Source organism: Ramlibacter aurantiacus (genome assembly GCF_016722895.1).
GTDB classification, from domain to species: domain Bacteria; phylum Pseudomonadota; class Gammaproteobacteria; order Burkholderiales; family Burkholderiaceae_C; genus Ramlibacter; species Ramlibacter aurantiacus.
Window position 1 is genome coordinate 336,596 of the sequence record NZ_JAEQNA010000001.1, and the last position, 55,342, is coordinate 391,937.

A 55,342-nucleotide genomic window follows, 5' to 3' on the forward strand; every position below is an offset into this window, starting at 1 on the left:
ACGTGGATGTTGGAGCGGCGCTGCTCGCCCACCGTGGTTTCCCAGACCGGCTCGCGGCCGGCCGGCGGGTAGTCGTGGCAGACGAACATGCGGGTCCCGGGCGGCAACTCGAGCAGCCGGCGGATCGAGCGGTACAGCGTGTGGGCGTCGCCGCCGGGAAAGTCGGCGCGGGCGGTGCCGACGTCGGGCATGAACAGGGTGTCGCCCACGAACACCGCCCCGTCGAGCAGGTAGGCCATGTCGGCCGGCGTGTGGCCGGGCACGAGCAGCGCGGTGGCCTCGACCTCGCCGATGCGGAAGGTCTCGCCGTCCTTGAACAGATGGTCGAACTGGCTGCCGTCGGGCAGGAAATTGCGCTCCAGGTTGTAGAGCTTCTTGAAGACGGCCTGCACCTCCCGGATGTGCTCGCCGATGCCGATGCGGCCACCGACGCGTTCCTGCAGGTAGCGGGCGGCCGACAGGTGGTCGGCATGGGCATGGGTTTCCAGGATCCACTCGACCCGCAGCTGCCGCTCCTTCAGGTAGGCCAGCACCTGGTCGGCCGAGCGCGTGCCGGTGTGGCCGGACTTCACGTCGAAGTCGAGCACCGGGTCGATCACCGCGGCGGCGCCGGTGGCGTTGTCGGCGACCACGTAGGAAACCGTCCAGGTTCCCGGGTCGAAGAAGGCACGGATGGTGGTTTGCGCAGTCATGGCCTGAGGCTCCTCTCTTCAACAATCTATTGCGCCATAGTTTATCTACAAATATAATGCCGTCAACCCTGCAACGAAGGAGGACTCGTTTGAAGAGCAAAGTCAAGATCGATCCCGAGCAACTCCGGGCCGGAGCCGGCCAGGCGGTCACCGCCCTGAAGCTCTTGGCCAACGAAGACCGCATGCTCCTGCTGTGCCAGCTGTCGCAGGGGGAGATGTGCGTGAGCGAGCTGGAAGAGGCGCTGCAGATCCGCCAGCCCACACTCTCCCAGCAATTGGGCGTCTTGCGCAACGAGGGCGTGGTGAACACGCGCCGCGAAGGCAAGAACATCTACTACAGCGTGGCCGATGCGGCCGTGCTCGACATCCTGGCGATGCTGTATCGCCTCTACTGCCCCAAGGACTGAGACATGACCATCGACTGGAACGCCTTCACCCCGTGGGCCTCGCTCATCGGCGGCGCGATCATCGGCCTGGCGGCTGCGATGTTCGTGCTGCTCAACGGCCGCATCGCCGGCATCAGCGGCATCTTGGGCGGACTGCTCAAGCCCGCTCGCGGCGACATCGGCTGGCGCGTGGCCTTTCTCATCGGCATGGTCGGCTCGCCGCTGCTCTACGCCCTGTTCACCGCCGTGCCATCCGTGCAGATCGACGCCGGCTATGGCGCACTCGTGCTCGCGGGCCTGCTGGTGGGCATCGGCACGCGCTACGGCTCGGGCTGCACCAGCGGCCACGGGGTCTGCGGCATCTCGCGGCTGTCGCCGCGCTCGCTCGTCGCCACCGCCAGCTTCATGGCGGCCGGCTTCGTCACCGTGTTCGTCCTGCGCCACCTGATCGGCGCCTGAAGGAGTCCCGCATGGCTGCACTCTTCTCGCTCATTGCCGGCGCCGTGTTCGGCATCGGCCTGATCGTCTCCGGCATGGCCAACCCGGCCAAGGTGCTGGGATTCCTGGACCTTGCCGGGCCCTGGGATCCCTCGCTCGCCTTCGTGATGGCCGGTGCCATCGCGGTGGGCTCGGTCGCATTCCTGCTCGTGCGCGGCCGCCAGGTGTCGATGCTCGGCCTTCCGATGAAGCTGCCGACGTCCCGCCATCTCGACCGCCGCCTGGTCGGCGGCAGCCTGCTGTTCGGCGTCGGCTGGGGCGTGGCGGGCTTCTGTCCCGGCCCGGCGCTCACCGCCCTCGGCATGGGCGAGGGCAAGGCCCTGGTGTTCGTGGCCGCGATGGTCGCTGGCATGGCGATCTTCGAGTTGCTGGAGCGGCGCGGCCAGCTGCGCACGGCCGGCGCCTGAACAGGATGTAAAGGCCGGGCACATACCCTGTCACACGGAGCCCCGCCGTCGCGCCGCGGCGAGTAGGCTGCTGCCATGGATGCTCCGGCGCGCCCCACTTCGCCCGGCCTGCGGCGGCCCGGCTTCTGGCCCGACTTTTCACCGGGCGAATTCTCTGCCGGCATCCGGCACCAGGTGCTGCAGTGGCACCACCTCCTGGGCAACGATTCACTTTCCTGCTGCACCCTGCGCCGCAGGGCTGGTGCCCGATTCCGATGGTCCGGCGAATGGGCGTGCGCACGCGGCGCGACACCGGGCCCCGCCCGCCCCACGCACAAGCTGCCCATCCGCTCCGACACGGCCCTGCGATCAACCCTGATCCGGCCGCCTTGAGCCGGCACACATGAGCGTGAGGTACTCGATAACCCCCGCTTGATGCGAACGCTTAGACACTTCACCTCGTGATACGCCTACATCACGCCGTGATATAAAAGCCGTCTTTCGGCAGCAGCCGTACTCATCACAGGAGACAACTCATGCGATCGGGATTGCGCCTCCGCAACCAGAAGGATTTCGCCGCTGGCGTCATCTACATCGTCGCCGGGGCGGCTTTCGCCCTGGGCGCCCTCAACTACAGGATCGGGGAAGCGTCCCGCATGGGGCCGGGATGGTTCCCGTTCGCCATCGGCATCCTGCTGACCCTGGTGGGCTTCGCCACGCTCTACAACGGCTTGCGCAAGTCGGCGGCGGTCGAACGCATCAAGAGGCCTCATCCGAGCACGATCGCCTGGGTGCTCGGCGCGGTCGTGCTCTTCGGGCTGCTGCTGCAGCCGATGGGCATGGTGCTGTCGCTGCTGGTCCTGGTGCTCGTGTCCAGCCGGGCCAGCCACGAGTTCACCTGGACGGGCGCGCTGCTCAATGCGATCGCGCTGACCGTCTTCAGCATGCTGGTCTTCATCTGGGGCATCGACCTGCAGATCCCCCTGTGGCCTGCGTTCATGCAGTAAGGAGCCGCGATGGAAACCCTGCTCCAGAACCTCGCCCTGGGCTTCGAGACCGCCCTCAGCCTGCAGAACCTCGCGTATGCCTTCATCGGCTGCCTGCTCGGCACGCTCATCGGCGTGCTGCCCGGCCTCGGTCCGGCGACCACCATCGCCATGCTGCTGCCCATCACCTACGCGCTGCCGCCGGTGCCGGCGCTGATCATGCTGGCGGGCATCTACTACGGCTCGCAGTACGGCGGCTCCACCACGGCCATCCTGGTCAACCTGCCGGGCGAGACATCATCGGTGGTGACCGCGCTCGACGGCTACCAGATGGCGCGCAAGGGCCGGGCCGGGGTGGCGCTGGCAACCGCCGGCATCAGCTCCTTCCTCGCTGGATGCGTGGCCACGCTCGCGCTGGCGGCCTTCGCCATGCCGATGGCCGAGCTGGCCTTCAAGTTCGGGCCGGCCGAGTACTTTTCGCTGATGGTGCTGGGCCTGGTCGGCGCGGTGGTGCTGGCTTCGGGATCGCTGATCAAGGCCATCGGCATGATCCTGCTGGGCCTGCTGCTGGGGCTGGTGGGAACGGACGTCAACTCCGGGGTCGCCCGCTATTCGTTCGACGTTCCCGAACTCACCGACGGCATCAACCTGGTGGCGATCGCCATGGGCATCTTCGGCTTCGCCGAGATCATCAACAACGTGGAGCAGGCCGAGCATCGCGAGACGTTCACCGAGCGCGTGGGCTCCCTGTTCCCCAACCGTGAAGATTTCCGGCGCATGCTGCCCGCTGCCGCGCGCGGCACGGCGCTGGGCACCGTGCTGGGCATCCTGCCGGGCGGCGGCTCCATCCTGTCGGCGTTCGCCTCGTACACGCTGGAGAAGAAGATCTCCAGGCGCAGCGAGGAGTTCGGCAAGGGCGCGATCGAAGGCGTGGCCGGTCCGGAGGCCGCCAACAATGCGGGCGCGCAAACCTCGTTCGTTCCGCTGCTCACGCTGGGCTTGCCATCGAACGTGGTGATGGCGCTGATGGTGGGCGCGATGACCATCCACAACATCCAGCCGGGCCCGCAGGTGATGACCAGCAACCCCGACCTGTTCTGGGGCCTGATCGTGAGCATGTGGATCGGCAACGCGATGCTGATCGTGCTGAACCTGCCGCTGGTCGGGCTGTGGGTGAAGCTGCTGAAGGTGCCCTACCGTTACCTCTACCCGGCGATCCTGGTGTTCTGCGGCATCGGCGTGTACTCGATCAACAACAACGTATTCGACGTCTTCATGGCGGCCGGCTTCGGCCTGGTGGGTTACGTCTTCGTGCGCTGCGGCATGGAGCCGGCTCCCCTGCTGCTGGGGCTGGTGCTGGGCCCGATGATGGAGGAGAACCTGCGCCGGGCGCTGCTGCTGTCCCGCGGCGACTTCAGCACGCTGGTGACGCGGCCCCTGTCCGCCAGCCTGCTGGCGGCCACGGTGGTGATGCTGCTGATCGTGCTGCTGCCCGCGGTCAAGAAGTCGCGCGAAGAAGCCTTCCAGGAGGAAGCGCAGGCATGACGCAAGCGGGGCCGGCCCTCTTCGGGCCGGGCTCCGATGCCGGTGAGGCGGCTATCCTCGGCCGCAGCCCCTCACCTGCACGCAAGCCATGGCCGCCCCGCTCGAGCAACGAATCCGACTGCCGCAGCTGCGCCTGCTGGTGGCCATCGCCGAGACGGGGTCGGTGCAGCGCGCGGCGGAGGCGCTGCACGTCACCCAACCAGCGGCCACCAAGATGCTGCGCCTGCTCGAAGCGGTGGTGGGCGACGCCCTGGTACAGCGCGGCAGCAGCGGCAGCTTCCTCACCCCTTTGGGCGAGATCCTGGTCAAGCGCGCCCGCCTCGTCCTGGCCGAGCTGCGCAATGCCGAAGAGGAACTGGGCCTGTGGCACGCGGGGGCGGCCGGCCACGTGACCATCGGCAGCCTGCCGGTGGCCACGCCCATGCTGGTGCCTGCAGCCCTGCGCCAGATGGAGCTGGCGGCACCGCTCGTCTCGGCCACCGTCATCGAAGGCAGCTCGGACGCCATGTTCCGCGAACTCAAGGCGGGCACGCTCGACCTGCTGGTGGGGCGCTTCTACTCGGGGCAGGACGCGGACCTGTCGACAGAAACGCTGTACGAATCGGTGTTCCGCCTGGGCGTGCGGGCCGGACATCCGCTCGCCGGGCGCACGCGGCTCGACTGGGAGGAGGTGCTGGCCTATCCCTGGATCCTGCCACCTGGCGGCGTGCGCACACGGCCCGCGCTGGACGACATGTTCAAGCGTGCGCGGGTGCGCACGCCCGACGTGCGCGTGGAGACCGCCTCCTGGCTGGTCATGCGCTCGCTGATGCTCTCCAGCGATGTCATCTGCCCGATGCCGGTGGAAGTGTTCCTGCAGGACGCGAAGCTCGGGTTGGCGCGCCTGCTGCCCTTCGAGCTCGACTTGAAGCTGCCGCCGGTGGGCGTGGTCTGGCTCACGCAGCACGCGCCCTCGCCCGCCGCTCGCGTGTTCATCGAGCAGCTGCGCGCGGTGAGCCTGCGCGCCGTTTGACCGGCCGCCTGGATTTCAGCCTCCGAAGCGTTCGAACACCAGCCCGCGCAGCCACTGGTTGGCGGGGTCCCGGTGGTACTTGGCGTGCCAGAACATGTTGATCCCGACTTCGGGCAGATCGGCCGGGTGCGGCACGGCGACCAGGCCGAACGGCTGCTTCATGCGATCGGCCAGGCGTTCGGGCACCGTGGCCACCAGGTCGGTGGCCTGCAGGATATGCCCCACGGCGACGAAGTGCGGCACCGTGAGGGCCACCCGGCGCTCGATGCCGCGGCGCCGGAGGATCTCGTCGACCTGCCCGTGGCCGGTGCCGCTGGAGATCACCATCAGGTGCTCGGCCGCGCTGAAATCGGCCAGCGAGATCCGGCGCCGATCCAGCCGATGGCCCTTGCGCACCATGCAGACGTAGCGCTGCTTGAACAGCCGCCGCTGGAAGAACCCGGCCTTCAGGTCGGGCAGCAGCCCGATGGCCAGGTCGACCTGGCCGGCTTCCATGGTGGCGCGCAAGTCGGCGGTGTTCTGGCGGAAGGTGCTGAGCGTGACGCCCGGCGCCTGCTCGCGCAGCGCCTCCATGAGGCCGGGCAGGAAATAAATCTCGCCGATGTCGGTCATGGACAGCACGAAGGAGCGGTCGCTCGCGCGCGGATCGAAGGCACTGCGCTGGTTGAGGGCCGCGTGGATCATGCCCAGCGCCTCGGTCACCGAGCCGGCCAGCTGGTCGGCGAACGGCGTGGGCACCATGCCGGCCGGGGTGCGGATGAACAGCTCGTCCCCCAGCGCCTTGCGCAGCCGCGACAAGGCGTTGCTCACCGCCGGCTGCGACAGTCCCAGCACCTCGGCCACCTTCGAGACGCTGCGCTCGACCAGCAGGTGCCTGAACAGCACGAGCAGGTTCAGGTCAAGGTGCTCCAGCTGGGTGGTGCGGGACATTCATCGAATCCATAGGCTGTATTCACTTCATTTTATTGGCGAATGCGCCAGCGCGAGGGATGATCCGGCGATCCGTCCTCGAGGAGACACCATGAGCGAGATCTTTCCGGCGCAGCCGCGATGGGAGCTGCCCGGCACCAGCCGCATCCCCTTCGCCGCGTACACGAGCGACGAGTTGTACAAGCGTGAACTCGAGCGCTTCTTCTACAAGGGCCACTGGTGCTACGTGGGCCTGGAGGCCGAGATCCCCCACGTCGGCGACTACAAGCGCACCGTGGTGGGCGAGCGCTCGGTGCTCATGGTGCGCGACAAGGACCAGTCCATCCACGTGATCGAGAACATCTGCGCCCACCGCGGCATGCGCTTCGCCCGCGAGCGGCACGGCAACGTCAAGGGCTTCACCTGCCCCTATCACCAATGGAGCTACACGCTCAGGGGTGACCTGCTGGGCGTGCCGTTCCGACGCGGCATCAAGCAGCCCGACGGCAGCCTGGCCGGCGGCTTTCCCGCTGACTTCGAGATCCAGGAACATGGCCTGACCCAGCTCAAGGTGGCCACGCGAGGCGGCGTGGTGTTCGCCTCGTTCGACCACTCGGTCGAGCCTTTCGAGGACTACCTCGGCCCGACCATCCTGGGCTACTTCGACCGCCTGTTCAACGGCCGGCAGCTCAAGATCCTGGGCTACAACCGCCAGCGCATCCCGGGCAACTGGAAGCTGATGCAGGAGAACATCAAGGACCCCTACCACCCCGGCCTGCTGCACACCTGGTTCGTGACCTACGGGCTCTGGCGCGCCGACAACAAATCGGCGCTGCGCATGGACGACCGGCACCGCCACGCGGCCATGATCTCCACCCGGGGAGAGGCCGGCAAGGGCGGCAGCGAGGTCACGCAGGTCAAGAGCTTCAAGGAAAGCATGAAGCTCAACGACCCGCGCTTCCTGGACATCGTGCCCGAGCCCTGGTGGGGCGGCCCCACGGCCGTGATGACCACCATCTTCCCCAGCGTCATCCTGCAGCAGCAGGTCAACAGCGTGTCCACCCGGCACATCCAGCCCAACGGCCACGGCTCCTTCGACTTCGTCTGGACGCACTTCGGATTCGACGACGACGACGCCGAGATGCACCAGCGCCGCCTGCGCCAGGCCAACCTGTTCGGGCCTGCGGGTTTCGTATCGGCCGACGACGGCGAGGTGATCGAGTTTTCGCAGCAGGGCTTCGAGAGCAAGCCTTTCCACCGGGCCCTGGCCGAACTGGGCGGCCGCGACATCGGCGATTCCGAACACATGCTCACCGAATCCCTGATTCGCGGCATGTACGAATACTGGCGCAAAGTCATGGAGGACTAGGCCCACCCCCGAAGCGCCTTCGGCGCTCCCCACCGAGGGGGCGCCACCAGCGGCCCGGCAAAGCCGGTTCCGCGGTGGCCCTGGTATTGCGCCACTCCTGTCCGGCAGACCCTGTGATCACTGCATCGTGGAGAACTGACATGAAACCCCATCGAATCGACTTCAACGACTACCAGGATCTGTTGCACCTCTACGCGGCCTACGAGGCGGCGGTGGATTCAGGCAACTGGGACCTGTGGCCCGAGTTCTTCACCGACGAATGCATTTACCGGCTGCAGCCGCGCGAGAACTTCGAGCGGGGCTTCCCGTTGGCCACCCTCTCCTTCGAAAGCAAGGGCATGCTCAAGGACCGCGTGTACGGCATCAAGGACACGCTGTTCCACGACCCCTACTACCAGCGCCACGTGACGGGCCAGCCCATCGTGCGCATGGTGGAGAACGGGCGCATCGAGTGCGAGGCCAACTACGCGGTGTTCCGCACCAAGCTGTCGGAGCCTTCGAGCGTGTTCAACGTGGGGCGGTACCTGGACGTGGTGGTGAGCACGCCGGCGGGCTTGAAGTTCGCCTCGCGCCAGTGCATCTATGACACGGAGATGATTCCGAACTCGATCATTTATCCGATCTGAGGGAGGGAGGCGTCGACGAGTCCAGCCCGAACGAAGCTGGCGCGCCGCTCCACCCGTTCGCGCCGAGCCCGTTGCGCGATCGAAGGGCCTACTCCGCCCGCACCCCCAGCGACTGCAGCAGCTTCGCCATCTTCTCGTCTTCGCGACGCAGCTTCTCCGCCAGCGCGTTCGAGCTGTTGTCGGCCACCGGCGTCATGCCGATGGCCTTCAAGCCCTTCGCCACCTCGGGCTGCGCCAGGACCGCGGCAAATTCCCGGTGCAGCCGCTGCACCACCGCGGGCGGCGTTCCCGCCGGCGCGAACGCCGCGAACCAGAACTCGCTGTCATACCCCGGCGCCACTTCGGCGATCGCCGGCACCGACGGGAACTCCGGCAGGGGTTTGCTGCCCGAGACACCCAGGGGCACCAGCTTGCCGCTCCTGATGTGGCCTTCGGCCGTGCTCATGGCGATGAACATCACGTGTGCGTGGCCGCCGAGCACGTCGTTGAAGGCCTGGGGCCCCGCCTTGTACGGCACGTGGTTTTGTTTCAGCCCTAGCTGCTGCTCCAGCAGGGCCATGTTCAGGTGGTGCGGCGAACCCACCCCGGCCGACGCGTAGGTGAGCTTGCCGGGTTCGGCCTTCACTTTGGCGACGTATTCCTGCAGGGTCTTCACCCCCAGGGAGGGATGCGCCACCAGCACCATCGGCGACGAGCCGATCTCGATCACCGGCACCAGGTCCTTCGTGGCCTGCAGGCTGGCGCCCTTGAGCACGCGCGGCGACACGGTGAGGTACGAGTCGACCGCGATCACCAACGTGTGGCCATCCGGCGGCGCCTTGGCCGCCTGCATCAAACCCAAGGTGCCTCCCACGCCGGGGCGGTTGTCGATCACCACCGGCTGGCCCAGCCGCGGCGACAGGTGCTGGCCCAGCAGCCGCGCCGTGGCGTCGAGCGCGCCGCCCGGCACCGTGGGCGCGATCAAGGTGATGGGCTTGCTGGGGAAATCGGCCGCGCCGGCCGCGCCCCAGGCCAACGACGAGAAGGCCGCTGCGCCCGCCCAGGCGCAGGTGGCGCGCAGCAGGCTGCGGCGCCGGATCGTGGAATTGCTCATGCTTGTCTCCGTGGTTGGATCAGTGATGCAGGAGCGCCTCAGGCGCGCCCCATGGGGAAGGGAGCGCGGTCGTCGGCCATCATCAGCTCGCGCGCCAGCGTCTCGAACAACCGGGCTTTCGCGCCGGCGTGGCGCGGGTCTTCGACGAGGTTGTGCATCTCGTGCGGGTCCTCGCGCAAATCGACCAGTTCGACCCAGCCAGGCTGGTCGTAGATCGTGAGTCGATGACTGGCGGTCACCACCGTGCGGGCGCGCACCGGGTGCGACAGGCCGAAGGTCGGCGCATGGCCGTCCTCCTCGATCAGCACGGCGTCGCGCACCGCCTCGACTTGCCCGGCCAGCACCGGCAGCAGGCTGCGCCCCTGCATGCCATGGAACGGGGCCAACCCGGCGCGCGCGAGCACCGATGCCGGGATGTCGATGGTCGAGGCCAGCGCGTCGGTCGCGGCGCCCAGCGCGCCACGTCCCGGCGGCTCGGCCCAGATGAAGGGCACGCGCACCAGGCTCTGGTAGTGCAACGCCGACTTCAGGAGCAGGCCGTGGTCGCCCATGAAGTCACCGTGGTCGCTGGTGAAGATGACCACCGTGTCCCGGTCCAGCCCCAGCGCCTGCAGCCGCGAGAGCACGCGGCCGACCACGTCGTCGATCATCGAGATCATTCCGTAGGTCAGCGCCAGCGCCTCCCTGGCCTCGCGCTCGCGCGCCGCGAAACCCACGGTGGAGCCGATGCGGCCCTGGCCGAGCGCGCGCTCGCGGTGCAGCGCCGCCACCGGCGCGAAGGACGATTCACCCTCCGCGTAAAACGACCGCGGCAACACCATCTCGTCGGGGTCGTACATGTCCCAGTACCTGCCTGGCGGCGTGAACGGATGATGCGGATCGGCGAAGGAGCAGTGCAGGAAGAACGGCTGCCCGCGCTGCGCTGCCGCCTGCAGGAAATCCTCGGCGCGATCACCCACCCAGGCCGACGGGTACTGGTGCTCGGGCACGCGCGTGCGCCAGGCCTGCGGCGCGGAGTAGCGGTCATCGGGGATCGCGTTCTTCGCGCCGCGCAGCCGGTCGATGTCACCCGTCTGCTGCTGCAGCCACCGCGCGTAGTCCGCTTCGACGAGGTCGCCATGCAGGGTCGCCAGGTCCACATGGTCGAAGCCGTAGTACGGCGTGCGCACCCGGTGCGACGGATCCTCGCGCCATTTGCGCAGCAGCTCCTGGTCATAGCCGCTTTCACTCCAGCGCCCGGCCACCGCATCGGCATGCGCGGGGATCGGCGGCTTCAGCCCTTCGGGCACCGGCTCGCGCGGCATCTCGGGCGGCATGTCGGTCATGTTCTGCAAGTGGCACTTGCCGACCAGCCCGGTCCAGTAGCCGTCATCGCGCAGCAGGTCGGCGAAGGTGGTCGCGTCGCGCGCCAGGGGAATGCCGTTGCAGCGCGTGCCGTGCACCGACGGCATGCGCCCGGTCATGAGCGACGCCCGGTTGGCCATGCACACGCCGGTGGCGACGTAGAAGCGGTCGAAACGCCGGCCGCGCGCGGCCAGCGCGTCGATGTGCGGCGTGCGCAACTGCCGGTTGCCGTAGCAGCCCAGGTGGTCTGCGCGCTGCTGGTCGGTGGTGATCAGGAGGAAGTTCGGTTTCATGGACATGGGAGGCAAGCCAGGGCTGGCGAAACCGAGTCTAGGAACGCCCGCGCGCAAGGCGGCAATGAAATCTCGGCGCGCCGCCATAACCACCGGTGATGCCCCTGCGGTCGGCGCCGGGCCGCGCGCCACAATCGCGCAGGAGCGAGACAACCCATGCAGATCGACATCCTGGGCATCCAGGCCTTCCTGGCGGTGGCCGAATGCGGCGGCTTCGGGCTGGCCGCGCATCGCCTGCACCTGTCGCAGACGGCCATCAGCCACCGCATGCGCAAGCTGGAAGAAACCCTCGGCGTGCCGCTGCTGGTGCGCAGCGGCCGGGGCATCGCCCTGACCGAGGCGGGCAGCGCCCTGCTGCCGCGCGCCCGCGCCGCCGTGCAGCAACTCGAAGCGTCCTGCGACACCATCCGCAAACATGGCCAGAACGCGAGCCGGTGGGTCTCGCTGGCCTGCCTGCCCACGCTCGCGGCGCCGCTGGCCGTGCCCCTGCTGGGCGACTTCCAGGCTGCCTACGGCGGGTGGCAGGTTCGCCTGCACGACAGCTCCATCCCGGAGATCGTCGACCTGGTCGAGTCCGGCACCGCGGCCTTCGGGCTCACCGTGGCCCATGGCGTCAAGGCCAGCCTGCAGGTCGAGCCCATCGCGGACGAGCCCTTCGTGCTGGCCTGTCCGCCGGGCCATCCGATGGCCGGGCGTGAGCAGGTGCGCTTCGAGGACCTGCTCGACCAGCCGTTGATCCGCATCAGCCTGCCCTCGGGCAACAGCATGACCATCGACGACGCCATCGGCCCCTTGCGCGAGCGACTGCGCTGGCCCTACGAGGCGCAGCGCAACGCCATGGCGCTGGAGATGGTGCGCGGCGGGCTGGGCCTGACCATCGTGCCCCGGCTGTCGGTGCGGCCGGTCGACGGCGTGGTCGCCGTTCCCCTGGCAGGCCCCGAGGTCCGGCGCACCCTCGCGGTGCTGACGCGCCGAGGCGCCCGTCTCACGCCGCAGGAAGAGCACCTGATGCACCAGGCCCTGGCGCTGATCCGGCAGGCGCTGGGCGTCCCCAGCCGGCCGGCATGAATGCCTTGCATCGGCCGCGTCGAACAATTCATTTGTGCGCGCGCCCGGCCGGCTTCTAGACTGCCGCGCATGCACGATGCCCACCTCTCCCCCTCCCCCGCCCACGATTCCAGCCGCCGTCGGCTGCTGCTGGCCGGCATCGCCGGTACGGCCACCCTGGCGACCGGCGGCGCGCTGGCGCAGTCCGCGTTTCCCACGCAGCCGGTGAAAATCGTCGTGCCCTTCGGGCCCGGAGGCTTTGCCGACATCACGGCGCGCCAGGTCGCGCAGCTCATGGGCGACAAGCTGGGCCATCAGGTACTGATCGAGAACCGGCCGGGCGCGGGCGGCGTGGTGGCGGCGCAGGCCGTGCTCTCGGCCCCGCGCGACGGCCACACGCTGATCCTGTTCAGCAATGGCACCACCATCGCCACCACGCTGCTCAAGCTGCCCTACGACCCCGAGCGCGATTTCGCGCCGGTGTCGACCATGGCCTATTTCGACCTGCTGCTGCTCGCGTCCGCCAAGGGCCCCTTCGGCGACCTGCGCTCGCTGCTGGCCGAGGGCCGCAAGCGCCAGCTCACCTTCGGCGCGATCAATCCGGGCAGCACGCAGAATCTATCGGCCGAGCTGTTCAAGCGCGTCGCCAAGGTCGATGCCACCGTGGTGCCATTCAAGACCTCGGGTGACGTCATGACCGCACTGCAGCGCGGCGACGTCGACCTGGGCTTCGAGACCTACACGGCACTCAGGGGTTCCATCGACGCAGGCCTGCTCAAGCCCCTGGCCTGCACCGGCAGCAGCCGCACCGAATGGTTGCCCAACGTGCCGACGGTGAAGGAAGCCGGCGTCGAGGGTTATGACGTCACCGGCTGGAACGCCTTCTACGTCGCGGCCGGCAGCCCCGAGGTGGCCGTGAAGGTCTACAACGACACGCTCAGGCAGGTGTTGGCGACGCCCGAGCTGCGGCGGCGCTTCCTGGAGATGGGCGCCGACCCGAAGGCCAGCACCCCCACCGAGATGGCCGCCATCTTCGAGCGCGACAAGCGCAAGTGGGCGCAGGTGATCCAGCAAGCCAACATCAAGGTCTCATGACCGCGGCGCTCTTCGAGAAGCGGCAGCAGCCCGCTGCGCCGCTGGTGGACACGCACGTCCACATCTTCCGCCGCGGCATGCCGCTGATCCCCGATCCGCGCCACAGCCCCGATTACGAATTCACCGCCGAGCAGCTCGAAGCCACGCTGGACGAGCACGGCGTGAAGTTCTGCGTGGTCGCCGCCGCCAGCCCCTGGGGCGACTGCAACGACTACGTGGTGCAGGCCCTGCGCACGCGGCCGCTGTGGCGCGGCACCGCCATCCTCGAGCCGTCCACCGAGCGCATCGTGCTCGAACAGCTGGGACGCGACGGCATGGTCGGCGTGCGCCTGCCCTTCATCAGCCTGCGCGAGCTGCCCGACCTGGACAGCTGGCCCTGGCGCAAGTTCCTCTGGCGCCTGGCCGACATGGACTGGCACGTGCACCTGCACCTGGACGGGCCGCGCATTCCGCAGGTGCTGCCGCAGCTGGAACGCTCGGGCGTGAAGATCGTCATCGACCACATCGGCCGGCCCGACCCGGTGCTGCGCGAACGCTGCGCCGGCTTCGAGGCCATGACGCGTTCGGTCGAGAAGGGCCGCACCTGGGTCAAGCTCTCGGGCGGCTATCGACTGGGCGACCACGCGGTGGAGCTGGCGCGGGAGCTGTGCCGGCGCGTCGGCTACGAGCGCCTGCTCTGGGCCAGCGACTGCCCCTTCGTCGGCGTGGAATCCACCACCTACCGCAGCACCATCGACTGGATCGAGCAGGCCGTGCCAGACCCCCTGCACCGCCACACCCTGGGCCTGAACGCCATCGACCTGTACTTCCGCGGCGTGGCGCGCACGGCCTGCGCATGATCCTCACCGACGCCCAGGTCCACGTCTGGGAAGCGCACCGGCCCGACCGCCCCTGGCCGCCGGAGAGCCTGGCCAGCCCGCAGTTCGTCGCCGTGCCCGGCGCGCGCCCGCACCGCGCGGAGCCCATCGGCGCAGACGAGATGGTGTCGATGATGGACGCGGCCGGCGTGCACCGCGCCGTGATCGTGCCGCCCTCACCGGCCGGTGACTCCAACCTCTGCGCGCTCGAGGCGGCACGGAAGTACCCGGGCCGCTTCGTCGTCATGGGCCGGTTCGATCCGTCGCAGCCCGGCGCACGCGATCGGCTCGCCGTCTTCATGCGGCAGCCGCACATGGCCGGCATCCGCATGACCTTCCACAAGCCGCCATGGAACGAGTGGCTGGATGACGGCCGCATCGACTGGTTCTGGACCGACTGCGAACGCCTGGGCATTCCGCTGATGCTGCTGATCCCCGGCCGGCTGGACGCGGTGGCCCGCATCGCCCAGCGGCACCCGGGCCTTGCATTGGTCGTGGACCACCTGGGCCTGCACAGCAACCACCGCGACGCGCAGTGCCATGGCGACATCGATGCGCTGCTGCCGCTGGCCGGCTTTGCGAACGTGCATGTCAAGGCCTCGGCCGTGCCCTGCTACACCGACGAGCCCTACCCGTTCCGCGCCCTGGCGCCCCTGTTGCGCCGGGTGTACGACCACTTCGGTCCGCACCGCTTCTCCTGGGGCTCGGACGTCTCGCGCCTTCCCTGCAGCTACCGGCAGGCGGTGGAGCACTTCCTGCACGAGCTCGACTTCATCGACCGGACGGACCTGCCCTCCGTGATGGGCGGGGCGATCTCGCGGGTGCTGCGATGGGCGCAGCCGGGGCCGACCGACGGCAGGTGACGGGCGGGGAGTGTCCGCGAGCCGCCCTACCATAGGCGGCTGCGGACACAGCCATGATCAACAGCAAGGACTTCGTCGAATCCCTGGACAAGGGCCTGGCCATCATCGAGGCCTTCGACACCGCCGACTCGCGCCTGACGCTCAGCGAAGTCGCGGCCAGGGTGGGCATCACGCGAGCGGCCGCGCGCCGCTTTCTGCTGACGCTTTCGGAACTGGGCTACGCCCGCGTCGACGACCGCCACTTTTCACTGACCCCCAAGGTGCTGGTCCTGAGCCGCTCCCAACTGGGCGGCAACGCCACCTTCCAGGCCGTCCAGGCCCTGCTGAACCAGCTCGCGGCGAAGACCGCGGAGTCGGTCTCGGCGGCGGTGATGTCCGGTCCCGACATCGTCGTCGTGGCCCGCGCCACCAGTCCACGGCCGGTGTCCGTGCACATCGCCATCGGCACGCGCATGCCAGCCTTCTGCACCGCCATGGGACGCGTCCTTCTGGGCGAGATGGAAGAGGCAGCCGTGCAGCAGCTCTTGAAGCTGTCGCCACCCCGCAAACTCAGTGAGCTCACCCGGGTCGACAGCCGGGAGATCGTGATGGAGACCCGGCGATCGCACGCGCGGGGCTACGCCACCAGCATCGGCGAGCTGGACGTGGGCCTCAACACGCTCGCCGTGCCGGTGCGCACGCCACAGGGAGCAGACCGGCTCTCCATCGGCCTGAGCGTTCCGGCCTATCGCATGTCCGAGCAGGAACTGGTGGACACCTTCCTGCCCGAGCTTCAAGCCACCGCCGCCCGGCTCGCGAACCTCGGCTGAGGGGCGTCGGGCCGCCGTTCCCCTACTCGGTCTTGATGCCGGCCTTGCGGATGATGGGCCCCCACAACTGGACGTCGGACTTGATGCGTGTCGCCAGTTCCTGCGGAGTACTCGCCGTTACCTCGTAACCCTGCTCCTGCAGCTTGCTGCGGATCTCCGGCATCTCCAGCGTGCTGCGCAAGGCGGCGTTGAGCTTGTCCACGACGGGCTGCGGTGTACCGGAGCGCACGAACAGGCCGAACCAGGCGGTGATGTCGAAACCCTTGAGCCCTTGTTCGTCCATGCTGGGCACATCGGGAGCGAAGCTGGAGCGCTGCTTGCCGGTGGTGCCGATCATCCGCAACTTGCCCGCCTTCACGAACTGCTGCGACGTCGAGAGAAAGTCGAACATCATGGAGACGCGGCCTGACAGCAAGTCCTGGTAGGCCGGGGCGTTGCCCTTGTAGGGCACATGGCGGATGTCGATCTCGGCCATGCTGCGCAGCAGCTCGCCCGAGAGGTGGTTGGACGTCCCCACGCCGCCCGATGCATACGTGAGCTGCCCGGGCTTCTCGCGTGCCAGCTTGATGACGTCGGCGACGCTGTTGGCCGGCATGGCAGGGCCGGCCAGCAGGAACAGCGAGTACGAGGCCAGCGTGCCGATGGGCGTGAAATCCTTGTCCTGGTTGTACGGAAGCTTCTCGTTGAGGAATGGCACGAACACCACCGCGGGCATGGCCGCGAACTGGATCGTGTAGCCGTCCGCCGGCGCCCGCGCCACTTCGCTGGCGGCCACGATACCGCCGGCGCCCACGCGGTTTTCCACCACCACCGTCTGTCCGAGCCGGGTCTGCAATCCCCCCGCGATGGTGCGGGCGAGGAGGTCCGACGGGCCGCCGGCCGCGAGCCCGACCACCAGGCGCACGGGGCGGCTGGGATAAGCCTCCTCGTTGCCCTGCGCTGTCGCGGCGAGGACCAGCGAAGCACCGACAGCCAGTGCGAGTGTCTTGACGATCTGGATCATGGCGTGAACCCTTTCAGCGGTTGAAGTCCCCTGCCCCTCGTCCCGGCCGGGACCCTTACACCGGGATGACCAGCAGCGTGTCGATGCGAGTCGAGTCGAGCACGACGAGCCGTTCCCGGATGCGGATCTCGTCGCGGGGTCCGCAGGCGAAGATGTCGTCGTAGTAGCCGGTGAGGAAGGTCTCCGGCCCCTGTCCCTGCACCACGCGCATGAGCGCGAAACCGGTGCGGGCCTTGATGATCTCGCGATGGTCCTCGGTGAGTCGGGTCGGGCCAAGCAGATGGCGATAAACCTGGGGTTCGTAGATGTTGGCTCGACGCAGCGAGTTGATGCGGTCCACCAGCATGCCGCGGCTTTCGCAATCGATGATGCCGGCCATGTGCCCCTGGCGCACCGATTCACGCGTGGTCACCCGGTACACGCAGGGGTCGGTGAAGAAGTCCGGCCACTCCTCGTAGCGCTCGTCATCGATGCAGTGCGTGTACTCGGCCAGCAGGTGCTGGACTAGGGAAAGACGGCTGGAAGAGGTCATGGCGCGCATCCGTGTCCTACAGGCCCATGTGCTGGCGATAACACTGCCAGAAGCCCCGCACCGAGGCCTCGCTGATGCGGGTGTCCTGGCTCTCCACCGTGCGGCCCCCCATCTCCAGGATGGTCTGGTCCATGGGCCGCTCGCCGATGGCGCGCTGCACGAAGTTGCCGACGATGCCGTCCTCCATCGAAACCAGCCCAGCCGGACCGATGAGGTTGGCCAGGCGCAGCCGGGTTCGCAACTGCTCGGGCGTGTCGTCCTCGTAGCCGAACAAGGTCCAGAACAACTCGCACTCGCCCACCCCGCGAGGCACCAGCACCCGCACCGCCAGCGAGTTCTGGATCTGCTGCACCACCATGTTGGGGAACAAGCCCTGGATGGCATGCGTGATGCCATCGGAAAACTCGGGCCAGCTGCGCAGCACGCGCGGATCACGCAAGCTGAAGTCGTCGTCCTGCGCGCGCAGCTTGCCCGACTCGTAGTCGGTGCCTCCGACCGTGTCGGTGGCCATCTTCGAAAAGCTGATGTGGTGGCCGCCGGACTCGTCGAGCGCCAACCCGCCTTCCATCGAGAGGCGATTCAACTTGAAGGTGGTGAGAAAGAGGTGCAGCAGACTGGCGTGGTAGGAATCCTTGACGTTCTCCATGTACAGCTTCCAGTTGTTGTGCAGCACCTGCGAGTAGCTGCCCAGCACCTTGACCGGCCGCGCGAACATGCGCTTGACGTGGGCCGTCATCCGTTCGCCCAGGTACTCCTCGAGCGGCGCCACCGTTTCGGAGAAGCTCGCGAAGACCAGACCGGAGAGCACCTGCACCCGCAGCTTGCGAAGGTTGTGCTGGCTGCGGTCGAAGTCGTCCGGCATGCCGCCCGCCCCGCGGATGCCTCTCTGGAACGCCACGGACTTCAGGTCGCCCTGCAAGCTGTAGCCCCAGTTGTGATAAACGCAGGTGAACTGCTGGCGGTGTCCGCTGGGCTCGAAGCACAGCACCGCGCCTCGGTGCGCGCAGCGGTTCACAAAAGCCGAAAACTCGTCGGGCCCGCTTCGCACCAGGATCACGGGCGTGTCGCCGATCCAGGTCGTCTTGAAGTCGCCGACCCGGGGTACTTCCACGGCAAAGCCGACGAACTGCCAGATCGCTCCGCGGAACAGTCGCTCCTGCTCGGCGGCATACAGCTGCGGGTCGGTGTACACGCGGTAGGGCACCCGGCTCACGCCTGCGGCGGGCCACACGCTCGGCCCGGACGCTTCGGCCGGCATGACAGTCGATGGCATGAAGAATCTCCAGCAACGCATTCGCCATCTCAATGAACTGTGCGCATATCGCACACCGTTCGTCGGATTAAGGGATGCTAGGCCATCTTCCTTCCGTGCGTCAATGGATATGAGGTGCGCTTAGCGCACAAGACGTCGAAGCCGATCGCCCTGCCGTCAAGGCACGAAGCGCTCGATGAACCGCACCGCGTCCGCTTCCAGCTCGAAGGTCACGAGCTGGCCATTCCTGCCATCGGACAGGCGGTGTGCCACGAACAGGCTCCAGCGCCCGCGTGGGTCGTAGCTGGGCGGATCGACCAGGGCGTAGGGATGGGGCACGAACACCTCGTGCAGGAACACCTCGCGCACGGTGTTGCGCGGGGACGGGTAGAGCTTGTAGCGGTCGGTCGAGAAGATCGGCTGCGGCATGCCGCGATTGTGCGCGCTCGCTGATTCTCAAGGCCGGTCCGGCTCGGGCGTCTGTGCCGTGGGGTGCGGCTGCGGCGCTCGAGCAATGGTGAAGTAGAACGTCGCGCCTTGGCCGGGCTCGCTCTCGACCCACATGGTTCCGCCATGCGCCTCGACGAGCCCCTTGGCGATCGGCAGCCCCAGGCCGGCGCCGTGCCGCTCGGCCCGTCTGGCCTGCCAGAAGCGGTCGAACAGGTGCGGCAGGTGCTCGGGCGCGATGCCGGCGCCGGTGTCGCGAACGATGAACAGCACGTCCCTCTCGCGCGCTTGTGCGCCCAGGGTGACGCGCCCGTTCGGTCCCGTGAACTTCAATGCATTGCCGATCAGGTTTTCCAGCACCTGCAGTAGCCGGTCCCGATCAGCCCAGAGCGCTGGCAATTCCCGTGGGACGTCGACGTGCAAGGCAATGCGCGACTGATCGGCCAGATCGAGCTGGGACTGCGCACACTCCAGCAGCACGGCCTTCGCCGGCACGACGGCTGGCGCGACCGACAACTGCCCCGCCTCCATTCGGCCGACGTCCAGGAGGTCCTCGATCAGTCGCGCCATGCGCGAGGCCGCGCGCTGGATGGTGTCGCTTGCCGACGCTTCGGTGCCGGCACGCGGTTGTGCCCGGCGTCGCAGCAGTGCCGCCTGGTTGGCGATGGCGCTCAAGGGATTGCGCAAATCATGGGCGACGATCGCCAGCACCTCATCGCGCAGCGCGATGGCCTTGCGAGATTCGCTGTACAGGCGCGCGTTATCCAGCCCGAGTGCGGTGCGCCAGGCGAGTCTCGTGGCCAGGCGGACGTCCCGCTCGTCATAGGCCCTGGAGCCCCGGGTCGCGACCAGGGCGAGCGCGCCCAGCACGCGGTCGCCGCGCAGCAGCGGCACGGCAAGGACCGAGGTGATCTCCATCGCCGCCAGCAGGCGCTGGTGCAGCTCGGACCGGATGGTGCCGACCAGCTCTTCGCAGCTGGGCCGCTGCAGCAGCATCGGCTCACGCGAGCGCATCACCTCGGGAAGCACGTGCCCTCCCAGGAGAAGCTGCGCCAGCGAGGGAGCGTGGCCTTGTTCCGTCGTCGCTGCCGGGCCCGTGCGTGTCGAGCCGGTGTCAGTCGTCACCAGGACGCAATGGTCGGCCACCCTGCGCGTGACCAGTTCCGTGACCCGGTCGACGATGGCGTCTACATCAAGATTGGAGTCCACGACGGGACCCACGTCGGCCATCAGCTCCTGCTCCTGCTCGCTGCGCTTGCGCTCCGTGATGTCCTCGACCTGGAAGATGAAGTGCACCGGCTCGCCGCTCGGCCCGCGCAGGACCGAACGGCTGAGGCTCACGTGAACGATGGAGCCGTCCTTGCGCATGTACCGCTTCTCCAGGGTGAAGCGCGGGATCTCACCCCGGGCGAGCCGCTCGGCCAGCGCCAGGTCCAGCTGCAGGTCGCTGGGATGCGTGACGGCCTGGAACGTGAGTCCCACCAGCTCCTGCTCCGTGTAGCCCAGGAGTTCGCACAGCACCTGGTTCACACGCAGGAAGCGCCCATCGGTCCCCACCAGTGCCATGCCGATCGGTGCTTCATCGAGCGTGAGCCGAAACCGCTCCTCGCTCTCGCGCAAGGACAGTTCGGTGCGCTTGATCGGGGAAATGTCCGTGATTGACACAAAGAAGCCGCGCACCCCATCAGCCAAGTCCGGCAGGTAGCTCGCCAGGCTGTGCCTGGGCGGACCGCCAGCCGGGTCGGGAATCTCGCGCTCGAACTCCTGAGGTTCCCCACGCAGGACCCTCTCGATGTAAGGCAGGTTGCGGGCGTACAGCGTCGGCCCGAGCAGCTCGCTGATGCGCCTGCCTATCAGTTCGCGCGGGTCCACGCCGAACCAGCGCAAGGAGGCGGCATTGGCGAAGCGGCAACGCTGATCGGCGCTCCAGTAGCCGACCATGGTGGGCAGCCGATCGAGCGCCATGTGCGCGAGTTGGTCCCGCGACGGTGCGTCCGCGGAGTGCCTACCGCCATCGGCTGGCGCAGGCTGGCCTTGCTCGAGTGCGGTCATGGCCGGGCACCTGCTTGGGAACCGGCGCCAGGCATGCATGACGAAGCCGGACCGGGCGAATCGGGCGAGTCATCGAAAACAGCGTAATTCAAGCGGTTCTCCCGTTCATAGGCGCAGCTTGGCTCCCCGCAGCGGCGGCACGCTTGATCTGCCTCAAGGAAGCGGTTGTCGTTCTTGAGCGACGGCCCCATGCGCCATGCTTCCGGTGGACGCGCGCCCTGGCATGCGCCGCCGACCGCAACCCCGCTCACAGTTCGTAATCATCGCCACCGCGCACCTGGGGCAACATGATCTTGAACGCATCAACCAGGAGCACTTGACATGCAGATGAACGAACTCAAGCAGCGCATCGACAAGGTCGAGGAATGCACGGACCAGGCCAAGCACTCCCTGCAGTCGGGCTCGGCCTCGACCGAGCTGGCGCAGTGCGTGCAGCAGATGCACCAGCAGGCGCACCAGCTGCAGCAGGCCTGCAGCCAGCAGAACCAGCAGCAGATGGGGCAGGACAGCCTGCGCCAGCAGGTCGAGCAGCTCGAGCAGCTGGGCGACCGGGCGATGCAGGCCTGCCGCCGCGCCGGCAACGTGGACCCGCAGATGCAGCAGTCCGTGCAGCGTGCGCATGACGAAATCTCCAGCCTGAAGAAGCAGATGCAGATGGGGTAGCGAGCCGCTCCCGCGATGCACGCCGACCCTCCACCTCAGCCCGTCCCGCCACTGGGGCCTGAACCGGGGCCCCCACTCGGGCCCAAGCCCACCCCGCCGCCCGTGCGGACGGAGGCCGTGGGCCGATGAGTGCAGCCTCCAGCCGCGCACTTTCAATCGGGCTTCTCGCCTCGCTGGCCATCACCTTCGCCGCCGCCGCTGTCGGCGCCATCGCATCGAGCAGCTCGGCGGCGTTCTACGCAAGCCTCGATCGTCCGGCGTGGGCGCCGCCGGCCTCGGTCTTCGGTCCGGTGTGGACCCTGCTGTACCTGCTGATGGCGGTCTCCGCCTGGCTGGTGTGGCGAACGCAAGGGCTGCGCAGCGCTTCGGCCGCGCTGGGTGCGTATGCCCTGCAACTGGTCGCGAACGCGCTGTGGACCTGGCTCTTTTTTGCCTGGAAGATGGGCGCGGCGGCTTTCGTCGATGCCGTTGTGCTGTGGGCGCTGGTGGCCTTCACCGCGTTCAAATTCTGGCAGGCGCGACGCGTCGCGGGCGTGCTGATGCTGCCCTACCTGGGATGGGTGACCTACGCCGTCTTCCTGACCTTTTCCATCTGGCGCCGCAACCCGGGCTTGCTGTAGCCACACCCGCCGCAGACCGGCCAGGTCAAAGAACCCTGCACGAGTGCGGAACTTCTCGATGAGCCTCGGTGTCGAGCTTGTTTTGAGGAGTTTCGCAGCGCATGCATTTGTATCAGATGATGAGGAAGACGCTGGCCGGCCTGGCCATGGTCACGGCAGCGGTCGTGGCCCCGATCGAAGCGGCCCGAGCCCAGGCGCTCGTGAGCATCCGGGGCGAGAACGTCAACCTGCGCGCGGCGCCCACGAAGCGATCCGAGGTGAAGTTCCTGCTCGGCTCGGGCTATCCGCTGAAGGTGATCGGTCGCCGCGGATCGTGGCTGCACGTGGTCGATTTCGAGAACGACCGCGGCTGGGTGGCGCGGTCACTCACTTCGCGCAAGCGCTTTTCCATCGTCAAGTCGCCGAGCGCCAACGTGCGTTCGGGTCCGGGGACCCGCTACCGGGTGATCGAGAAAGCAAGCTACGGCGACGTTTTCCAGGTGCTCGACCGCCGCCAGGGTTGGGTGCGCGTGAAGCTCGGCAAGCGCCCGGCCTGGGTCGCGCGCTCGCTGCTCTGGGGCCCGTAACGACGCCCGTGCCGAAGAGCAGCCCCCCGTGAAGACGCACGCAAAAACAACCTGAACCGCCACGCTTAGCTGCTATGGTTCCGTCCCCTGCGGTCGCGCGCTGCGCCTGGGGCCCAAGCCATGCTCCAGCACCCACCGACCGACCGGGAGAACCGTTCCCACGTCCAGGCCGCCCTGCCGCAGGGCGCCATGCCACCCAACGGCCTGGGCTCGCGGCCGCGCGCCCTCACCGGACTTCAGCTGGCACTGGCGGCTTCACTGGTGGCGCCCCTCCTGCTGCTGGCGTATGTCGGCTGGACCTCGTACGGAAATGCCGTGGACACGGCCCGCAACAAGCTGGTTCGCCTGTCGCAGGTGGCGCAGGAGCAGGCCCAGCGCATCGTGGAGACCAACGAGGTCATCTCCCGGGCCATCGGCGCTCGCATCAGCGACAGCGGAAACGACGAACTGCATCCGCAGCGTGAACAGCTTCATGCGCTGCTCCAGCTCTGGACCGACGGCCTGCGGCAACTGCAGTCGGTGTGGATCTGGGACGCGGCCGGCCGGCCAATCGCCACCAACCTGCGCCCGCAGCCGCCCGCCTCGCTGGACGTGAGCGACCGCGACTACTTCCGCTGGGCCCGCGGCAGCGATGCCGCAAGCTGGTACATCACCGAGCCGCTTCGCAGCCGCACCACCGGCGAGCTGTTCTTCGACTTCGTGCGGCGGCGCCAGGCCGAAGACGGCAGCTTCCTCGGGGCCGTCTCGGTGTCGCTGTCGCCGCTGTATTTCGACGAGTTCTTCCGCGAACAGGTCGCGCAGGAACCGGGTTTCTCGCTGTCCCTGGTCCGCGCCGACGGCACGCTCATTTCCCGCTATCCGCCCGCGCCCACCGGCGCGACCCGCCTGTCGCCCGACAGTCCCCTGCTTGCCGCCATGTCCGCTCGATCACCGGCCGGCCAGACCGAGGGCGTCAGCTCGATCGACGACCGGCACCGCTACGTGGCCTACCGCCGCATCGGCGAGCTGCCCCTCTACGCCGCGTCGACAGCCAGCCGATCCGCGGTCCTGCGCCCCTGGCGCGATTCGATGCTCTTGCTGGTGGCGTTCACGTTGCCGCTGTCGCTCGGACTCGCGGCGCTGTGCGGGTTCGCCATCCGGCGCGTCCGAAGCGAGCATGCGATCGCCCTGGCCCACCAGGAGCAGTACGAACACCGCGCAAAGGCCGAGGAAGCGCTGCGGCAGGCGCAGAAGATGGAAGCCCTGGGCCGGCTGACCGGCGGGGTAGCGCACGACTTCAACAACGTGCTGATGGTGGTGCAGTCCAGCGCGGCCCTGGCGCGCCAACTGGAAGTCCGCGGCGAGCCGGTCGCCAAAGCCCTGGCGCCCATCGAGCGGGCCGTGGCCAACGGCGCCCAGCTCACGCGGCAGCTGCTGGCCGTGGCGCGACGCCAGCCGCTGCATGTGCGCACCGTCGAACTCACGCCAGCCATCGCCGCCCTGGCGCAACTCATGTCCAGCACGCTGGGCCGGTCGATCATGGTCACCCACGAGGTGCAGCCTTTGCTGAACATCACCGTGAACCAGGCCGAGCTGGAGCTTGCACTGATGAACCTGTGCATCAATGCGAAGGACGCGATGCCCGATGGCGGCCGCATCCACATCGCCGCGCGCGAATCCCCGCCCCCCGCCGACGCCGACACCGCCGGCGGCCCCTGGTGCCGGCTCACCGTGACCGACACCGGACAAGGCATGGCGCCCGAAGTCCTGGCGCGGGTGACCGAGCCGTTCTTCACCACCAAGCCGCTGGGCAAGGGAACGGGGCTGGGCCTGAGCCAGGTCCAGTCGTTCGCCGTGCAGGCGGGCGGGCGGATGGAGATTTCATCGGAACCCCACCACGGCACGCAGGTCGCGCTCCTGCTGCCGTGCTCCGTGGCCGATCCGGTCACCGAGCCGTCGGGCAGCCTGCCGGGCAGCGAACTGGATGCGGCCGTCCTGCTGGTGGAAGACAACCCGGACATCGCAGCCGCCGTCGGCGCCATCCTTCAGAACGCGGGCGCTCAGGTGACCTTGCACGACAGCGCCGACAGTGCCCTCCACGCGTTGTCGCGTGGCCTGCGGGTGGACGTGGTGCTGAGCGACGTGAGCCTGCCGGGGGAGCGCAGCGGCATCGACCTCGCCCGGCATGTCAGCGCCGGGCCCGAGGTGATCCCGGTGGTGCTGATGACCGGCTTCACCGAACGGCTGCAGGAAGCCACGGACTGCGGCTTCCAGGTGGTCGCCAAACCGGCCAAGGCCGAAGTGCTGATCGACGCGCTGGTCCAGGCCATCGGCTCGCGGGCGCTGCGCAGCCGGGACATGGCGGGCAGGCCGTAGAGCCGGGGCGGCGGAAGCGAGGGGCCACGCCGGGCACCGATCGCGCCCGCGCCCGCCGACGGCTGCCCATAATGCACGGCCAAGCACCGCCGGTGCGCCTGTCCCAGAGGAAACGTCTTGCTGATCGATGCATTCCTGTTCGCGGCCGGCCTGGTCGGCCTGTTCCTCGGCGCCCAGCTGCTGGTGCGCGGCGCGTCGGCGCTGGCGCTGTCGATGGGCATCTCGCCGCTGGTCGTCGGCCTGACCGTCGTGGCCTTCGGCACCAGCGCCCCCGAAATGGCCGTTTCTGTCGGCGCGGCGCTGTCGGGCACCACCGACCTCGCCGTGGGCAACGCGGTCGGCAGCAACATCTTCAACGTGCTGTTCATCCTCGGCGCGGCGGCGGTGATCGCGCCGCTGATCGTGCATGCGGACGTGATCCGGCGCGAGGCGCCGATCCTGGTGGGCGGCGCCGCCCTGCTGCTGGTGCTGGGCTGGGATGGCCGCATCACCTGGATCGAGGCGGCCGTGCTGACGCTGCTGCTGTTCGCCTACACGGGCTTCCTGATCCGGCATTCGCGCCAGGAGTCGCACGACCCGTTCGCGCCGGACGCGGCAGCCGATGTGCCGCAGCCGCAGGGCGGGCGCGGGCGGCAGCTGCTGATGGTCGCCGCAGGCCTGGCGCTGCTCGTCGCCGGGTCGCACGCCCTGGTGAGCGCAGCCGTCTCCTTCGCCCGCGCCTTCGGGGTCAGTGAAGTGGTGATCGGCCTGACCATCGTGGCCATGGGCACCTCGCTGCCCGAGGTCGCCGCGTCGCTCATGGCCGCCGCTCGAGGGCAGCGAGACATCGCCGTGGGCAACGTGGTGGGCAGCTGCATCTTCAACGTCTTCGGGGTGGTCGGCGTCGCCGGGCTGGCTGCCGCGGCAACCGGCGCCGAAAGCCTGGTCGTGCCCGCCGCGATCCGCGACTTCGACCTGTGGGTGATGCTGATCGTCTTCGTCGCCTGCGTGCCGGTGTTCCTCACCGGCGGGCGCATCGCCCGCTGGGAAGGCGTGCTGTTCCTGCTGTACTACGCGGCCTACACGGCCTACCTGCTGCTTGCGGCCAAGCGGCACAGCGGGCTGGAGGCCTTCAGCGACGTGATGCTGGGCTTCGTGGTGCCACTCACCGCGGTGACGCTCACCGTGTCGGTGCTGAACCGGCGCCGGCCGCCGCCGCGCCGGCCGTGAGCCGGGCGGGGAAGCCTCAGGCCCCCAGCCCCTGCAGCCACTTGCCCAGGGCGTCCGGATCGACCGGCTTGACGAAGTGCTCCATGCCCGCGTCGCGGCTGGCGGCCAGCTCGTCGTATTGCCCGAAGCCGCTGATCACGGCCAGTGCCGCGGACTGCATGCCCGGAAGGCGAACCAGCTGGGCGGCCAGCTCGCGGCCGTTGCCGTCCGGCAGGCGCACGTCCAGCAGGCAGACGTGGGGGCGCACGTGGGCCGCCGTGGCCAGGGCCCGCGCCACGGTCGCCTCCACGTAAGCCTCGTAGCCCATCTCCTCCAGGAGCATGGCCAGCACCTGACCCGAATCCCGGTTGTCGTCCACCACCAGCACGCGGGTCGGCGGGGCCACCTGCGGGCCGTCGTGGGCGGCCGGTGCGTGCGGCTCCGGCAAGGTCTGTGCCGCCGGCAGCCTGACGGTGAAGGTGCTTCCGTGGCCCGGGCCCATGCTCGAGGCGGACACGCTGCCGCCATGCAGCTCGACCAGCCTTCGCACCAGGGCCAGCCCGATGCCCAGCCCGCCTTGGGCGTGGTCCTGCGCCCGCTCACCTTGGACGAACAGATCGAAGACCCGCTCCAGCAGCTCGGGGGTCATGCCCAGCCCGTTGTCGATCACGCGCACCACGGCGCTGTCGTCCTCGATGCCGGTCTCGACGACCACCCGACCCGAGGGCGGGGTGTACTTGGCGGCGTTGCCCAGCACGTTCGCGAAGATCTGGACCAGGCGCTTGCGGTCTCCCTCCACCGGCAAGGGCGCGGAGCCGGCCATGATGTGCAGGGAGTGCCGCTTGCCGTCCATCAGCGGGCGGGTCTGCTCCACGGCATCGGCGAGCACCTGGCGCAGGTCGACCTGGTCCGCGGCCAGGGTCACCAGGCCGCGTGCCACGCCGGAGACATCCATCAGGTCGTCCACCAGGGAGCGCAAGTGCGCGGCCTGCCTGCCGATCAGGTCGGCCGTCTGCCGCACGCGGGCCTCGTTGCCGGCCACCCGATGCAGCAGCGTCACGCCCGATGCGATGGGTGCGAGCGGGTTGCGCAGCTCGTGGGCGAGCATGGCCAGGAATTCGTCCTTGCGGCGGTCCTCCTCGCGCAGGATCTCGCGCGCCAGGAACTGTTCGTGGATGTCGGTGCAGGTGCCCATCCACCGCGAGATGGTGCCGCTGTCGTCGCGCAGCGCCACCGCCCGGCCGAGCACCCAGCGGAAGACGCCGGTGTGGTGCCGCAGGCGGTATTCGATCTCGTAGGTCGCCCCCGTCTCCAGGCTGCGCTGCCAGCGCTCCCGGGCGCGCGCCTGGTCCTCGGGGTGGAACACGTCGTTCCAGGCATGGCCATCGGTCACGCCCTGCGGCACGCCCGTGAACTCGTACCAGCGCTGGTTGAAGTAGTCATGGAAGCCGTCGGGGCGGGCGGACCAGACCATTTGCGGCATGGCGTCGGCGATGGTGCGAAAGCGCAATTCGCTCTCGCGCAGCCGCTCCAGCGTGCGCTTGTGCTCCGTGACGTCCGAGCCCTGGATCAGGATGCCCTCGACAGCGCCGTCGCGGCCGCGCATGGGCTGCAGGATGAAGTCCACCAGCCGCTCCTCGGCCTCGCGGCCTTCGGGGCTCAGGCGAACGGGCGAGGCTTCCCCCACGTACGGCTTGCCCGTGCGCAGCACCTCGTCGAGCACCGCGCCCCAGCCTTGCTCGATGGCGGCCGGCGCCACCTCCCGCACGGGCCGGCCCACGATCTCGCCGCGGCGCCCCACGAAGGAGCGGTAGGCGCGGTTCGCCTGCCTGAAGATGTGGTCGGGCCCGGACAGGACCGCCAGGAAGCCGGGCGCCTCGTCGAACATCCGGATCAGGCGCTCGGCCTCTTCGGCCCGGGCCTGTTCGGCCTCGACCGCCAGGGTGGTCTCGAACGCGATGCAGTAGAAGCCCGGCACCTGGCCATCGTCAGTGACGACGGGGTTCCACACGAACGAGAAGCTGGCGACCTGTTCACGCCCGTCCCTGAGGACGCGGAACGGCGTGTCGGTGCCCTGGATACCCTCGCCGCTGCGGATGCGTTCGAGCATGCCGTCGAGCTCAGGGCCTACTTCGGACCACACGTCACGGAAAGGCCGGCCCAGGGCCTGCGGATGCTTGTCACGCAAGATGGCCGCATAGGCGTCGTTGTACAAGAGCCGCGCCTCGGGTCCCCAACAGATGAACATGGGGCCGCGTGAGCGGAGCATGGAGCGCACCAGGGACTGCAGGGACGCAGGCCATTCGGCTGCAGGGCCCAGCGGATGGTCGTGCCAGGCGAACTCGGCCAGCCGGCCGGCGATTTCGCTCCCGCCGTGGAACAAGCCCGCCGGTACGGCGGATGGGTGGGTTGGCGACATGTCGCACCAGGAAGCTGTGGCCGGGCGCGGGCCGTGCGCGTGGCCGCTGTCCTTGCGGCCGGACGATCATAGCGGCGGCCACCGCGCGCCGACGGGCCGGGCGGACCAGGATCAGCCGGGCCCGGGTGGCGTCACCTTCTCGCGCAGCACGCCGTTGATTTCGGCCCCGAAGATCAGGGTGGTGGCGCTGATGTACAGGAACACCAGGGTCGCGACCACGCTGGCGAAGCTGCCGTACACCAGCGCCAGCTTGCCGGCCGTGCCCAGCGTGTACGACAAGGTGGCAGCCGCGGCCACCCAGAAAGCCGCACCCACCACGGCGCCCGGCAGCACCGTGTACAGCCGCTGGCGGTTGTCGGAGAGCCACCCGTACATCGCCGCGTACAGCACCACCAGCACCACGAAAGCCATGCCGTAGCGCACGCTCTGGCGCAGCCACAAGGTCTCGCGACCCACGCCGGCGTTGGCTTCGAGCAATTGCCAGATGTACGGCAGGATGACCACCCAGCTGAACGCCGCCAGCGCCACCGAGCCGACGACCACCGTGAACACCGTGACCTTGAGCCGGGCCTTCCAGAACGACAGGCCCCGCTCGACGCCGTAGGCGCGGTTGAGCGCGGTGCGAATGCCCTGCATGCCCGACGACGCCGTCCACAGCGTCGTCACCAGGCCGATGGCCAGCAGCGCCTGGCTGCGCTGCGCCAGCACCTGCTTGATGACCGGCTGCATCGCCTCCTGCACCAGCGGCGGCAGGTAGCTCACGACGCGGTCCACCAGCGCGGCCGCATCGCCCGGCTGGCCGACGAAGGCCGCGGCGGACGACACCAGGATCAGCAGCGGGAACATGGCCAGCACCCAGGAGAAGGCCAGGCTGCCGGCCTGGTTGGCACTCTGGTGCATCACGTAGTTGCGCATCGCCAGCAGCATCACGCCGAGGCCCGGGATACCCAGTGCGGTATCCCGAACGCGTTGCCCGAACTGCGCGAGGCGGCCCATCGCGCCCTACGCAGCGCCGTGGAGTTCGTCGTGCAGGGCGATGTACTCCTGCGTGAGCTTGTGCCGGGCGTCCAGGTAGATGAGCGGCCTGGCCAGGTCGTGCGATTCCCTCACCCGCACCGATGAGCTCAGATAGGTGCGCAGCACCGGCAGCCCCTCGGCCACCATGTCGCTGACCAGGCGCTGCGGCAGGTTGGCCCGGGGCTGGAACTGGTTGACCACGATGCCCTTGACCTCGAGCTCTTCGTTGTGGTCGGCCTTGATCTCGCCCACGTTGCTCAGCAGCGTGTAGAGCGCCTGGCGCGAGAACTCGTCGCAGTCGAACGGGATGACGCAACCGCTGGCCGCGATCAGCGCCGAGCGGGTGTAGAAGTTCAGCGCCGGCGGGGTGTCCACGTAGATGCGGTCGTATTCCTCGGACAGGGTGTCGACGGCCTCGCGCAGCTTGTAGATCTTGCCGCGCGATTCGAGCTTGCCGTGCAGGTCTTCCAGGTCGGTGCCGGGCGGCAGCACCCACAGGTTCTCGAACGGGGTCTCGGCCACGAAGTCGCCGATGGGCGTGGGCCGCAGCGCGTACTTGAGCATCTGGCTGAAGAAGCCGCTGATGCCCTCCCCCGCCTGCGCCGCGGCTTCACCCAGCAGGTAGCGGGTGGAGTTGCCCTGCAGGTCCAGGTCGATCACCAGGGTCTTGAGGCCTTGCTGCGCGCTGATGGCAGCCAGGTTGCAGGTGATGGTGGACTTGCCCACCCCGCCCTTTTGATTGAAAACGACCAGACCCATGTGTTGCTCACCCGTTCTTGTGCTCGGGCGATTATCCGGGCAAGCGGATCCGCCCCCGGCCCGCGGCGGCAGGCGTTCGCGCCCCTGTGTCGAATCGGCATCGCCCCTTCTGGCACAGGGGCGCGCTGCCATACTGCCGCCATGAGCCTGAAGCAGCGTGTGTCCCGGGAGCTGCGGCAGCTCGCCAGCATCGACCGCAGTGACCGCCCGTGGGAGATGCCGGTCGCGGCCGCCGTGGCCACCGGCGCGCCCATCTTCATCGGCGTGGCCTATGGCCAGCTCGCGCTGGGCCTGGTCGCCTCGCTGGGCGCCCTGGTGTTCATGCACCTGCCGACGACGCGGCTGTCGCACCGCATGGCCTGGCTCATGGCCTGCGCCTTCGGCATCACGGCCTGCCACGCGCTGGGGCTGCTGGCCCACCTCATGCCGCTCCTGGTGGTGCCGCTCATCGCCGTCATCACCATCCTGGCCACCATGGTCTGCCGTTTCTATGCGGCGCCGCCGCCGGGCAGCCTGTTCTTCGTCATGGCTGCCGCCATCGCCGCCTACAGCCCCGCACAAGGAGGGATCGCCCTGGTGCAGCTGGGCGCCTTCGCCCTCGGCACGGTCTGGGCGGTCGGCGTCGCCTTCCTGTACAGCCTGCACATCGTCAGCCGGCGCGGACTGCCGCAGCAGGCAGCGCCACCCCGACCCGAGTTCGGCTTCGTCGTGCTCGATTCGGTGGTGATCGGCGTCTTCGTGGGCCTGTCGCTGCTGGCCGCGCACGCCTTGCAGCTGGACCGCCCCTACTGGGTGCCGGTCAGCTGCCTGGCCATCATCCAGGGTGCGTCCCTGCGGGCAGCCTGGACCCGCCACCTGCAGCGCATCCTCGGCACGGCCGTGGGGCTGCTGGTCTTCCTGGCGATCACGCAGGTCCGGCTCGACCCCTGGGGCATCGCGGCGGTGCTGACCCTGCTGACGCTGCTGATCGAGACGCTGGTGGTGCGCCACTATGGCCTGGCCACCGTGTTCATCACGCCGCTGACCATCCTGCTGGCCGAGTCGGGCCACTCGAGCGGCCTGGCACCGGAGCACCTCCTGCGCACGCGCCTGGTGGACACCGCCGTCGGCGCGGTGGTCGGGCTCATGGGCGCCGCCTGCCTGCACAGCCCCCGGTTCCGCGCCGTGGCCGATGCCTGGCTGCGCCGTTTGCTGCCGTCGGGCGCGGACAACGGCGTCTAGTGTCCTGTCCCGCAAGTTCGCTGCACATGAAGCCGCACTAGCCGTCGAGCACGCGAGCGGCCTGCCGCACCAGCGCGGTCGCTTGCGGCCCGAGCCGGAACGCCCGCTCGAAATCGGCCAGGCCGTAGCCGGCGTCGGTGCGGCGGATGGCCTGGCCGATCGCCTGGGCTTCGCTGATTCGCCCGGCCAGCGCCAGGCAAATCATCGCGATCGCCCGGACGTGCACGTGCGCGTTGGGACGGCTGACCGAGCGCAAGGCCCATTCGGATGCCTCCTCATGCCGCCCCAGGCGCAGCAGGCCCAGGGCACGCGCGGCCAGCATGGCGAACAGCAGCGGGTCCATGGGGCTGAGCGCCCGCGCCTGGTCGCACGCCTCGATGGCCGACTGCGGGTCGCCCGATTGCATCTGCACGAAACCCAGCGTGTAGTGGCCCAGCGCGAAGTTGGGGCTCAGGTCGATGCTGGTGCGCAGCTCGCGCACGGCGTCATCCTGCCGGTCCATCAGCCACATGGCGCGTCCCAGCGCCCAGTGCGCGGCCGGGTCCTGGTCGTCGGCCATCAGGCCCTCCGCGGCGGTGGCATAGGCCTTGCCGATCGAGGCCTCGCGATCGTGCCAACCCAGGAACGCGTCCTGGAAATGCGTGAACGAGAGTCCCGCCTGCGGCCGCGCGAAGGTGGGGTCGAGGCGCACCGCGCGCTCGAAGAAATGGCGCGCCTGCTCGTTGTCCTCGCGGTTGAAGCGCACCATGTGCCACAGGCCCCGGTGGTGCGCCTCCCAGGCGTTGAGCGAACCCGGGTTCTTGAGGATGGCTCGGTTGCGCTCGGCCTGCTCCACCTGGCTGGCCACGGAGGTGACGATGCGGTTGCCGACGCCCTCCAGCACCTCGAAGGCCTCCTGCAGGCGCAGCGCGAACTCCTCGGCCCAGACCACCCCGCCGCTGCGCCGGTCGGCCAGTTGCACGTTCAGCACCACCCGGCACGCCCCGGCCTCACGCGACAAGGTGCCACTGGCGACATAGTCCACGTCCAGGCGACGGCCCGCATCGTCCGATCCCACGCGCCGGTCGGCCAGCGCGAACATGGTGCCTTCGGCGATGACGAACAGGCTGCGCAGCTTGGCCAGGCGCGTGATCACGTCGCGCGCCAGTCCATCGCCCAGCTCGCTGCGCCCCGCCGCGCCGGGCGTGCGGTCGGTGAAAGGCAGCACCGCCAGCGAAGCCCGACGCGCCGTCGCCTCGGGCGGCTCCCGCTGCAGGGCCGGCGGTGCCTCGCGTGTCGCGGGCCAGGGCTGCGCATGCCGCGCCCGGGCGGCACGCCACGCGAGCGCCAGCGGCCCCCAATCCTGTCCTTCGGCCTCGTACTGCCGCGAGGCCGCCGCCAGGTGCTCGTCGCCTTCGCGAAGCCGTCCGCGCGATGCGAGCGCCTCCAGCAACAGCGCGTGGGCCTGCCGGTCGAACGGGGCGACCGCCAGCCATCGCTCGAGTGCGGCCAGGGCCGGGCCGCTGCCGGGCGCCAGTGAGCGAACCCAGTGCTCGAGCACGGCCGCTTCGGCCGCCCGGAACCGTCGACGCTGGGCCATCAGCCAGCCGGTGAACTCAGGGCTGCGCGGCACGTCCAGGCCTTGCAGGAACTCCCCGCGACGCAGCAGCGCGGCCAGGGTGGCGAGGTCGGCTGCCGGCGTGGACGCCAGCCCCTGCTGCACGGAACGCGCCACATCGAGCGCATCGACGGCCAGCCCCGACAGGTCGAGCGCCACGGACTCGCCGCTCGCAATGACGCGTGCATGCCCGGGCTCGTCCACCGCGGACCTGGCCTTGCTCAGGCACCAGCGAAGCTCGCCGCGCGGGTCGGAGGGCAGGTCCCAGAGCAGTCGGCAAAGCTGGTCGCGCCGCACGGGCCGATCGGTGACGGCGAGGTAGGCCAGCAGCGCGCGAACCTTGCGCGAATGCGCAAGCTCGATCGGGGCGCCGCCACGGTGCAGCGCCATCGGCCCCAGCAGTCGCAAGCCATCGATGGGGGGAGTCGCTTCCACGGCACTTCCAACGGAATTTCCCACGCCCGCCACCACGCCTGCTTCCACGCGCGCCTCCGACAGTCGACTTGCCCGGCACCGCCTGGCCTCGAATCCTCTCCAGGAGAGAACCCATGACCACCTCGACCGACACCCCTCTGCGCCCGCAAGCCGCTGCGCCGACGACGCCCGACTTTCCCGCCATCAAGACCCGCCAGAAGGCCGCCTGGTCCTCGGGCGACTATGCCGTCGTCGGCACCACCTTGCAAATCGTCGGCGAGACCCTCTGCGAGGCCGCCGACCTGCGAGCCGGCGAGCGCGTGCTGGACGTCGCGGCCGGCAACGGCAATGCCACGCTGGCGGCCGCCCGCCGGGGGTCTGAAGTCACCTCGACCGACTACGTGCCGGCGCTGCTCGAGCGCGGCCGCGAGCGTGCTGCCGCCGAGCGGCTGCAGGCCATCCAGTTCCGCGAGGCCGATGCCGAGGCCCTGCCCTTCGAAGACGGCAGCTTCGATGCCGTGCTGTCCACCTTCGGCTGCATGTTCGCCCCCAACGGGCCACGCGTCGCCGCCGAGCTGCAGCGCGTGTGCCGCCCGGGCGGCCGCATCGCGATGGCCAACTGGACGCCGGAAGGCTTCATCGGGCAACTCTTCAAGCTCATCGGGCGGCACGTGCCGCCGCCGGCCGGCATCACGCCTCCCGCGACCTGGGGCACCCGCGCCTTCATCGACCAGCAGTTCGGCCCCGGCGCCTCATCCATTCGGGCGGACAAGCGCCACTTCATGTTCCGTTACCGCTCGGCCGACCACATGCTCGAGATCTTCCGCAGCTACTACGGACCGGTGCTGAAGACCTTCGCGGCCCTGGACGAAGCGGCGCAGCAGGGACTGGCGCGCGAGTTCACTTCCCTGATGAACCAGCACGACACAGGCCGGGGCAACGCCCTCGTGATCCCCGGTGAGTACCTTGAGATCGTCGTCACCCGCCGCTGAGGCGGCAAGGAGCGCGCCATGACACCGAAGACCCCCATCGCCATCGCCGCCACCCTTCTCGCGATGGCCGCGCCGACGCAGGCCGACGTGGTGACCGACTGGAACACCATCGCCGGCGAGCAGGTCGTGCAGGCCAGGCTCGGCACCCCGCCGGCCGTGCGCGTGCTGGCCATCGTGCAGACCGCCGTGCACGAGGCGGTCGGCGCCGCGCGCGGCGAGGTGGCGACGCAGGCCGCCGTGGCGGCCGCCAACCGCGCGGCCCTGTCCCGGCTGCTGCCGCAGCAGGACGGCGCCATCGCGGCGGCGTACCGGCGCGCGCTGGACCCGCTGCCCGATGGGCCTGCCAAGGCCTCCGGTATCGCAGCCGGCGAGCAGGCGGCCCTGCGCGTGCTGGCCTGGCGCGCAGGCGACGGCGCTTCGGCACCGGACCGCTACCGGCCCCAGGTCCAGCCCGGCGTGTACGTCCCCACCGCCGCGGTCGCCACGCCCCACTGGCCGCAGCGCCAGCCCTGGCTCATGGCCAGTGCGGCGCAATTCCGCCCAGGCCCGCCACCCGCGCTGGACAGCGAGCAATGGGCGCGCGACTACAACGAGGTCAAGGTGCTCGGCAGCAAGGCCAGCACGCAACGCACGCCCGAGCAGACCGAGGCCGCGCGCTTCTGGGAGTACTCGCTGCCGCCCATCTACCACGGAGTGGTGCGATCGGTGGCGCAGCAGCCGGACCGCAGCGTGGCGCAGAACGCGCGCCTGTTCGCGGCCGTATCCCAGGCCATGGACGACGCGCTCATCGCGGTGATGGACGCGAAATACCACTACGGCTTCTGGCGGCCGGTCACGGCCATCCGAAATGGTGACCGCGACGACCACCCGGCGACGGAGCTGGAAGCCGGATGGACGCCCCTGATCGACAACCCTGCCCACCCGGAGTACCCCAGCGCCCACAGCATCCTGGCGGGTGCCATCGGTGAGTTGCTCGAGGCCGAGGTGAGGCGGGGATCCTTGCCCGAACTCGCGACCAGCAGCCCGAGCGCGGGCGGCAGGACACGTCGCTGGCCGTCCGTGGACGCCTTCATGCAGGAGGTGGCCGACGCGCGGGTGTGGGAAGGCATCCACTACCGCACCTCGACCGAGGTGGGCCTGGCCATGGGTCGGCGGATCGGCGCACTGGCCACCGGCCAGGTGGCGCAGTCGCCGCTCGGCGGCGAGGGACCGCAGGCGCTGGCGCGCTGACGGCGGCGTCATGCCCGCCGCCTGGCGGCCAGGCGGCGCCAGTCACGCACCGGCCAGCGTGGACACAGGGATCGGGCGCCTCCTGCCGTCGCAGGGGCGCAGACCGGGGTTAACCCGGAACCCCATCTATTTCATTATTGAATATAAACAAACCCGGCAACCCGCCCTGATGACACCGGAGACGTTCCCCATGCCAAGCCGCCGTGACTTCCTCTTCACCTCCGCCGCCGTGCCGCTCATGGGCGGCCTGCTGCCGATCGCCGCGCGCGCCCAGCAGATGCCCGAGCTGGCGCGCATCCTCTGCGGCTTCCCGCCCGGGGGCACCAGCGACGCCATTTCGCGCCGCATCGCCGAGAAGCTGCGCGGCAACTATGCCGGCAACGTCCTGGTCGAGAACCGCCCCGGCGCCGGTGGGCAAATCGCGGTGACGGCGCTGCGCGACAGCCCGGCCAATGGCAGCGTCATGCTGCTCACGCCCTCGTCCATGCTGTCGCTCTACCCCTACGTGTACCGCTCGCTGCCGTACAAGCCCATGGAGGACGTGAAGCCGGTGTCGCTCACCTGTTTCTTCGACCATGCCTTCGGCGTCGGTCCCGCGGTGCCCGAGAGCGTGCGCACCGTGCGCGACTTCATCGACTGGGCCAAGGCCAACCGCGACAAGGCCAACTACGGCTCGCCCGGCGCGGGCTCGGCGCCCCACCTGATCGGCAACGTGCTGGCCAAGGAGACCGGCGTGGACCTGCGCCACGTCGCCTACCGCGGATCCGCACCCGGCATCCAGGACCTGCTGGGCGGCCAGATCTCCGCCATGTCCTCTCCCCTGGGCGACTACCTGCCGCACGTGCGCGGCGGTCGCCTGCGCATCCTGGCCACTTCGGGTGCCCAGCCATCCAAGTTGGTCCAGGGCGTGCAGACGTACAAGCAGCAGGGCTTCAACATCGACATCCGCGAGTGGTACGGCGTGTTCATGCCGGCCCAGGCCAGTGCCGACGTGATCCGCCGCGCGAACACCGCCATCCAGCAGGCGCTGGCCCAGCCCGACCTGGCGGCCAGCATGGCCGAGTTCGGCATGGAGGTGCAAGGCTCCACGCCCGAACGCCTGGTCGAGCTGCTGCGCCGCGACAGCGAGGACTGGGGTCGCATCGTCAAGCAGATCGGCTTCACGCCGGAGAGCTGATCGAGGGGGCCGCGGCCTCGCATCAGAACTGGTCGGGCAGGCTGGCCTCGACGCCTTCGCGCTGAGCCTGCCCGTGGGCGCCGTGCAGCCAGGTCTCGTACGAGGTCGCGGAGACTCCCGATAAGTCGCCCCCGAACGGGGCGAATACCCACGCACTGGGGGTCACGGCAGTGGGCGCCGGGCTGCCACCAGACCAGGACAGCGCGAGCAGAGCAACAGCAGCGGCAGCGGCCCCCGCCACGACCCACGGGAACCGCCGGGCCTGAAGCGCAGGCCTCCACGCCATCGAACTCAGGTTCATCGTCTTTCTCCGGTCCAAGAATTGGAGCAAGGGTCCAGCAGCCACTCACGGGCTGTGGCGGCAGCCTATTGCGCAGCCCCGGACAGGGCGTCATCGGAACCGATGACGCGTGCCGTTTCGCTGTTGCTAGGCCGCCGAGAGCGCGCCCGAATCGCGCACTGTCCTGCTCCGGCAATGGGCTTGTGCCGCCCCTTCCCGCTGCTTACGATGGCCGCCGCACGTGCAGCAGCTCGCCGGTGGTCATCGACGCTGCGGCAAGCGCCTCGCCCTCGAGCAAAGGGCAGCAGGAGTCCACATGGACGGTCTGGATGGCATGTCGGCACCGGCTTTCTCGGAGCTCGTCGGCGCCATCTATGCCTGCGTGCTGGAGCCCCAACGCTGGATCGATACCTGCCGCCAGATCGCTGCGAGCTGCGACAGTCCAGCCGGCGGCCTCTGCGTCCACGATCGGCAGGAAGACGACGTCCAGCTCTTCGTCTTCGGCTACGAAGCCGCCGTCCTGCAGGCCTTGTGCGAGCAGTACGCGCACAGCCCCATGGCGATCGCGAACCAATCGTCCGGGGTCGGTGAAGTCCACGCTCTGTCGATGCCACGTTTTCGGCTGCGCGAAGGGGCGTTCTTCCGCGAGGTGCTCCAGCCGCTCGGGCTGGGGGACATCCTCTGGTTCCCGGCCTTGCGCAACGACCGGCGCACGGCCTCGCTGCGTGCATCTCGCCCGGACAGCGAACCGACCTTCCAGCAACGCGAGATCGAGCTGTTCCGGCTGCTGGCGCCGCATGTCTGCCGCGCCCTGGCGGTGTCCGACCTGCTCGACATCTGCGCCCTGAGGTCGCAGGCGCTGGAGGCGACGCTGGGCGGATTGAACGTGGGCGTGTTCCTCCTCGCGGGTGACGGCCGCGTCGTCTACATGAACGCCGCGGCGCAAGCCCAGGTACGGACGGGCGACGCGCTTCGCCTGGTCGGCCAGCACATCACCCCGGTACATGCGACGGCCCGCGCCGAGTGGTCGCATGCGGTCGACGTCGCCAGCCGAACCGGCGGCGCATGCCCCCATCCCGTAGCCATTCCCGATGGCAAGGGCGGCGGCTATGTCGCCACCCTCATGCCCTTGGCCGGTGCGCAGCATCCGGGCCCGCGGGCACCGGCTGCCGCGCTCGCGGTGTTCACGCAGGACCCCGACCAGTCCTCCCCCATGCCTGGAGCCGCGTTTGCCAGGCTCCACGGCCTGACCGTGGGCGAACTGCGCGTCCTGCTGGCCCTTTCACAGGGACTGGGCGGGCTGCAGGCAGCCGAGATGCTGGGCATCACGGAGCCCACGCTGCGCACGCACCTGCAACGGATCTACTCGAAGACCGGCACGTCCGGCCAGAGCGACCTCTTGCGCCTGCTAGACCACTCGAGGCCGCCGCTGCTGAACGAGATGACCCGCCCCGGCGCCCGTGACGGACCGCCCCTCACCTGAACGATCGGCCACGCCTTCAGTAAGGCTGCAGATACCCGGTCTGCAGCCCCGCCAGCACCAGCAACCCCAGCGCGATGCGATAGACCACGAAGGGCATGTAGGTGCGGGTGGCCACCAGCCGCAGGAACCACACGATCACGGCGTACCCCACGACGAAGGACACCAGGGTCGCGATCAGCGTGGCCGTCACCGGAACGGCCGCGGCATCGTGCCCGTGGCGCCACAACTGGTAGAAGCCGGACGCCAGCACCGCCGGCACCGCCAGCAGGAACGAATAGCGCGCCGCCGCCTCGCGCGTGAATCCCATCAGCAGACCGGCCGTGATGGTGCCGCCCGAGCGGGAGACGCCGGGGATGAGGGCCAGCGCCTGCGCCAGCCCGAACATCAATCCGCGTGTCCACGTCATCTCCGGCAACGTGCGCTGCTTGCGGCCGATGCGGTCGGCCAGCCCGAGCAGCACGCCGAAACCGATCAACGCGAACGCCGTCAGTTGCAGGTGCCGCAGCGAGGTTTCGATCAGGTCCTGGAACGCCAGTCCCGCCACGGCGATCGGCACCGAACCGACGACGATCAGCCACCCCAGCCGCGCATCCGCCGGATGGCCCACGGGCCGCCGCAGCACGGAGCCGAACCAGGCCGCGCCGATGCGAACGAGGTCGCGCCGGAAATACAGCAGGACCGCGAGTTCGGTGCCGATCTGCACGATGGCCGTGAAGGCAGCCCCCGGGTCTCCGCCCGAAGGCAGCAGCGGCCCGACGATGCGCAGGTGCGCGCTCGAGGAGACCGGCAGGAATTCGGTGAGGCCTTGCACCAGGCCCAGGATGACGGCTTCTAACCAACTCATGAGAACGCGGGCCCGGGTTGCGGCAAGTGGCGGGACACAGCGGCAGCGACCTCAGCCACCACGTGCACCGCTGCTTCGAAGCCACGAGCCGTTGCGGTCCGCGCGGTCAGTGGCAAACGCCGGCCTGCCCGTGGCCCGGCGATTCTAGGAGCCCGGGACGTAAGATCCGCCGACCACCTTGCCCGCTCCCGCGAATGAGACCCAGCCGCCCCCGCCAATCGCCCAGCAGCCGGACCGACGCCGCCCTACTGGCTGACCGCCGCGCCCAGCGGGCCTCATGACCGCAGCCACGAGCGCCACGGCCCACCCGTCACCGCTGGAGCGGTCCGACCTCCTCGGGCTGCTGCTGGTGGTCGTCATCTGGGGCCTGAACTTCGTCGTGATGAAGGTCGGCCTGGCCAGCTTCACGCCGTTCCAGATGGGCGCGGGGCGCTACGTCTTCGCCTTCCTGCCGCTGGCGCTGCTGGTGCGCCGCCCGGCGGTGCGGACACGCTGGATCGTCATCTTCGGACTGCTGCAGGGCGTCGGGCAGTTCGGGCTGCTGTTCCTGGCCTTGAAGGTGGGCATGACGGCGGCGCTGGCCTCGGTGCTGCTGCAGACGCAGGTGTTCTTCAGCGCGCTGTTCGGCCTGCTGCTGCTGCACGAGCGGGTCGCCCGCCCCTTGATGGTGGGCCTGGTGTTCGCCGCGGCGGGGCTGGCGTGCTTCCTGGTGAACGTCTCGCGCGCCGAAGCGAGCGCCGCGGTGACCGGCTGGGGGCTGCTGCTCACGCTGGCCGCGTCGGCCATGTGGGCCGCGTCGAACATCGTCGTGCGGCTCGCGCAACGCGAAGGCGCCCGCTTCGATCCGCTCGCCTTCGTCGTCTGGTGCAGCGCGGTGCCCATCGTGCCGTTCGTGGCCATGAGCTGGATCTTCGATGCGCCAGCGACCCACGCCAACTGGTTGCACGCTCCCTGGATCGCCTGGGCCACCCTCGCCTTCCTGGGCTGGATGGCCACCGACCTGGCCTACGGCCTGTGGACCCGGCTGCTCAAGCGCTTCCCCGCGAACCGCGTCGCGCCCTTCAGCCTGGCGGTTCCCCTGATCGGCCTGGCAGCGGGCATCCTGCTGCTGGGAGAGCCCATCGCGCCGCTGCAATGGCTGGGCGCGCTGCTGGTGTTGTGCGCGCTGCTGTGCGTGGTGTTCGGGGATCGGCTGCGGCGGCGGCCGGTCAATCCACCCGGAAGCCCGAACGCTTGACCACCGGACCCCAGCGCTTCGCGTCCTCCTGCATGGTGCGGCCGAGATCCGCCGCGGTGCCACCGCCAGGCTCCAGGCCCAGCGCCGCGAATCGCTCACGAACTTCCGGCAAGGCCAGGACCTTGTTCACCGCGCGATTCACCGCGTCGATCTGCTCCTGCGGCGTGCGCGCCGGTGCGTACATGCCGAACCAGCCCTGCCCCACGATGTCGGGGTAGCCCTGTTCCCTGAAGGTCGGCACGTCGGGCATGACCGGACTGCGCGCGGCACCGGACGTGGCGAGCACCTTGACCTTGCCCGCCCTGGCGTTCTGCTGCCACTCCATCACCACGTCGATGCCCGCCGGCACGTGGTCGCCCAGCACCGCCGACTGCAGCGCGGCGCCGCCGTTGTAGGGCGCGTGGATCATGTCCACCTTCAGCGCGTGGCCGATCATCTCGCCGAAGAAATGCGGCAGGCTGCCCGCCGCCGGTGACCCGAAGGTCGCCTTCTGCGGGTTGGCCTGCAGCCAGGCCACGTACTCCTTCAGTGTCCTGGCCGGCGTGCCGGGGGATACGGCCAGGGCGAAGCCGAAGTCGCACAGCCGTACCACGGGCGCGAAGTCGGTCTGCGGGTTGTAGTTGAGCTTGTTGAACACCATGGGTGCCAGCACCGGCACCACCACGGGAGTGATCATCAGGGTGTTGCCGTCGGGCGGCGCGGACTTCAGCAGCTCCGCGGCCAGCCGGCCCCCAGCGCCGGCGCGGTTGTCGATCAGCACCGGGCGCTTGAGTTCGTCCTTGAGCTTGTCGCCGACGATGCGGGCGACCACGTCGATGGACACGCCCGCGGCGAAGCCGACCAGGATGCGCAGGGGCCGGTCGTTCTGGGCGAGCGCCCAGCCGGGCAGCGCCAGGGATGCGGCGCCGCAGGCGCCCTTGATGAAGTCGCGTCGATGCATGCTTGTCTCCGGTGAGCGGCCTCAGGCCGCATGGTGGTTGAAACGGGTTTCCAGGAAGGCCTCGATGCCTTCGCATCCGGACTCGCTGCCGTGGCCGCTGTCCTTCACCCCGCCGAACGGCGCTTCAGGGACCGAGACCCCGATGCCGTTGATCGCGAGGCTGCCCACCTCCAGTCGCTCTGAAACCTGGAGCATGGCCCGCGCAGAGTCGGTGTACAGGTAACCGGCCAGGCCGTAGGCGTTGCCGTTGGCCATCGCGATCGCCTCGTCCAGGCGGTCGAAGGGCAGCAGGCAGGCGACCGGGCCGAAAGGCTCTTCCTGCATGGCCGGCGCGTGCAGCGGGACGTCGGCCAGGATGGTGGGCGCGACGAAGAAGCCCTGGGTCGGCAGCCCGGCGTCGCCCGACAGCTTGCGTGCACCGCAGGCGATCGAGCGCGCCACCAGGTCCTGCACCGCGGTGCGCCGACGGGCGTTGGCCACCGGCCCCATCTGCGTCGATGCCTGCAGCCCAGGCCCGAGCTTCAGGCCACGGGCCGCCTCGGTGAACGCCTCCAGGAACGCGCCGTAGCGGCGACGCGCGACGAAGAAGCGCGTGGGCGCCAGGCAGGCCTGGCCGGCGTTGCGGAACTTGTGCGTGACGAGCTGGCGCACGGCGCGGTCCAGGTCGGCGTCCTCGCACACGATCACCGGCGCATGGCCGCCCAGCTCCAGCGTGATGCGCTTGAGGTGCCGGCCCGCCAGTTGCGCGAGATGCCGCCCCACGGGAACCGAACCGGTGAAGCTCACCTTGCGGATCACCGGCGAGGTGACCAGCGCCTGCGACACCTCGGCCGGCACGCCGTACACCAGCTGGATCACCCCGGGCGGCAGTTCATCGGCCAGGCAGGCGACCATGGCCGCGACGCTGGCCGGTGTCTCCTCGGCCGCCTTCAGCACGATCGGGCAACCGGCGGCCAGTGCGCCGCCGAGCTTGCGCGCGGACAGCACCAACGGGAAGTTCCACGGCGAGAAGGCCGCCACCGGACCCACCGGCACCTTGAGCACGTCCATGCGGGTGCCGGGTTGACGCGCCGGAACGATGCGGCCGTAGGTGCGGCGCGCCTCCTCGGCATACCACTTGATGAGGTCGGCGGCCATCAGGCATTCGGCACGCGCCTCGGCCAGCGGCTTGCCCTGCTCCTGCGTGAGCAGGCGGGCGATGCGGTCGGCTTCGCCCACGATGCGGGCCACGCCCCGCTCCAGCCGCAGGCACCGTTCGTGCGCCGGCACCTGGCGCCAGGCCTCGAAGGCCGGGCCGGCGGCGTCGAGCGCTTCCTGCAGGTCGGCGGCGCTGCACAGGGCCAGCTCGTCCAGCGTCTCTCCTGTGGCCGGGTCGACGATGGCCACCCGCGCTTCGCCGGCGGCAGGCCGCCAGCGTCCGCCCACCAGCAGGTCGGGACAGCGATAGGCGCTCATATGTTGCGCCCCCCATCCACGTCCAGGCACACGCCGGTGAGGTAGGACGCTTCATCGGACGCGAGGAAGGCGGCCGCCGAGGCCACGTCCGAAGGGCGCGTGAAGCGGCCGAGTGGAATGCGCGCGAGGAAGCGCTCGCGGTTGGCCGGCGTGTCCTCCATGCCCATGAAGTCGCCCAGCATGGCGGTCTCGCCGATCATGGGATTGACCGCGTTCACCCGCACGTTGGCCCGCGCGAATTCGAGCGCCAGGCCCTTGGTGAGATTGATCATCGCGGCCTTGCTGCCGCTGTACCAGGTGAGCCCCGGCCCCGGCCGCACGCCGGTGGTGGAGGCCACGTTGACGATGCAGCCGCCGCCCTGCTCGATGAAGCCGGGGATGACGCACTGCGCCGACCAATACAGGCTCTTGAGGTTGACCCGGTAGACGCGGTCGAACTCGTCCTCGCCCACCTCCAGCGCGGGCTTGTTGCGGTGCGTGATGCCGGCGTTGTTCACCATCACGTGCAGCCCGTCCAGCTCGCGCCGGGTCTGCGCTACCAGGGCACGGAAATCCGACTCGCTGGCCACGTCGCAGCGCATGGCGGCGGCGCGGGCACCGCTGTCGCGGATGTCGGCCGCCACACGGGCCGCGAGGTCGGCGTTGAGGTCGGCGATCATCACCGCCGCGCCCTCTTGGGCGAATCGGCGGGCGATGGCCGCGCCGAAGCCGGAAGCACCACCGGTGACGATGGCGACCTTGTCTTGCAATTGCATGGGCATGGGTTTGTCCTCAGAGATCCAGAACCAGCCTGGGCCCCGCACAGCGCGACACGCAGACCATCATTCGCCGCTGGGCGGCCTTCTCGGCGGGGGCCAGCACCTGGTCCAGGTGCTGCACCTCGCCTTCCACCACGCCGGCTTCGCAGGTGCCGCACAGGCCTTCGCGGCAGGCCCATGGGTGGTCCACGCCCAGACGCTCCAGCGCATCCAGCACGCCTTCGCGGCTGTCCACCTGCGTGGACACGCCGCGGCGGGCCAGCACCAGCTCGAAGCGGCGCCGCTCACCGGCATCGACCTCGGCCGCCTGGAAGCGCTCCAGTCGCACGTGCCCCGGCGACCAGTGCGCGGTGGCGGCCCCGATGGCATCCAGCATCGGCGCGGGACCGCAGGCATAGACGGCGTCCCACAGCCGCTCCACCAGCAGCCCGGCCAGGTCGATGGGCCGGCCCTGCTCGTCGTCGAAATGGGTGCGCAGGCGCGGCCCGGCCAGCGCGCGCAACTCCTCCAGGTAGGCCAGCCTCGGCGCGCTGCGGGCGCAGGCCACCAGCGACCAGTCCAGCCCCTGCGCCGCGGCATGGCGAGCCATCGCGTAGATGGGCGTGATGCCGATACCTCCGGCCACCAGCAGGACCTTGCGATGCGCCGCATCCATCTCGAACAGGTTGCGCGGCGTGCCGATGCGCAGCCGCTGGCCCACCTTGAGCTTCTCGTGGATCCAATGCGAGCCGCCACGGCTGGCGGCGTCCCAGCCCACCGCCACCACGTACTCGTCCTGGCGCGCCGCCCCGGCGGCGTCGACCAGCGAGTACTGGCGCACCTGGCCGTTGGGCAACTCCAGGTCGATGTGGGCACCGGGCGTTGCGCCGGGCAAGGGCTGCCCGTGGGCGTGGCGCAGCGTGATGGCGACCACATCGCGGGCGACGGCGCGCACGCCGTGCACCACGGCATCGATCTCGGCGCTCATCAGGCCACCTCGCTGCGGGCCAGCCGGTCGATCAGCCAGCGCGCCTGGTTCAGCCCGGCGTCGGCCGCGATCGGGATCATGGGCCGCTCGGGCACCAGGCTCAGCACCTTCTGCTGGCCTTCGATCATGCGGCGGTCCTCCTCGAAGGCCACCAGCACATCGTCGAAGATCTTCTGCGTGATGGCCTCGTCGTCCAGCGCGAAGTTGCGCGCCTGGCAGAACCAGTAGTGCGAGGTGGTCTCGGTCTCGGGGGTCTGGATCGAGGTGTGGCGGAACTGCAGGGCCTCGGGCACGCGGTGGCCTTCGGGTGCGCCGGTGCCGGCGGGGGCCGAGCCGGCATCCATGCGCAGCAGCGCGGGCGGCGACCATTGATAGATCTGCCAACGGTCGACCTTGCCCTCGAAGCGCGCCACCCGCTTGTGCAGGTTGGGCATGTCGTCGTCCAGGTACCAGCGGCGGATGGTCAGCGTGCCGGCGCCGCTGTCGTCGCGCTCGATCTGCGGCTTGAGACCGGCCGCGCTCTGCGTGCCCAGCGTCGTGGGATGCACCCAGGCCAGGTGGGTGAAGTCCAGCAGGTTGTCCACGATGAGCTTGTAGTTGGCCTGGTAGTGCAGGTAGCCGGGCTTCATGCGCCACTCGGGCGAGTCGTGCCAGAAGAAGTCGACGATCTGCGAGGCGTCGGCGCCCGCCGGGTCGCCCATCCAGATCCACACCAGGCGATCGCGCTCGACCACCGGATAGCTGCGCACCGACACCTTGGGCGGAATGCTGGACTGCCCCGGGATGTCGACGCAGGCGCCGGTCGCGTCGAACTTGAGCCCGTGGTACATGCAGCGCACCGCATCGCCCTCCTTGCGGCCCAGGTGCAGCGGCGCCGAGCGATGCGCGCAGCGGTCTTCCAGCGCGACCACGCCGCCGCGGGTGTCGCGGTACAGCAGCACCGGCTCACCCAGCAGCGTGCGTGCGAGCAGCCCCTCGGCGGGCACCTCCTCGTCCCAGGCGGCGACGTACCAGCAGTTGCGAACGAACATGGCTTTCCTCTTTCCTTCGGTTGTTCCGCCGGTGCTTCACGGCGTCGATGGAAAGGATGCTAGGGAGCCCCCGTGAAAGCGTGAAATCGTCAATTCCGGAGATTGATCAAGAATCCCGATCAGCGATTTCCCTGGGAGGCGCATGAAACTCCAGACCCTGCAGGGGCTGATCCACATCGAGGAACTCGGCAGCATCCGGGCCGCGGCCCAGCAGTTGCATCTGTCGCAGCCGGCGCTGACCGCGGCCATCCAGCAGCTGGAGGAGGAGCTGCGTGCGCCCCTGCTGGTGCGCACCAAGCAGGGCGCGACCCTCAGTGAGTTCGGCCGCGCCTTCATGCCGCGCGCGCGGCTCATCGTGGGTGAGGCCCGGCGCGCCCGCGAGGAGATCGACCAGTTGCGCGGGCGCTGGCAGGGCAACGTGCGCTTCGCGACATCACCCGCCGTGGCGCTGTCCGTGCTGCCGATGGCACTGCAGCCCTTCCACGCCAGGTATCCCGACGTGCACGTGGAGTTTCGCGACGGCCTCTACCCCGGCGTGACGCCGGGCCTGCGCGATGGCACGCTGGATTTCGCCCTGACGCCGGTCGCGCGCAACGAGGTCGAGGCCGACCTGGCGGCCGATCCCCTCTTCGTCACCGAGATCGTGATCGCCTGCCAGCGCGACCACCCGCTTCGCCACGCCACCCGCTTCGCGCAGCTGGCCGAATGCCAGTGGGTGTTCTCCAGCGCCCCGCGCGGGCCGGGCGCGATGATCCAGGAGGCCTTCGCCACCAGCGGCCTGCCGCCGCCGCGACGCGGCCTCACCTGCGAGTCCTTCCTCGCCCTGCCCGGCATCGTGGCCCACAGCGAGTTCATGGCCACCATCCCGCGCAAGGTGCTGGAGCTGAGCGCCTACCGCGACCAGTTGCACGAAGTGCCGATCCAGGATGCGCTGCCCCGCCCCCTGGTGCACGTGCTGCGCCGGCACGACCTGCCGCTGACGCCGGCGGCGCAGTACCTGATCGGCTGGATCCGGCACCACGCGTTGCAGCCTGCCCCCAAACACCAGGCTCTCGCATGAAACCCATTCCTGCATTCGTGGTCCATTGCGCCGAGTTGCTGGCCCCGGCCGGCAGCGTGCGAACGGCCCGCATGTTCAGCGGCTGGGGCCTGTACCTCGACGAGGTGTTCGTGGCCATCGTCATCGGCGAGGTGCTGTACCTGAAGGCCGACGGACAAAGCCGCCCGCAGTTCGAAGCCGCGGGTGGGCACCGGTTCCAGTACACCCGCCAAGGCAAGACGCAGGACACCGGTTTCTGGACGGTGCCGGCCGAAGCCATGGACTCCCCTGCGCTCATGCAGCCCTGGGCGCGGCTCGCGGTGCAAGCGGCCCTGAGGTCGCGCGCCGGCAGCCGCCGTCGCTGAGCGGAACGCGCCAATGGCCCTTGCAGCCCCCGTCCCCGTCGGGCCAGGAGCCGCGCGCCTCAGGCGCGGCCGCGGACCATCGACAGCACCTTGCCCACGTCCATCGTGCGCGCCTGCTGCTGCATTTGCGGCAGGAAGCGCTCCTGCAGCCCCTGGGCTTCGCTGGAGATGCCGGCGTAGGCGTCCTTCAGCATCTGCGTGGACAGCGTGCGGCCGCCGGCGTAGTACCGCTTGGCAACATGCCCCAGCGCATACGTGGCCACGAAACTCATGCCCGAGCTCACGGCCTGCTGCCCGAGCCCGCGCCCCAGCCCGCCGCCGATGCGACCGAGCAACCCGCCCAGCAGCTTGCGGCCGGCCTGCTCGAGGTACTGCGAGGTGAGCCCCACGCCCACGGTCGCCAGGAAGTCCTTGATGTGACCGGCGTCGAGCTCCCAGCCGTAGGCCTGCCCGATGCGATAGACCAGGCGCATCTGCAGCGGGATGATGGCCATCGTCGACAGCGTCTCCGGCAGCAGCTCCAGCGCGCCGTTGGTGATGGCAGCGTTCAGGATGGCCTGGTCGAGTTCGGCGTCGGGGACCTTGGACGCGCGCGTATCCGCCACGGGAGTGCCCGGCGACGGCGCGGGCACCGGGCCGCTGCCCGCGCCGCCGCCCACGTCGGGCAGCGGTCCGTCGACCGGCGCGGCGGCCACGGCTTCGGCGTCTTCGCTGAACTGGCGCGCCTGCTGTTCATCCAGCCCAAGGGTGCTGCGTAAACGGGCCAGGAAGGCCTGCTCGGGCACTGACTGCACGCCGTCGGCGTCGCACACGCACACGGCCATTTCATAAGCCAGCTGGCGCGCATCGGACGACCGCAGATCGCCGGCGGCACGCGCCATGTCCACCCGCTTCATCAGCACGTCCTGCACCAGTCCAGGCAGGTGCACGCCATCCGATTGCGCCAACCCGTCGGCAATCCGCCTGACCTCTTCGCGCTCGCGGTCGTGCTTGGATCCGTCGGCAAAGGCAGCCATGAGGCTGAGAGAGACGATGGCCTGCGTTTCGGTGGGGGTCATGGATGGAGCTCGCGGTGGGGTGGGCCGGGGTGGAGTCGCAGGGGCTGCGGTCGGTTCCCGATGATGCCGCACCACCCCTGCCCGGTCGGCGCCTCCAGGTCACCGCTCTCCCGCGGACGGAGCCATTTCGGGTCGGCCGTCATTTAATTAGGTGCTTAAGTTTCCTGGCGCACGCCCCACTTCAATCAAGATTCTTCGCGGGTAAGCACCGGCCAGGCCTGGCACGGCCGTGCCTAGACTGCCTAGCGTTCTGGAGGGGACAAGCGCCGCTTTTCAATGTGCGCCCAGAGGCAACGAAATCGACCCGCACCGCGGGGAATCATTTCATGGAGATTCGATGCCCAAGCTCAAGAAGACCCACTGTTCGCCACGATGGACTCAGGTCCTGCGGCGCTCCCTCCTCGGCGCCGCGGCAGGCCTGCTGCTCGGCGCCAGCCAGGGCGCCCTGGCCCAGTCCACCATCTGTCCCACCAACATTTCCGAACAGCAAGGGATCCTGGCCGACGGCACGCCATATGGCATGCGGTTTCCGGCGAACTGGAACGGCCTGTTGATCAACGACCTCGACTACTTCGGGGCCCGCGCCTCCGCGCGGACCTGCTACTGGCTCAACCGAGGTTATGCGGTCTCGGGCACCAACCGGCACCCGCTGCGATCGTTCCAGTACGACCCCGCGCAGGAGATCCGCAACCTGCTGCAGGTGGTGGACCTCTTCAGCGGGACCTATGGCAATCCGAGCCGCATCGTGCAGTACGGCCATTCGGGCGGCGGCTTCGTCGCGCTGGGCATGAGCGAGACGCAGGCGCATCGCATCGACGGCGTGGTGGCTGGCTGCGCGCACGAGCAGGTGCCGCTGATGAACCAGATGCTCGACGGCTGGTTCGTGCTGCAGAAGCTGATCGCGCCCGAGCTTCAGATCACGCACTTCACCGACCTGGCAGCCGTGCCCGCACTGGCCGTGCAGTGGCGCGCCGCCCTCACTGCCGCCCAGGCCACGCCCATCGGGCGCGCGCGCATCGCATTGGCCGCCACCATCGGACAGTGGCCGGCGTGGAGCAGCCCGGCGTATGCGCCACCCTCGCCGCAGGACCTGGAGGCCTTGCAGCAGGCCATGTTCGACACGGCCATCCTGAATGCCGGGCAACCGGGCGGGCAGTCGCGCTTCATGTCCGAGCACGCGGGCGGCGTGCCACCCGCGTCGCCGCGGCAGCTGTCGTGGAACACCGGCGTGGACTACGCCAAGCTGTTCCTGCAAGGCGAAAACGCGTATACGCGCTCGGTGCGCGAACTGTACCGGCGCGCCCAGGCAGATGTGGCGGATGACCTCGCCGTCCTGGACACGTCCTCCCGAGTGCAGGCCGACCCGTCGGCCATCGCGTTCTGGTCCGAGCCCGGCCGCACCGTGCACGGCACGCCCCAGGTGCCGGTGCTGCGCTTCCACACCACCGGTGACAACATCGTGCCGCCGCAGATCATCGACAGCTACGAGCAGAAGATGCGCGCGCAGCAGACCCATCCCCGGCTGTACGCGCGCACCCTGGTGCAGGCGCCGGGCCATTGCACCTTCGGCGCGGCCGAAAGCGCGGCGGCCATGGAGACGCTGCTGCAGCGTATCGAGACTGGCAAGTGGCCCAGCACCCGCCCGGCCGACATGAACGCGCTGGCAACCTCGCTCATCCCAGGCTCGCAGCCGCGCTTCGTCGAGTTCCGCCCGGTGACCTACAGCCGCCCGGACAACGCGCCACCGGCGACTCGATGACGAACTGGGGGGGGCGGCGCGTGTCACGATGGCGCGTCTCCCATCGTGAAGCAGCAACCATGGAACCCACGCAGGCCCCCTACCTCGCCGACTCCCTCACCGGCCGCATCGGCGAGTTCATCCAGCTGCGCCGCGACCTCCACGCCCATCCCGAGCTGGCCTTCCAGGAACACCGCACGGCGGCGCTGGTCGCGGACAAGCTCGCCGGCTGGGGTTATGAGGTCACCACCGGCATCGGCGGCACCGGCGTGGTCGGCCGGCTGCGGCGGGGGAGGGACAGCGGCAAGGCGCTGGGCATCCGCGCCGACATGGACGCCCTGCCGATCACCGAACCCGCCGGCCGTGCCTGGGCCAGCCGCACGGCCGGCGTGATGCACGCCTGCGGCCACGACGGCCACACCGCCACGCTGCTGGCAGCCGCCAGGCTGATCGCGCAGGACGTGGCCTTCGATGGCACGCTGCACCTGATCTTCCAGCCCGCCGAAGAAGGCGCGGCGGGCGCCCGGCGCATGATGGACGACGGGCTGTTCGAGCGGTTTCCGTGCGACATGGTCTATGCGCTGCACAACATCCCGGGGTTGGAGGCGGGGCACTTCTACTTCCGTCACGGTTCGGCGATGGCCTCGAGCGACCACGTGACGATCCGCCTGCGCGGCATCGGCGGCCATGCGGCCATGCCGCACGCCGCGACCGACCCCGTCGTGGCGGCCGCGGCGCTGGTGATGGCCTTGCAGAGCGTGGTCTCGCGCAACGTGAACCCGCTGCAGACGGCGGTGGTCACCGTGGGGGCGCTACATGCCGGGTCGGCCAACAACGTCATTCCGCATGAAGCGACGATGGAGCTGAGCGTGCGTGCGCTCGATCCCCAGGTACGGGTGCTGCTGAAGGAACGCATCCACGCCCTGGCCCAGATGCAGGCGGCCAGCTTCCAGGTCACGGCCGAGGTCGACTGGCGCGAGGGCTACCCGGTGCTGGTCAACGCGGCCGAGCCCACGCGTATCGCGAGCCAGGTCGCGCGGGAGCTGTTCGGCCATGACCGCGTGCACCTGGACGCGCCGCCACTGACCGCCAGCGAAGACTTCGCGTTCATGCTCGAGCAGGTGCCGGGCTGCTATGTGCTGGTGGGCAACGGCGGGCCGGGCACGCCGGGCGCGTGCATGGTGCACAACCCGGGGTATGACTTCAATGACGAGATCATCGAGCCCGCTTCGCGCCTGTGGGCGGGGCTGGTGGGTGGATACCTGAAGGGTTGAAGGCCGCCCGGTGTCGGCCCGCACCGCGAGACAACGCCCCCAGGGTGAACGGATCTTCACCCTCACATCACCTCCCCACAAGACACCGAGATCGCCTGCCCCGTGATCGCCGCAGCGCCCTCGCTGCACAGCCAGCGCACGGCATCGGCGACTTCCTGCGGCTGCACGATGCGCTGCTGCGGGTTGGTGCTGGCGAACGCCGACATCGCTTCGGCTTCGCTGCGCCCGGTCTTGCTCACCACCTTGGCGATGCTCTCGCGCAGGATGTCGGTGTCGGTATAGCCGGGACACACGGCGTTGACGGTGACGCCGGTGCGCGCCAGCTCCAGCGCCAGGCTGCGGGTCAGGCCCAGGACGCCGTGCTTGGCTGCCACGTAGGCACTGACGTAGGCATAGCCCTTCTGCGCCGCCGTGCTCGCGATGTTCACGATGCGTCCGGGGCCGTGGGCCAGCAGGTCGGGTAGCGCCGCCTGGCTGCAGAGGAACGTGCCGGTGAGGTTCACGGCCAGCATGCGCTGCCAAAGCTCCAGCGAGGTCTTGGCGAACGGCGCGCTCTCGGCCTGGCCGGCGTTGTTGACGAGGATGGCGATCGGGCCGCGCTCCGAACGGGCGCGGGAGAACGCATGCTCGACCTGGTCCGGGTCGGTGACATCGGCCACGACCCAGCCGTGCGTCCCGGGCAGCTCGGCGGCCAGGCGGGCCAGCGCCTGCTCGCTGCGGCCCATCAAGGTGAGGGTGGCCCCTTCGGCGGCGAGCATGCGCGCGATGGCCGCGCCGATACCCCGCGCGGCGCCCGTGACGAGGGCGTGTCTGGCCGGCCGCATCACAAGCTCCGGTGAAGCCGACCGCGAGGCCGGGCCGGCGGCAAGCAGGAAAGGCCGGCAGCGCCGACGCGGGAGTTCATGGTCATACCGTCCTCCAGACGATCCGTGAATTTCAGACCTGATTAGTTTAGGCCTGAATTAACTGGACAGGGCAGATCGGATCGGCGGCGACCCACGGCGCCACTCATGGATGCCGGCGCGCTTTCCAGGAGGCGACGGGGCAGCGACAACACATCGCCACAAGTTCCTTAGGTGTTTTCCCGTAAAGAGGTGAGTTGCTGTAAAGGACTTGCAAAACATCAGCTACCTTCCGGAACGCGAGCGACGGCAACCGCCCGACAACTTGCTGCGTCACCTTCGTGGCATCCAAGAGGCGGACCCGGCGCGCGGCGTTCCACCCCGACCTTTTCCAGGAGTGTTCATGAAGGAAGACAACGACAGCCAGGCGTACTGGCGAGCCACCCTGCGCCTGTTGACCGGCATTCTCATCGTCTGGTTCGCCGTGTCCTTCGGGGCGGGCATCCTGTTCGCGCCTTGGCTGAACCAGATCCACCTGGGCGGATACCCGCTGGGGTTCTGGTTCGCGCACCAGGGATCCATCTATGTCTTCATCGCGCTCATCTTCTATTACGCCAAGAAGATGAACGAGATCGATAAGCGCTTCAACGTCGAAGAACAATAAGGAGCACCCATGGATCTGCAAACCACCATCTACCTCGTCGTCGGTGCGAGCTTCGCGCTCTATATCGGCATCGCGGTCTGGGCCCGGGCCGGCTCGACCAGCGAGTTCTATGCCGCGGGCGGACAAGTGCATCCGGTGACCAACGGCATGGCCACCGCCGCCGACTGGATGTCCGCCGCTTCGTTCATCTCCATGGCCGGCCTCATCGCCAACATGGGCTACGGCGGAGGGCTCTTCCTCATGGGATGGACCGGCGGCTACGTGCTGCTGGCCATGCTGCTGGCGCCGTACCTGCGCAAGTTCGGCAAGTTCACCGTGCCGCAGTTCATCGGCGACCGCTTCTATTCCAGGAGCGCCAGCACGGTGGCGGTGGTCTGCCTGCTCACGGCATCGATCACCTACATCATCGGCCAGATGACGGGCGTGGGCGTGGCCTTCTCTCGCTTCCTGGGCGTGTCCAGCGACGTCGGCATCTACGTGGGCATGGCCATCGTGTTCGCCTACGCGGTGTTCGGCGGCATGAAGGGCATCACCTACACCCAGGTCGCGCAGTACATCGTGCTGATCCTGGCGTACACGGTGCCGGCCATCTTCATCTCGCTGCAGCTCACGGGCAACGCCCTGCCCCAGCTCGGCCTGGGCAGCAGCTACAGCGGCACCGACACCACCTTGCTGAACAAGCTCGACCAGGTGGTGACCGACCTGGGCTTCGGCCGCTACACCACGGCGCTGCCGGGCAGCACCCTGAACATGTTCATGTACACGCTGTCGCTGATGATCGGAACCGCCGGCCTGCCGCACGTGATCATGCGATTCTTCACCGTGCCGTCGGTCAAGGCCGCGCGCAGTTCCGCCGGCTGGGCGCTGGTCTTCATCGCCATCCTGTACACCACGGCCCCCGCGGTGGCCGCCATGGCCAAGCTGAACCTGCACGCCACCGTGAACACCGCGGTCAAGGGCGGCGGCGACCTGTACGCACCCGAGGCCAGCATCCGCGCCGAGAACCGCCCCGACTGGATGCGCCGCTGGGAGCGCACCGGCCTGCTGCAGTTCGAGGACAAGAACGGCGACGGCCGCATCCAGTACTACAACGCCAACACCACCAATCCGGAAGCCAAGGCCAAGGCCGCCGCCGCCGGCTGGAAGGGCAACGAGCTCGACGTGAACGCCGACATCATCGTGCTGGCCAACCCCGAGATCGCCCTGCTGCCGAACTGGGTGATCGCGTTGGTCGCCGCCGGCGGCCTGGCCGCCGCCCTGTCCACGGCGGCGGGCCTGCTGATGGCCATCTCGGCCGCCGTCTCGCACGACCTGGTCAAGGGGGTGTTCAAGCCGGACATCAGCGAGAAAGGCGAGCTGCTCGCGGGCAAGATCTCGATGGCCGTCGCCATCGTGATCGCCGGCTACCTCGGCCTGAACCCGCCGGGCTTCGCCGCCGGCACCGTGGCCCTGGCCTTCGGTATCGCGGCCAGCTCCCTGTTCCCCGCCATCATGATGGGCATCTTCAGCAAGAAGATGAACAAGGAAGGCGCCATGGCCGGCATGCTGTCCGGGCTGGCGGTGACCCTGTTCTACGTGTTCGCGCACAAGGGCATCTTCTTCATCAAGGGCACGGAGTACCTGGGCCTGATCGGCGGTCCCAACAGCTTCTTCGGCATCACGCCGGAAGCGTTCGGCGCGGTCGGGGCCATCGTGAACTTCATCGTCGCCTTCGTGGTCGACAAGGTCACCAAGGAGCCGCCCGAGCACATCCAGCACATGGTCGAGGCGGTGCGCATCCCGCGCGGCTCCTCGGCGGTGCAAGGGGCGCATTGATCTGCCGCAAACCCTGAGGCGCCAAGCCGCTGCAAGGCGCGGCGCTTGAGCGACACTGGAGGCCCCGTCCCGGCGGGGCCTTCGTCTTTTTGAAAGGCAGGTGCGTGGACCGATCCGAAGCCCGCCGAGCCAGCATGCGCCTGGCTCGCCCTTCGATCGGCCTTCCGCACCTTTCCTGGAGCGTTCCATGGTTTTCAACGCAAGCATCGCGCTCAACTGGATCCTGTTCCTGGCGCTG

53 protein-coding genes (2 of these 53 cut by a window edge) are annotated in these 55,342 nt (G+C 69.2%); 31 read left to right on the plus strand and 22 right to left on the minus strand.

Going from position 1 to position 55,342, the window contains the following annotated elements:
* Positions 1–692, minus strand: partial view of an MBL fold metallo-hydrolase gene (locus tag JI739_RS01580; RefSeq protein WP_201682084.1) — the 5' portion only. It extends 199 nt beyond the left edge of the window; 692 of the gene's 891 nt are visible here — the first part of the coding sequence; the start codon lies at positions 690–692; its stop codon lies beyond the left edge, outside the window.
* Between the two features lie 89 nt (positions 693–781).
* On the opposite strand from JI739_RS01580, the gene JI739_RS01585 reads away from it, so the two are divergent.
* The 6 genes from JI739_RS01585 to JI739_RS01610 all read left to right on the plus strand — a co-directional run bounded on the left by JI739_RS01585 (position 782) and on the right by JI739_RS01610 (position 5,505).
* Positions 782–1,099: an ArsR/SmtB family transcription factor gene (locus JI739_RS01585; RefSeq protein ID WP_236589023.1), complete on the plus strand. Its 318-nt coding sequence runs from the start codon at positions 782–784 to the stop codon at positions 1,097–1,099.
* Between the two features lie 3 nt (positions 1,100–1,102).
* Positions 1,103–1,537, plus strand: a complete 435-nt coding sequence (locus tag JI739_RS01590) for a YeeE/YedE family protein (RefSeq protein WP_201682086.1) — start codon at positions 1,103–1,105, stop codon at positions 1,535–1,537.
* Positions 1,538–1,548: 11 nt separating this feature from the next.
* The gene (locus JI739_RS01595) at positions 1,549–1,983 is read left to right on the plus strand and encodes a DUF6691 family protein (protein WP_201682087.1); all 435 of its coding nucleotides are present in this window, start codon (positions 1,549–1,551) and stop codon (positions 1,981–1,983) included.
* Positions 1,984–2,498: 515 nt separating this feature from the next.
* Entirely contained in the window at positions 2,499–2,969 is a 471-nt protein-coding gene (locus JI739_RS01600; protein ID WP_201682088.1) for a tripartite tricarboxylate transporter TctB family protein, read from the plus strand.
* A 9-nt stretch (positions 2,970–2,978) separates the two neighbouring features.
* Positions 2,979–4,493 carry a tripartite tricarboxylate transporter permease gene (locus tag JI739_RS01605; protein ID WP_201682089.1) on the plus strand — a complete coding sequence of 505 codons (1,515 nt, stop codon included), beginning with the start codon at positions 2,979–2,981 and terminating at the stop codon, positions 4,491–4,493.
* Positions 4,494–4,581: 88 nt separating this feature from the next.
* Positions 4,582–5,505 (plus strand): LysR family transcriptional regulator, encoded by a 924-nt coding sequence (locus tag JI739_RS01610; RefSeq protein WP_201682090.1) that lies wholly within the window; start codon positions 4,582–4,584, stop codon positions 5,503–5,505.
* Between the two features lie 15 nt (positions 5,506–5,520).
* Here JI739_RS01610 and JI739_RS01615 read toward each other — a convergent pair whose 3' ends face one another.
* On the minus strand, positions 5,521–6,435 hold the full coding sequence (locus JI739_RS01615) for a LysR family transcriptional regulator (RefSeq protein WP_201682091.1): 915 nt from the start codon (positions 6,433–6,435) through the stop codon (positions 5,521–5,523).
* A gap of 91 nt (positions 6,436–6,526) precedes the next feature.
* Here JI739_RS01615 and JI739_RS01620 point away from each other — a divergent pair, with 91 nt between their 5' ends.
* Both JI739_RS01620 and JI739_RS01625 read left to right on the plus strand, forming a co-directional pair.
* Entirely contained in the window at positions 6,527–7,783 is a 1,257-nt protein-coding gene (locus JI739_RS01620) for an aromatic ring-hydroxylating dioxygenase subunit alpha (RefSeq protein WP_201682092.1), read from the plus strand.
* A gap of 140 nt (positions 7,784–7,923) precedes the next feature.
* On the plus strand, positions 7,924–8,409 hold the full coding sequence (locus JI739_RS01625; protein WP_201682093.1) for an aromatic-ring-hydroxylating dioxygenase subunit beta: 486 nt from the start codon (positions 7,924–7,926) through the stop codon (positions 8,407–8,409).
* An 88-nt stretch (positions 8,410–8,497) separates the two neighbouring features.
* On the opposite strand, the gene JI739_RS01630 is transcribed toward JI739_RS01625, so the two are convergent.
* A complete protein-coding gene (locus JI739_RS01630) occupies positions 8,498–9,502 on the minus strand; it encodes a Bug family tripartite tricarboxylate transporter substrate binding protein (protein WP_201682094.1) in 1,005 nt (334 codons plus the stop codon).
* 38 nt (positions 9,503–9,540) lie between these two features.
* On the minus strand, positions 9,541–11,145 hold the full coding sequence (locus JI739_RS01635; RefSeq protein ID WP_236589024.1) for a sulfatase family protein: 1,605 nt from the start codon (positions 11,143–11,145) through the stop codon (positions 9,541–9,543).
* A 150-nt stretch (positions 11,146–11,295) separates the two neighbouring features.
* On the opposite strand from JI739_RS01635, the gene JI739_RS01640 reads away from it, so the two are divergent.
* The 5 genes from JI739_RS01640 to JI739_RS01660 all read left to right on the plus strand — a co-directional run bounded on the left by JI739_RS01640 (position 11,296) and on the right by JI739_RS01660 (position 15,810).
* Entirely contained in the window at positions 11,296–12,207 is a 912-nt protein-coding gene (locus JI739_RS01640; RefSeq protein ID WP_201682095.1) for a LysR family transcriptional regulator, read from the plus strand.
* 69 nt (positions 12,208–12,276) lie between these two features.
* Positions 12,277–13,281, plus strand: coding sequence for a Bug family tripartite tricarboxylate transporter substrate binding protein (locus JI739_RS01645; protein ID WP_201682096.1), 1,005 nt, complete (start codon positions 12,277–12,279; stop codon positions 13,279–13,281).
* A complete protein-coding gene (locus JI739_RS01650) occupies positions 13,278–14,120 on the plus strand; it encodes an amidohydrolase family protein (protein WP_201682097.1) in 843 nt (280 codons plus the stop codon). The genes JI739_RS01645 and JI739_RS01650 overlap by 4 nt, the downstream gene beginning before the upstream one ends.
* Entirely contained in the window at positions 14,117–15,001 is an 885-nt protein-coding gene (locus JI739_RS01655; protein ID WP_201682098.1) for an amidohydrolase family protein, read from the plus strand. The genes JI739_RS01650 and JI739_RS01655 overlap by 4 nt, the downstream gene beginning before the upstream one ends.
* A gap of 53 nt (positions 15,002–15,054) precedes the next feature.
* Positions 15,055–15,810, plus strand: coding sequence for an IclR family transcriptional regulator domain-containing protein (locus JI739_RS01660; RefSeq protein WP_201682099.1), 756 nt, complete (start codon positions 15,055–15,057; stop codon positions 15,808–15,810).
* Between the two features lie 22 nt (positions 15,811–15,832).
* Here the strand turns inward: JI739_RS01660 and JI739_RS01665 are convergent, their stop codons facing one another.
* The 5 genes from JI739_RS01665 to JI739_RS01685 all read right to left on the minus strand — a co-directional run bounded on the left by JI739_RS01665 (position 15,833) and on the right by JI739_RS01685 (position 21,096).
* Complete coding sequence (locus JI739_RS01665) at positions 15,833–16,813, minus strand: Bug family tripartite tricarboxylate transporter substrate binding protein (RefSeq protein WP_201682100.1); 981 nt, start codon at positions 16,811–16,813, stop codon at positions 15,833–15,835.
* A 55-nt stretch (positions 16,814–16,868) separates the two neighbouring features.
* Positions 16,869–17,345, minus strand: coding sequence for an aromatic-ring-hydroxylating dioxygenase subunit beta (locus JI739_RS01670; RefSeq protein WP_201682101.1), 477 nt, complete (start codon positions 17,343–17,345; stop codon positions 16,869–16,871).
* A gap of 16 nt (positions 17,346–17,361) precedes the next feature.
* Positions 17,362–18,618 (minus strand): aromatic ring-hydroxylating oxygenase subunit alpha, encoded by a 1,257-nt coding sequence (locus JI739_RS01675; protein WP_435531584.1) that lies wholly within the window; start codon positions 18,616–18,618, stop codon positions 17,362–17,364.
* 156 nt (positions 18,619–18,774) lie between these two features.
* Positions 18,775–19,026, minus strand: a complete 252-nt coding sequence (locus JI739_RS01680) for a hypothetical protein (protein ID WP_201682102.1) — start codon at positions 19,024–19,026, stop codon at positions 18,775–18,777.
* Positions 19,027–19,053: 27 nt separating this feature from the next.
* Positions 19,054–21,096 carry a PAS domain-containing sensor histidine kinase gene (locus tag JI739_RS01685; protein WP_201682103.1) on the minus strand — a complete coding sequence of 681 codons (2,043 nt, stop codon included), beginning with the start codon at positions 21,094–21,096 and terminating at the stop codon, positions 19,054–19,056.
* A 321-nt stretch (positions 21,097–21,417) separates the two neighbouring features.
* On the opposite strand from JI739_RS01685, the gene JI739_RS01690 reads away from it, so the two are divergent.
* The 5 genes from JI739_RS01690 (at position 21,418) to JI739_RS01710 (ending at position 26,509) form a co-directional block, all read left to right on the plus strand.
* Complete coding sequence (locus JI739_RS01690) at positions 21,418–21,759, plus strand: hypothetical protein (protein ID WP_201682104.1); 342 nt, start codon at positions 21,418–21,420, stop codon at positions 21,757–21,759.
* Positions 21,760–21,884: 125 nt separating this feature from the next.
* Positions 21,885–22,379, plus strand: coding sequence for a TspO/MBR family protein (locus JI739_RS01695; protein WP_201682105.1), 495 nt, complete (start codon positions 21,885–21,887; stop codon positions 22,377–22,379).
* Positions 22,380–22,480: 101 nt separating this feature from the next.
* Positions 22,481–22,945 (plus strand): SH3 domain-containing protein, encoded by a 465-nt coding sequence (locus tag JI739_RS01700; protein ID WP_201682106.1) that lies wholly within the window; start codon positions 22,481–22,483, stop codon positions 22,943–22,945.
* Positions 22,946–23,065: 120 nt separating this feature from the next.
* Positions 23,066–25,300 carry a hybrid sensor histidine kinase/response regulator family protein gene (locus tag JI739_RS01705; RefSeq protein ID WP_201682107.1) on the plus strand — a complete coding sequence of 745 codons (2,235 nt, stop codon included), beginning with the start codon at positions 23,066–23,068 and terminating at the stop codon, positions 25,298–25,300.
* A 117-nt stretch (positions 25,301–25,417) separates the two neighbouring features.
* Complete coding sequence (locus tag JI739_RS01710; RefSeq protein ID WP_236589025.1) at positions 25,418–26,509, plus strand: calcium/sodium antiporter; 1,092 nt, start codon at positions 25,418–25,420, stop codon at positions 26,507–26,509.
* Between the two features lie 16 nt (positions 26,510–26,525).
* Here JI739_RS01710 and JI739_RS01715 read toward each other — a convergent pair whose 3' ends face one another.
* The 3 genes from JI739_RS01715 to JI739_RS01725 all read right to left on the minus strand — a co-directional run bounded on the left by JI739_RS01715 (position 26,526) and on the right by JI739_RS01725 (position 30,683).
* Positions 26,526–28,907, minus strand: a complete 2,382-nt coding sequence (locus JI739_RS01715; protein ID WP_201682108.1) for a hybrid sensor histidine kinase/response regulator — start codon at positions 28,905–28,907, stop codon at positions 26,526–26,528.
* Positions 28,908–29,018: 111 nt separating this feature from the next.
* Positions 29,019–29,903 (minus strand): YihY/virulence factor BrkB family protein, encoded by an 885-nt coding sequence (locus JI739_RS01720; RefSeq protein ID WP_201682109.1) that lies wholly within the window; start codon positions 29,901–29,903, stop codon positions 29,019–29,021.
* A 6-nt stretch (positions 29,904–29,909) separates the two neighbouring features.
* Positions 29,910–30,683: a ParA family protein gene (locus JI739_RS01725; RefSeq protein ID WP_201682110.1), complete on the minus strand. Its 774-nt coding sequence runs from the start codon at positions 30,681–30,683 to the stop codon at positions 29,910–29,912.
* Between the two features lie 141 nt (positions 30,684–30,824).
* On the opposite strand from JI739_RS01725, the gene JI739_RS01730 reads away from it, so the two are divergent.
* Positions 30,825–31,904, plus strand: a complete 1,080-nt coding sequence (locus JI739_RS01730) for an FUSC family protein (RefSeq protein ID WP_201682111.1) — start codon at positions 30,825–30,827, stop codon at positions 31,902–31,904.
* 37 nt (positions 31,905–31,941) lie between these two features.
* Here JI739_RS01730 and JI739_RS01735 read toward each other — a convergent pair whose 3' ends face one another.
* Positions 31,942–33,936, minus strand: coding sequence for a transcriptional regulator (locus tag JI739_RS01735; RefSeq protein WP_354003659.1), 1,995 nt, complete (start codon positions 33,934–33,936; stop codon positions 31,942–31,944).
* Positions 33,937–34,049: 113 nt separating this feature from the next.
* Here JI739_RS01735 and JI739_RS01740 point away from each other — a divergent pair, with 113 nt between their 5' ends.
* The 3 genes from JI739_RS01740 to JI739_RS01750 all read left to right on the plus strand — a co-directional run bounded on the left by JI739_RS01740 (position 34,050) and on the right by JI739_RS01750 (position 37,314).
* Entirely contained in the window at positions 34,050–34,907 is an 858-nt protein-coding gene (locus JI739_RS01740; RefSeq protein ID WP_201682113.1) for a class I SAM-dependent methyltransferase, read from the plus strand.
* Positions 34,908–34,925: 18 nt separating this feature from the next.
* Entirely contained in the window at positions 34,926–36,137 is a 1,212-nt protein-coding gene (locus JI739_RS01745) for a vanadium-dependent haloperoxidase (RefSeq protein WP_201682114.1), read from the plus strand.
* Between the two features lie 190 nt (positions 36,138–36,327).
* Complete coding sequence (locus JI739_RS01750; RefSeq protein WP_201682115.1) at positions 36,328–37,314, plus strand: Bug family tripartite tricarboxylate transporter substrate binding protein; 987 nt, start codon at positions 36,328–36,330, stop codon at positions 37,312–37,314.
* A 22-nt stretch (positions 37,315–37,336) separates the two neighbouring features.
* On the opposite strand, the gene JI739_RS01755 is transcribed toward JI739_RS01750, so the two are convergent.
* A complete protein-coding gene (locus JI739_RS01755) occupies positions 37,337–37,615 on the minus strand; it encodes a hypothetical protein (protein WP_201682116.1) in 279 nt (92 codons plus the stop codon).
* Positions 37,616–37,910: 295 nt separating this feature from the next.
* Between JI739_RS01755 and JI739_RS01760 the strand changes: the two genes are divergently transcribed.
* Positions 37,911–39,077, plus strand: coding sequence for a helix-turn-helix transcriptional regulator (locus JI739_RS01760; RefSeq protein WP_201682117.1), 1,167 nt, complete (start codon positions 37,911–37,913; stop codon positions 39,075–39,077).
* A 16-nt stretch (positions 39,078–39,093) separates the two neighbouring features.
* Here JI739_RS01760 and JI739_RS01765 read toward each other — a convergent pair whose 3' ends face one another.
* Positions 39,094–39,921 (minus strand): undecaprenyl-diphosphate phosphatase, encoded by an 828-nt coding sequence (locus JI739_RS01765; protein WP_201682118.1) that lies wholly within the window; start codon positions 39,919–39,921, stop codon positions 39,094–39,096.
* A 277-nt stretch (positions 39,922–40,198) separates the two neighbouring features.
* Here JI739_RS01765 and JI739_RS01770 point away from each other — a divergent pair, with 277 nt between their 5' ends.
* Positions 40,199–41,158: an EamA family transporter gene (locus JI739_RS01770; RefSeq protein ID WP_201682119.1), complete on the plus strand. Its 960-nt coding sequence runs from the start codon at positions 40,199–40,201 to the stop codon at positions 41,156–41,158.
* Here the strand turns inward: JI739_RS01770 and JI739_RS01775 are convergent.
* Genes JI739_RS01775 through JI739_RS01795 form a run of 5 tightly spaced genes read right to left on the minus strand, consistent with a single transcriptional unit; the run spans position 41,130 to position 46,309 of the window.
* Positions 41,130–42,098: a Bug family tripartite tricarboxylate transporter substrate binding protein gene (locus JI739_RS01775; protein WP_201682120.1), complete on the minus strand. Its 969-nt coding sequence runs from the start codon at positions 42,096–42,098 to the stop codon at positions 41,130–41,132. The two genes, JI739_RS01770 and JI739_RS01775, sit on opposite strands and share 29 nt — an antisense overlap.
* A gap of 21 nt (positions 42,099–42,119) precedes the next feature.
* A complete protein-coding gene (locus JI739_RS01780; RefSeq protein ID WP_201682121.1) occupies positions 42,120–43,553 on the minus strand; it encodes an NAD-dependent succinate-semialdehyde dehydrogenase in 1,434 nt (477 codons plus the stop codon).
* A complete protein-coding gene (locus JI739_RS01785; RefSeq protein ID WP_201683275.1) occupies positions 43,550–44,308 on the minus strand; it encodes an SDR family oxidoreductase in 759 nt (252 codons plus the stop codon). The genes JI739_RS01780 and JI739_RS01785 overlap by 4 nt, the downstream gene beginning before the upstream one ends.
* Positions 44,309–44,324: 16 nt before the next feature.
* A complete protein-coding gene (locus JI739_RS01790; protein WP_201682122.1) occupies positions 44,325–45,278 on the minus strand; it encodes a PDR/VanB family oxidoreductase in 954 nt (317 codons plus the stop codon).
* Positions 45,278–46,309 carry an aromatic ring-hydroxylating dioxygenase subunit alpha gene (locus tag JI739_RS01795; protein ID WP_201682123.1) on the minus strand — a complete coding sequence of 344 codons (1,032 nt, stop codon included), beginning with the start codon at positions 46,307–46,309 and terminating at the stop codon, positions 45,278–45,280. Before JI739_RS01795 ends, JI739_RS01790 begins: the two co-directional genes overlap by 1 nt.
* A 142-nt stretch (positions 46,310–46,451) precedes the next feature.
* Here JI739_RS01795 and JI739_RS01800 point away from each other — a divergent pair, with 142 nt between their 5' ends.
* Positions 46,452–47,369 carry a LysR substrate-binding domain-containing protein gene (locus JI739_RS01800; protein WP_201682124.1) on the plus strand — a complete coding sequence of 306 codons (918 nt, stop codon included), beginning with the start codon at positions 46,452–46,454 and terminating at the stop codon, positions 47,367–47,369.
* Entirely contained in the window at positions 47,366–47,713 is a 348-nt protein-coding gene (locus JI739_RS01805; RefSeq protein ID WP_201682125.1) for a TfoX/Sxy family protein, read from the plus strand. The genes JI739_RS01800 and JI739_RS01805 overlap by 4 nt, the downstream gene beginning before the upstream one ends.
* A gap of 59 nt (positions 47,714–47,772) precedes the next feature.
* Here JI739_RS01805 and JI739_RS01810 read toward each other — a convergent pair whose 3' ends face one another.
* On the minus strand, positions 47,773–48,771 hold the full coding sequence (locus tag JI739_RS01810; protein ID WP_201682126.1) for a YcjF family protein: 999 nt from the start codon (positions 48,769–48,771) through the stop codon (positions 47,773–47,775).
* 337 nt (positions 48,772–49,108) lie between these two features.
* Between JI739_RS01810 and JI739_RS01815 the strand changes: the two genes are divergently transcribed.
* A complete protein-coding gene (locus JI739_RS01815; RefSeq protein ID WP_201682127.1) occupies positions 49,109–50,530 on the plus strand; it encodes an alpha/beta hydrolase family protein in 1,422 nt (473 codons plus the stop codon).
* Between the two features lie 59 nt (positions 50,531–50,589).
* Positions 50,590–51,783 carry a M20 aminoacylase family protein gene (locus JI739_RS01820; protein ID WP_201682128.1) on the plus strand — a complete coding sequence of 398 codons (1,194 nt, stop codon included), beginning with the start codon at positions 50,590–50,592 and terminating at the stop codon, positions 51,781–51,783.
* A 62-nt stretch (positions 51,784–51,845) separates the two neighbouring features.
* Here JI739_RS01820 and JI739_RS01825 read toward each other — a convergent pair whose 3' ends face one another.
* Positions 51,846–52,607 carry an SDR family NAD(P)-dependent oxidoreductase gene (locus tag JI739_RS01825; protein ID WP_201682129.1) on the minus strand — a complete coding sequence of 254 codons (762 nt, stop codon included), beginning with the start codon at positions 52,605–52,607 and terminating at the stop codon, positions 51,846–51,848.
* 421 nt (positions 52,608–53,028) lie between these two features.
* Here JI739_RS01825 and JI739_RS01830 point away from each other — a divergent pair, with 421 nt between their 5' ends.
* From JI739_RS01830 to JI739_RS01840, 3 genes are all read left to right on the plus strand, one after another.
* Positions 53,029–53,289, plus strand: coding sequence for a DUF4212 domain-containing protein (locus tag JI739_RS01830; protein ID WP_201682130.1), 261 nt, complete (start codon positions 53,029–53,031; stop codon positions 53,287–53,289).
* A 9-nt stretch (positions 53,290–53,298) separates the two neighbouring features.
* Positions 53,299–55,104 carry a sodium:solute symporter family protein gene (locus tag JI739_RS01835; protein ID WP_201682131.1) on the plus strand — a complete coding sequence of 602 codons (1,806 nt, stop codon included), beginning with the start codon at positions 53,299–53,301 and terminating at the stop codon, positions 55,102–55,104.
* 187 nt (positions 55,105–55,291) lie between these two features.
* On the plus strand, positions 55,292–55,342 hold the start of the coding sequence (locus tag JI739_RS01840) for a hypothetical protein (RefSeq protein WP_201682132.1). Its footprint extends 312 nt past the window's final position; only the first 51 of its 363 coding nucleotides appear in the window; the start codon lies at positions 55,292–55,294; its stop codon lies off the right edge, out of view.

Coding starts and splice junctions, on each gene's coding strand:
- JI739_RS01590 (WP_201682086.1), top strand. CDS start 1,103: ATGACCATCGACTGGAACGCCTTCACCCCGTGGGCCTCGCTCATCGGC.
- JI739_RS01595 (WP_201682087.1), top strand. CDS start 1,549: ATGGCTGCACTCTTCTCGCTCATTGCCGGCGCCGTGTTCGGCATCGGC.
- JI739_RS01600 (WP_201682088.1), top strand. CDS start 2,499: ATGCGATCGGGATTGCGCCTCCGCAACCAGAAGGATTTCGCCGCTGGC.
- JI739_RS01605 (WP_201682089.1), top strand. CDS start 2,979: ATGGAAACCCTGCTCCAGAACCTCGCCCTGGGCTTCGAGACCGCCCTC.
- JI739_RS01610 (WP_201682090.1), top strand. CDS start 4,582: ATGGCCGCCCCGCTCGAGCAACGAATCCGACTGCCGCAGCTGCGCCTG.
- JI739_RS01615 (WP_201682091.1), bottom strand. CDS start 6,435: ATGTCCCGCACCACCCAGCTGGAGCACCTTGACCTGAACCTGCTCGTG.
- JI739_RS01620 (WP_201682092.1), top strand. CDS start 6,527: ATGAGCGAGATCTTTCCGGCGCAGCCGCGATGGGAGCTGCCCGGCACC.
- JI739_RS01625 (WP_201682093.1), top strand. CDS start 7,924: ATGAAACCCCATCGAATCGACTTCAACGACTACCAGGATCTGTTGCAC.
- JI739_RS01630 (WP_201682094.1), bottom strand. CDS start 9,502: ATGAGCAATTCCACGATCCGGCGCCGCAGCCTGCTGCGCGCCACCTGC.
- JI739_RS01635 (WP_236589024.1), bottom strand. CDS start 11,145: ATGTCCATGAAACCGAACTTCCTCCTGATCACCACCGACCAGCAGCGC.
- JI739_RS01640 (WP_201682095.1), top strand. CDS start 11,296: ATGCAGATCGACATCCTGGGCATCCAGGCCTTCCTGGCGGTGGCCGAA.
- JI739_RS01645 (WP_201682096.1), top strand. CDS start 12,277: ATGCACGATGCCCACCTCTCCCCCTCCCCCGCCCACGATTCCAGCCGC.
- JI739_RS01650 (WP_201682097.1), top strand. CDS start 13,278: ATGACCGCGGCGCTCTTCGAGAAGCGGCAGCAGCCCGCTGCGCCGCTG.
- JI739_RS01655 (WP_201682098.1), top strand. CDS start 14,117: ATGATCCTCACCGACGCCCAGGTCCACGTCTGGGAAGCGCACCGGCCC.
- JI739_RS01660 (WP_201682099.1), top strand. CDS start 15,055: ATGATCAACAGCAAGGACTTCGTCGAATCCCTGGACAAGGGCCTGGCC.
- JI739_RS01665 (WP_201682100.1), bottom strand. CDS start 16,813: ATGATCCAGATCGTCAAGACACTCGCACTGGCTGTCGGTGCTTCGCTG.
- JI739_RS01670 (WP_201682101.1), bottom strand. CDS start 17,345: ATGACCTCTTCCAGCCGTCTTTCCCTAGTCCAGCACCTGCTGGCCGAG.
- JI739_RS01675 (WP_435531584.1), bottom strand. CDS start 18,618: ATGCCATCGACTGTCATGCCGGCCGAAGCGTCCGGGCCGAGCGTGTGG.
- JI739_RS01680 (WP_201682102.1), bottom strand. CDS start 19,026: ATGCCGCAGCCGATCTTCTCGACCGACCGCTACAAGCTCTACCCGTCC.
- JI739_RS01685 (WP_201682103.1), bottom strand. CDS start 21,096: ATGACCGCACTCGAGCAAGGCCAGCCTGCGCCAGCCGATGGCGGTAGG.
- JI739_RS01690 (WP_201682104.1), top strand. CDS start 21,418: ATGCAGATGAACGAACTCAAGCAGCGCATCGACAAGGTCGAGGAATGC.
- JI739_RS01695 (WP_201682105.1), top strand. CDS start 21,885: ATGAGTGCAGCCTCCAGCCGCGCACTTTCAATCGGGCTTCTCGCCTCG.
- JI739_RS01700 (WP_201682106.1), top strand. CDS start 22,481: ATGCATTTGTATCAGATGATGAGGAAGACGCTGGCCGGCCTGGCCATG.
- JI739_RS01705 (WP_201682107.1), top strand. CDS start 23,066: ATGCTCCAGCACCCACCGACCGACCGGGAGAACCGTTCCCACGTCCAG.
- JI739_RS01715 (WP_201682108.1), bottom strand. CDS start 28,907: ATGTCGCCAACCCACCCATCCGCCGTACCGGCGGGCTTGTTCCACGGC.
- JI739_RS01720 (WP_201682109.1), bottom strand. CDS start 29,903: ATGGGCCGCCTCGCGCAGTTCGGGCAACGCGTTCGGGATACCGCACTG.
- JI739_RS01725 (WP_201682110.1), bottom strand. CDS start 30,683: ATGGGTCTGGTCGTTTTCAATCAAAAGGGCGGGGTGGGCAAGTCCACC.
- JI739_RS01730 (WP_201682111.1), top strand. CDS start 30,825: ATGAGCCTGAAGCAGCGTGTGTCCCGGGAGCTGCGGCAGCTCGCCAGC.
- JI739_RS01740 (WP_201682113.1), top strand. CDS start 34,050: ATGACCACCTCGACCGACACCCCTCTGCGCCCGCAAGCCGCTGCGCCG.
- JI739_RS01745 (WP_201682114.1), top strand. CDS start 34,926: ATGACACCGAAGACCCCCATCGCCATCGCCGCCACCCTTCTCGCGATG.
- JI739_RS01750 (WP_201682115.1), top strand. CDS start 36,328: ATGCCAAGCCGCCGTGACTTCCTCTTCACCTCCGCCGCCGTGCCGCTC.
- JI739_RS01755 (WP_201682116.1), bottom strand. CDS start 37,615: ATGAACCTGAGTTCGATGGCGTGGAGGCCTGCGCTTCAGGCCCGGCGG.
- JI739_RS01760 (WP_201682117.1), top strand. CDS start 37,911: ATGGACGGTCTGGATGGCATGTCGGCACCGGCTTTCTCGGAGCTCGTC.
- JI739_RS01765 (WP_201682118.1), bottom strand. CDS start 39,921: ATGAGTTGGTTAGAAGCCGTCATCCTGGGCCTGGTGCAAGGCCTCACC.
- JI739_RS01770 (WP_201682119.1), top strand. CDS start 40,199: ATGACCGCAGCCACGAGCGCCACGGCCCACCCGTCACCGCTGGAGCGG.
- JI739_RS01775 (WP_201682120.1), bottom strand. CDS start 42,098: ATGCATCGACGCGACTTCATCAAGGGCGCCTGCGGCGCCGCATCCCTG.
- JI739_RS01780 (WP_201682121.1), bottom strand. CDS start 43,553: ATGAGCGCCTATCGCTGTCCCGACCTGCTGGTGGGCGGACGCTGGCGG.
- JI739_RS01785 (WP_201683275.1), bottom strand. CDS start 44,308: ATGCAATTGCAAGACAAGGTCGCCATCGTCACCGGTGGTGCTTCCGGC.
- JI739_RS01790 (WP_201682122.1), bottom strand. CDS start 45,278: ATGAGCGCCGAGATCGATGCCGTGGTGCACGGCGTGCGCGCCGTCGCC.
- JI739_RS01795 (WP_201682123.1), bottom strand. CDS start 46,309: ATGTTCGTTCGCAACTGCTGGTACGTCGCCGCCTGGGACGAGGAGGTG.
- JI739_RS01800 (WP_201682124.1), top strand. CDS start 46,452: ATGAAACTCCAGACCCTGCAGGGGCTGATCCACATCGAGGAACTCGGC.
- JI739_RS01805 (WP_201682125.1), top strand. CDS start 47,366: ATGAAACCCATTCCTGCATTCGTGGTCCATTGCGCCGAGTTGCTGGCC.
- JI739_RS01810 (WP_201682126.1), bottom strand. CDS start 48,771: ATGACCCCCACCGAAACGCAGGCCATCGTCTCTCTCAGCCTCATGGCT.
- JI739_RS01815 (WP_201682127.1), top strand. CDS start 49,109: ATGCCCAAGCTCAAGAAGACCCACTGTTCGCCACGATGGACTCAGGTC.
- JI739_RS01820 (WP_201682128.1), top strand. CDS start 50,590: ATGGAACCCACGCAGGCCCCCTACCTCGCCGACTCCCTCACCGGCCGC.
- JI739_RS01825 (WP_201682129.1), bottom strand. CDS start 52,607: ATGCGGCCGGCCAGACACGCCCTCGTCACGGGCGCCGCGCGGGGTATC.
- JI739_RS01830 (WP_201682130.1), top strand. CDS start 53,029: ATGAAGGAAGACAACGACAGCCAGGCGTACTGGCGAGCCACCCTGCGC.
- JI739_RS01835 (WP_201682131.1), top strand. CDS start 53,299: ATGGATCTGCAAACCACCATCTACCTCGTCGTCGGTGCGAGCTTCGCG.